Origin of the sequence: Aquabacterium sp. A7-Y, from assembly GCF_026153205.1 — a bacterium.
In the GTDB taxonomy this organism is placed as follows: Bacteria; Pseudomonadota; Gammaproteobacteria; order Burkholderiales; family Burkholderiaceae_C; genus Caldimonas.
Map to the genome: position 1 here is coordinate 56,761 of NZ_JAPFBW010000014.1, position 56,641 is coordinate 113,401.

Here is a 56,641-nt window from a genome sequence, read left to right on the forward strand (position 1 = left end):
AGGTATCGCCCGACGCGAGCCGCGGCAGCAGGTCGTTGCACAAGGCCTTGCCCAACTCGACGCCCCACTGGTCGAAGCTGTTGATGCCCCACAGCGCGCCGCTGGTGAAGACGCGGTGTTCGTACAGCGCAATCAGAGCACCCAGGCTCCAAGGTGTCAGCTCGTCGAGCAGCAGCGTGGTGCTGGGCCGGTTGCCCGGGAAGGTGCGGTGGCGCGCCAGCGTCCCGGGGTCGAGCGAGGCCGAGGCGGTCGGGGCCTTCTCGGCGGCGGCCTGCCCGGTGCTCTTGCCCAGCATCAAGGCCTGCGCCTGGGCCAGGCCGTTGGCGAGCAGCTTGTGGTGCAGGTCGGCGTACGGATGGGTGGGCCGCTTGACGAGGATGAACTCGACCGGGATCACGTCGGTGCCCTGGTGCAGCATCTGGAAGTAGGCGTGCTGGCCGTTGGTGCCCGGCTCGCCCCAGACCACCGGCGAGGTGGCATAGGGCAGCGGCTCGCCATCGAGGTCGACCCGCTTGCCGTTGCTCTCCATCTCCAGCTGCTGCAGGTAGGCCGGCAGGCGCTTCAGGCCCTGGTGGTAGGGCGCGACGCTGCGGCTGGCGTAGCCGTGGAAATTGCGGTACCAGACGTCGAGCAGTCCCAGCAGCGCCGGCAGGTTGCGCTCCAGCGGGGCCTCGGCGAAGTGGCGGTCCATCGCGTGGGCGCCGGCCAGCAGCGCGCGGAAGTGCTCGGCACCGATGGCCAGCGCGATCGGCAGGCCGATGGCCGACCACAGCGAATAGCGCCCGCCGACCCAGTCCCAGAAGCCGAAGGTGGTATCGATGCCGAACTCGGCCGCCGCCTTGACGTTGGTGGTGGTGGCCACGAAGTGCCGCTGCGTGTTCGTACCTCCGTGCTGCAGGAACCAGGCCTTGGCGACCTGGGCATTGGCCATGGTCTCCTGGGTCGTGAAGGTCTTGGAGGCGATGATGAACAGCGTCTCCTCGGGCTTGAGACGGCGCAGCACCGGTGCGATGTCGTGGCCGTCGACATTGGAGACGAAGTGGAAGCTGAGGCGCGGGTGCACGAAGGCGTCGAGCGCCGGCACCACCATCTGCGGCCCGAGGTCGGAGCCGCCGATGCCGATGTTGACGATGTGCCGGATACCGCTGCGGGCGGTGTCGCGCACCTCCTCGACGAACTCGAGCAGCCGCTCCAGCACCTCGTGCACCTCGTCGCTGAACGGCCCCTGGCCCTGCGGCGCGCGCAGGGCGGTGTGCAGCACGGCGCGGCCTTCGGTGTGGTTGATGGGTTCGCCCTTGAACATCGCATCGCGGCGCTCTTCCAGCCGGCATTCACGCGCCAGCTCGCACAGCAGCTTCACGGTCGCGAGGTCGAGCTTGTTTTTCGACAGGTCGGCGAACAGGCCCGGCGCCTCGAAGGACAGCGAGGCGAAGCGGCCGCTGTCGCGTGCGAAAGCCTCGCGCAGGTCCAGGTCGCGGCCATGCGCCTGGTAGTGGCCCTGGAGCGCAGCCCAGGCCGTGGTCCGGTCGCAGCGGGGTGCAGTCGGCATCGGTATGGATCTCCCGGATTATTTCCTGGCTCAGAGCGCCTGGATCATGGCTTCGAGCTTGACCGCGTCGGCCGCGAAGGCGCGGATGCCTTCGGCCAGCTTCTCGCTCGCCATCGCGTCCTCGTTGAGGGCGTAGCGGAAGGCCGCCTCGTTGTAGCTCACGAATTTGACAGCCATGTTCTTGGCCGCGAGCGGATCGAGGCGGCGCTCCACCGGCGCGTCGCTCGCATGCAGCTGGGCGAGCAGTTCGGGGCTGATGGTCAGCAGGTCGCAGCCGGCCAGCGCGGTGATCTGTCCGACGTTGCGGAAGCTGGCGCCCATCACCTCGGTCTCGATGCCGAAGTGCTTGTAGTAGTTGTAGATCTGGGTGACCGACCTGACGCCGGGATCGTTGGGGCCGGCGTTGGCCTGCTCGTCCCACTGAGCGCCGGCCGACTTCTTGTACCAGTCGTAGATGCGGCCGACGAAGGGCGAGATCAAGCGCACGCCGGCCTCGCCGCAGGCGACCGCCTGGCAGAAGGAGAACAGCAGCGTCAGGTTGCAGCGGATGCCCTCGTGTTCAAGCGCCTTGGCGGCCTGGATGCCCTCCCAGGTCGAGGCGATCTTGATCAGCACCCGGTCACGCCCGATGCCGGCCTCCTCGTACCAGCCCATGATGCGCTCGGCGCGGGCGATGGTCGCGGCGGTGTCGAAGCTCAGACGGGCGTCGACCTCGGTGGACACACGGCCCGGCACCACCTTCAGGATCTCCAGGCCGAAGCGCACCAGCATGCGATCGACGATCTCGTCGATGGGCTCGCCGGCGTGAGCCGCCACGGTGTCCTTCAGCAAGGGCAGGTAGTCGGCCTGCTGGACTGCCTTCAGGATCAGCGACGGGTTGGTGGTCGCGTCGCGCGGCGTGAACTGCGCCAGCTGCTTGAAGTTGCCGGTGTCGGCGACGACGGTGGTGTACTGCTTCAGGGAGTCGAGGGAAGTCATGCTGTGGATCCAGGTCGGTGCGCAGAAAACGGGATTGTCGCGCGCCGGCCGGTGCCGGCGCCGAAACGGCAAGCCGCCAAGTCCGGCCGGGCGAATGCGCGCGGGCCTGTCCTGCATAGTAACAAGGTTACCCGGTAACCTTTCGGTAACCGGCACCCCAAACGTCGCCCCGGACGCGGGTGGGCGGGTGTCCCGCGATTGACGATGCGCCTGAATGCCGGCATCATCGCGTGAAACTTAATTACAGACACAGGCGCTCGGGTTCTGCTTTGGCAGTGCTTCCGGCGGCGCAGCCCGCCCCCTCCATCGGTTACCGACTTTCACCATGTCCTTCGACCTCGTCTTTTTCGGCGGCACCGGCGACCTCACCTGGCGCAAGCTCATGCCCGCCCTGTTCCAGGCCTTCCGCCACGGCAAGCTGCCCGCCGGCGGACGCATCCTCGCCGTCGCCCGTGACGACCAGTCGGACGAGCACTACCGCCACTGGCTGAAGGAGCGCTTCCAGGAGGTCGACACCCCGAAACGCCCGACCGATGAGGAATTCGCCCGCTTCGCAGAGCTGATCTTCTACCGCCGCATGGACCTGTCCCAGCCGGAGCACTACCGGCGCCTGAAGGACTGGCTGGACGAGCGCCAGGCCGACACCGCGGTGCTCTACCTCGCGACCAGCCCGCACCTCTTTCCGGTGATCTGCGAGCAACTCGGCGCGGTCGGACTCAACGGGCCCCAGGTGCGGGTGGTGCTGGAGAAGCCGCTCGGCCACGACCTTCAGAGCGCGCAGGACATCAACCGCGTGGTGCGCTCGGTGTTCCAGGAGAACCAGGCCTTCCGCATCGACCACTACCTCGGCAAGCCCTCGGTGCAGAACCTGTCGGCGCTGCGTTTCGGCAACGCCTTGTTCGAGCCGCTGTGGCGGCGCGAAAGCATCGCCAACATCCAGATCACGCTGGCTGAAAGCCTGGGCGTGGGCACGCGCGGCGACTTCTACGACCGCACCGGCGCGCTGCGCGACATGATCCAGAACCACGCGCTGCAGTTGCTGACGATGATCGCGATGGAGCCGCCGTCGAGCGCCGACGCCGACGCCATCCGCGACGAGAAGCTCAAGGTGCTGCGCTCGCTCAAGCCCTTCACGCCCGAGAGCGTGCGGCGCGACGTGGTACGCGGCCAGTACCGTGCCGGCACGGTGGATGGCAAGGCTGTGGTGGGCTACCTCGACGAGAGCAAGGTCCCGGCCGACAGCCGGACCGAAACCTTCGTCGCTCTGCGCACCGAGGTGCAGAACTGGCGCTGGGCCGGCGTGCCCTTCTACCTGCGCACCGGCAAGCGCCTGGCGGCCCGCGACGCCGAGATCGTGGTCAACTTCCGCCCCACGCCGCACAGCATCTTCCCGGTCGGCAACGGCCAGTCCAACAAGCTGGTGATCAAGCTGCAACCCGAGGACGGCCTGGAGTTGCACCTGCTGGCGGCCAAGGGCACGGGGCAGCACGAGGCGCTTTCGCCGGTGTTCCTGGACCTGGACTTCGACAAGGCCTTCCCGAGCGAGCGCGTGGGTGCCTACGAGCGCCTGCTGCTCGATGCGATCGCCGGCCGGCTCAATCTGTTCGTGCGTTCCGACGAGCAGGAACAGGCCTGGCGCTGGGTCGAGCCCATCCTCGACACCTGGGAGAGCGACGGCAACAACGGGTTGCGCACCTACCCGGCCGGCAGCTGGGGCCCGCCCGCGGCCAGCGCGCTGGTGGCGCGCGACGGCTACAGCTGGTCGGAAGAGCAATAAGACCGCCTGGACGGCGTGAGGAGAGGACAATGCTCGACCGCATCAAGGCATCGATCCCGGCGCTGCCGCCGGCCGAGCAGCGCGTGGCCAAACTGGTGCTGGCCGACCCGCGCAGCTTCGCCAGCCTGCCGGTCGCGGAGCTGGCGGAGCGGGCCCACGTCAGCAAGCCCACCGTGGTGCGCTTCTGCCGCAGCGTGGGCTATGACGGGCTGGCCGACTTCAAGCTCAAGCTCGCCGGCAGCGTCAATGAAGGCGTGCCCTTCGTGCACCGCTCGGTGGACGAGGACGACAAGCCCTCGGACCTGATCGTCAAGGTCATCGACAACGCGGTCTCGGCCCTGCTCAAGTTCCGCAACGACGCTGCCAGCCACGCCTTCGACCGCGCCATCGAGGCGCTCACGGGCGCCGGCAAGTCGGGCCGCCGCATCGAGTTCTACGGTGTCGGCAACTCCGGCATCGTGGCGCAGGACGCGCAGCACAAGTTCTTCCGGCTGGGCGTCAACGCGGTGGCCTACAGCGACGGGCACGTGCAGGTGATGAGCGCGACGATGCTGCAGCCGGGCGACTGCGCGGTCATCATCTCGAACTCGGGCCGCAGCCGCGATTTGCTCGACGCCGCCGAGATCGCGCGCAAGAAAGGCGCGACGACGATCGTCATCACCGCCAGCGGCTCGCCGCTGACACAGCATGCGCAGATCCTGCTGGCCGCGGACCACCCCGAGGACTACGACCGCTACAGCCCCATGGTGTCGCGCCTGCTGCACCTGATGGTGATCGACATCCTCACCACCGGGGTCGCGCTGCGCCTGGGCGAGCACCTGCGCCCGGTGCTGCAGGAGATCAAGCGCAATCTGAGGGCGAAGCGCTACGCGCATCCGGCCGAATAGCCGGCCTCGAATGAAAAAAAGGGCCCGAGGGCCCTTTTTTGTCTTTGGGAGCGAGGCTCAAACCGCGTCAGCGGGTGTCAGGCCCACGGCCGGCACGGGCATCAGCTCCGCGATGCCATACAAACTCGCGAGCTTCTGCAGCTGCGGCGGCAGGTGGCGCACCTGGCAGCGCTTGCCGCCGGCCGTGGCCAGGCGCTGGCATTCGAGCAGCACGGCCAGGGCCGAGGAGTCGAAGTGCTTGAGGCCGGCCGCGTCGATCAGCACCGTGTCGCCCGGCTGCGAGCGCAGGCCCTGCTGCAGCAGCCGCAGCGTGTCCTTGGCTTCGCGCTCGGTCAGGGTGGTGGGCAGGAGCAGCACGCGGGCCTCCGTCTTCAGCTGCGGCCGCCGGCGGCCTTGTTGCGCTCGGCGAGCTTGGCGATCAGGCCGTCGATGCCACCCTGGCCGATCTCCTGGGCAAAGCTGTTGCGATAGTTCTCGACCAGCCAGACACCGAGCACATTGACGTCGTAGATCTTCCAGCCGTCGGCGCTTTTCTCCAGCCGGTAGTCCATCTGCACCGGCTCGCCCCTGCCGCGCACCTCGGTACGCACGATGACTTCCTTGTCGTCGGGCGCCGAGCGCATCGGCTTCATCGTGACGCGCTGGTCCTTCACCTGGGCCAGGGCACCCGCATAGGTGCGCACCAGCAGGGTCTTGAATTCGGCCTGCAGGCGCTGCTTCTGCTCCGGCGTGGCCTGGCGCCAGTAGCGGCCGACCGCGGCGGAGGTCATGCGCTCGAAGTTGACGTGCGGCATGATCTTGCTGTCGACCAGCGTGATGACACGCTGGACGTCGCCCTGCTGGATGGCCTTGTCTTCGCGCGCCGCGTCCATCACCTCGGTGGACACTTCCTTGACCAGGGCGTCGGGCGCCTGCTGGGCCCAGGCGGGTGCGGCGACGGCGAGCAACACGCTCATGCAGGCAGTGGCAAAACTACGGCGGATCATTTTTTCCTTTCCTGGCGGCAAGCCGCCAACTCTCTTCAGTCTGTGCTTCTGATCCGATCTGCGGCAATTGGTTCGGATCAGAAGCACATCCGGGCGCTTGCATGCCGTTTCGCTTGAAACGACGGCAGACGGCCCAGGATCAGGGGGCCGACGCGGCCGGGGCCGGTGCTTGCAGGGTGGCGGGCGACTCGACGGGTTTGCCCTCCGGCTCGGCCTCACCCGCGTCCCCGCCCGCCTCGGGTGGGTCGCCGTCGTACACCAGGCTCTGGCGGCGCTGCAGATAGGCGTCGCGCAGGAACAGGTAGGGGTCCAGCGAGGCATCGGCCAGCATACCCGTAGCGCCCAGCAGGTTGGCGCGGGTGTTCACAGTGCGCAGGGCCGAACTGCCGTAGCCCGCGCCTGCATCGTTGCGGAAGGCATAACCGGCGGCCTTCATGTCCATCGGCAGCGCCGCGGTATCACGCAGCGTCGAGGGCCCGAGCAGCGGCAGCACGACGTAGGGGCCAGCGCCGATGCCCCAGCGGCCCAGCGTCTGGCCGAAGTCCTCGTCCTCGGCCTCGATGCCGGCCTCGGTCGCGATGTCCAGCACGCCACCGAGTCCGAAGAAGGTGTTCACGCCGAAGCGCAGCGTGTTCTTGGCCGTGGTTTCGGCCTTGAGCTGCAGCAGGCCGTTGACCGCAGACCAGGCGTCACCCAGGTTGGAGAAAAAGTTGCCGACCCCGGTGCGCACGAGGCTGGGCACGTGGTCGCGGTAGGCGGTGGCGACCGGCTTGAGCACCGCCTTGTCCACCGTGTCGTTGAAGGCGTACACCTTCCGGTTCATCGGCTCCAGAGGATCGCGTGGGTGGTGGCCGGCGCAGCCGGCCAGCCAGGCCGCGGCGGCCACGGCGAGGGACAGGCGCACGCTGCTCACGGTTTGGCCCCCGGGGCAGCGGGCGCCGCCGGGCCCTCGGCCGCGCGGCTGTAGAGGAACTGCCCGATCAGGTTCTCCAGCACCACGGCCGACTGGGTCTGGGTGATCACGTCACCGGCGGCCAGGTTGTTCTCGTCGCCGCCGGGCTCCAGGCCCAGGTACTGCTCGCCCAGCAGCCCGGAGGTCAGAATCTTGGCCGAACTGTCCTTCGGGAAAGCGTAGCGACGCTCCAGTTCCATGCGCACGCGCGCCTGGAAGGTCTTGTCGTCGAATGTGATGGACTCGACGCGGCCGACCACCACGCCGGCGCTCTTGACTGGCGCGCGCGGCTTAAGGCCGCCGATGTTGTCGAAACGCGCATCCACGACATAGGTGTCCTCGAAGGACACGCTGAGCAGATTGGCCGCCTGCAAGGCCAGGAACACGATGGCCGCCGCGCCGAACAGCACGAACAGGCCGACCCACAGGTCATGACGAGACTTTTGCACCGTCCACTCCTCGGCCGCCGCAGGGGCCGCGGCGGCGCTTCCTTTATACATTCATCAAATCGAGAACATCAGGGCCGTCAGCACGAAGTCGAGGCCCAGCACCGACAGCGACGCCATCACGACCGTGCGCGTGGTTGCCCGCGAGACGCCCTCGGGCGTCGGCTTGCACTCGTAGCCTTGCAGCAGCGCGATGAAAGTCACCGTGATGCCGAACACGAGGCTCTTGATGATGCCGTTGCCGACATCGCCCCAGACCTTCACACCGCCTTGCATCTGAGACCAGAAATCGCCCGGGTCGACGCCGATCATCACCACGCCGACCACCCAGCCGCCGATGATGCCGATCGCGCTGAAGACCGCGGCGAGCAGGGGCATGGCAATGACGCCGGCCCAGAAGCGCGGCGCCAGCACCCGCTGGATGGGATCGACCGCCATCATCTCCATCGCCGCGAGCTGCTCGCCAGCCTTCATCAGGCCGATCTCGGCGGTCAGCGAGGTGCCGGCCCGCCCGGCGAACAGCAGCGCCGCCACCACCGGGCCCAGCTCGCGCACCAGCGAGAGCGCCACCAGCAGCCCGAGCGCCTGCTCGGCCCCGTAGCGCTGCAGTGTGTAGTAACCCTGCAGGCCCAGCACGAAGCCGACGAACAGACCCGAGACGGTAATGATCGCGAGCGAATAGTTGCCGAGGAAGTGCAACTGGTCGACCACCAGCCGGCCGCGCGCAAACACCTTGCTGCCCAGCAGCACGAGCTTCAGCAGCAACCGAGCCGAATAGCCGACGTCGGCCAGCTTGCCGCGCACGGCAGCGCCAACGCGCTCGGGATGCAGGAAACCCAGCATGGTCAGGGCCTCATGCGGAAGTCTTCGGCCACCGAGCTGGCCGGGTAGTGGAAGCGCACCGGCCCGTCGTCCTGGGCATCGACGAACTGGCGCACCAGCGGGTCGGTGGACGCCCGCATCTCGGCCGGGCTGCCCTGGGCGGCGATGCGGCCGTTGGCCAGGAAGATCACGTGGTCGGCGATCAGGAAGGTCTCGTCAACGTCGTGCGAGACGACGATGCTGGTGACGCTCAGTGCCTGGTTGAGGTCGCGGATCAGGCGCGCCGCCACGCCCATCGAGATCGGATCCAGCCCGGCGAAGGGCTCGTCGTACATGATGAGGTCGGGGTCGAGCGCGATCGCGCGCGCCAGCGCCACGCGGCGCGCCATGCCGCCGGAGATCTCGCTGGGCATCAGGTCACGCGCGCCGCGCAGGCCCACCGCGTTGAGCTTCATCAGCACCAGGTCGCGGATCATCGTCGCGCTCAGGGCGGTGTGCTCGCGCAGCGGGAAGGCCACGTTGTCGAACACCGAGAGGTCGGTGAACAGCGCGCCGAACTGGAACAGCATGCCCATGCGACGGCGCGCAGCGTACAGCTGCGTGGTGTCCATCGCTCCGAGGTCCTGGCCGTCGAACAGCACCTGGCCCGACTGCGGCGAGACCTGGCGGCCGATCAGCCGCAGCACGGTGGTCTTGCCGCCCCCGGACGTTCCCATCAACGCGACCACCTTGCCGCGCGGCACCGTCAGGCTGACGTCCTGCAGGATGGTACGGTCCCCATACCCGAAGGTAACCCCGCGCAGCTCGACCAGCGGCGTGGGGGGCGGTTGCAGGGTGTAGGGAGGCGACATCGGACCGGAAGCAGAAAAAAAAGCCGGCGTTTTCGATCACCGGCACTTCGATGATAGGGGAAAACACCCGGAGGGGCCCTCACTCACCCCCTAGAAGGCAGGCCCCGCGCGGGAGCAATTGTTGCGCCTGCCCCACGGTGGAGCGGTGTAAAAGAAAGGGCCGCCTTGACGACGACCCTTTCCATGTGAGTGATCACACTCTTTCAGCGCGGCAGTTCGCTGGTGCCCATCAGGAACTCGTCGATCGAGCGGGCCGCCTGGCGGCCTTCGCGGATGGCCCACACGACCAGTGACTGACCGCGCCGCACGTCGCCAGCCGCGAAGACCTTGGCGACGCTGGTCTGGTAGCCGCCCAGGAAATCGGTACTGGCGCGGGCGTTGCCGCGGGCGTCCTTGTCGACCCCGAAAGCATCGAGCACCGAGGCCACCGGGCTGACGAAACCCATGGCCAGCAGCACCAGATCGGCCTTCAGCACCTGCTCGGAGCCCGGCACCTCGACCATCTTGCCGTCCTTCCACTCGACCCGGGCGGTGCGGATGCCGGTCACCTTGCCGTTCTCGCCGATGAACTCCTTGGTCGCGATCGCGAACTCGCGCTCGCAACCTTCCTCGTGACTGGACGAGGTGCGCAGCCGGTAGGGCCAGTAAGGCCAGGTCAGCGCCTTGTTCTCCTGCTCGGGCGGCATGGGCATCAGCTCGAACTGGGTCACGCTCTTGGCGCCGTGGCGGTTGGAGGTGCCGACGCAGTCGCTGCCGGTGTCGCCGCCGCCGATCACGATGACGTGCTTGCCGTCCGCGCGAATCTGGTCCTTGAGCTTGTCGCCGGCGTTGACCTTGTTCTGCTGCGGCAGGAACTCCATCGCGAAGTGCACGCCGGCCAGCTCGCGGCCGGGCGCCGGCAGGTCGCGCGGCTGCTCGGCGCCGCCAGCCAGCAGCACCGCGTCGAACTCCTGTGCCAGTTGCTCGGCCGAAATGGTTTCCTTGGCCCAGTTGGTCACCTTGGAGCCCTCGGGCAGCTTGCCGACCAGCACACCAGTGCGGAACTGCACACCTTCGGCTTCCATCTGCTTGATGCGACGGTCGATGTGCGACTTCTCCATCTTGAAGTCGGGAATGCCGTAGCGCAGCAAGCCACCGATGCGGTCGTTCTTCTCGAACACCGTGACGTCGTGGCCGACGCGCGCCAGCTGCTGGGCAGCGGCCAGGCCCGCCGGGCCGGAGCCGACGACGGCGACCTTCTTGCCGGTCTTGAACTTGGGCGGTTGCGCGTCCACCCAGCCCTCGGCCCAGGCGCGGTCGATGATGGCGCGCTCGAGCGACTTGATGCCCACCGGCTCGTCGTTGAAGTTCAGCGTACAGGCTGCCTCGCAAGGCGCGGGGCAGATGCGGCCGGTGAACTCGGGGAAGTTGTTGGTCGAGTGCAGCACCTCGATCGCGCTGCGCCACTCGTTCCGGTACACCAGGTCGTTGAAGTCCGGAATGATGTTGTTGACCGGACAGCCGCTGTTGCAGAACGGAATGCCGCAGTCCATGCAACGGGCCCCCTGCACCCGGGCATCTTCTTCCTTGAGGCCGATGACGAACTCTTTGTAGTGCTTCAGGCGGGTCGGGGCCGGCTCATAGCCTTCCTCGACACGCTCGTACTCCATGAAGCCAGTGACTTTTCCCATTTTCTAAACTCCTAGCTCGCCTGCTCAGACCTTGGCCTTGGTGGCCTTGCCGGTCTTCTCCGACCCCTTGGCCTTCGCGATGGTCACGTCGGCTTCCTTGCGGGCGTTGATCTCGCCCAGCGCGCGCTTGTACTCGTGCGGGAACACCTTCACGAACTTCGTTCGGGCTTCGCTCCAGCGGTCCAGGATCTCGCGGGCACGCAGCGAGCCGGTCCAGCGGTGGTGGTCCTCGACCAGCTTGCGCAGCAGCGCTTCGTCTGTCTGGCCCTGGTGCCAGGTCGCCGCGTCGACGCTGGTTTCCTGCTCCTTGGCCGAGAGCACCTTGTCCAGTGCCACCATCGAGGTGTTGCAGCGCTCGGCGAAGCGGCCGTCCTCGTCGTAGACATAGGCGATGCCGCCCGACATGCCGGCTGCGAAGTTGCGCCCGGTCTTGCCGAGCACGACCACCGTGCCGCCGGTCATGTACTCGCAGCCGTGGTCGCCGGTGCCCTCCACCACCGCGGTGGCACCCGACAGGCGCACCGCGAAGCGCTCGCCGGCGACGCCGCGGAAGAAGGCCTCGCCGCTGGTCGCGCCGTACAGCACGGTGTTGCCGACGATGATGTTCTGCGTCGCGTCGCCGCGGAAGTCGATGCTCGGGCGCACCACCACGCGGCCGCCGGACAGGCCCTTGCCGGTGTAGTCGTTGGCGTCGCCGATCAGGTAGAGCGTGATGCCCTTGGCCAGGAAGGCGCCGAAGCTCTGGCCGCCGGTGCCCTCCATCTGGATGCGCAGGGTGTCATCCGGCAGGCCTTCCGGATGGCGCTTGACCAGCTCGCCCGACAGCATTGCGCCGACGGTGCGGTTGACGTTGCGCGCGGTCTCGATGAACTGCACCTTCTCACCCTTCTCGAGCGCGGCACGCGACTTCTCGATCAGGCGCACGTCCAGCGCATGATCGAGGCCGTGGTCCTGGCTCTCGGTGTGCAGGCGCGCCACCTCGGCCGGCAGGGCCGGCTGGTAGAAGACCCGGCTGAAGTCCAGGCCACGCGCCTTCCAGTGCTCGACGCCCTTCTTCATGTCGAGCAGGTCGGAGCGGCCGATCAGATCGTCGAAGCGGCGGATGCCCAGCTGGGCCATGATCTGGCGAGCCTCTTCCGCGATGAAGAAGAAGAAGTTCACCACGTGCTCGGGCTTGCCCTGGAACTTCTTGCGCAGCACCGGGTCCTGCGTCGCCACGCCCACCGGGCAGGTGTTCAGGTGGCACTTGCGCATCATGATGCAGCCCTCGACCACCAGCGGCGCGGTCGCGAAACCGAACTCGTCGGCGCCCAGCAGCGCGCCGATCACGACGTCGCGGCCGGTTTTCATCTGGCCGTCGGCCTGCAGGCGGATGCGCGAGCGCAGGCGATTGAGCAGCAGGGTCTGCTGCGTCTCGGCCAGGCCCAGCTCCCAGGGGGTGCCGGCATGCTTGATCGAGGACCAGGGCGAGGCGCCGGTGCCGCCGTCATGGCCGGCGATCACGATGTGGTCGGCCTTGGCCTTGGCGACGCCGGTGGCGATGGTGCCCACCCCGACTTCCGACACCAGCTTGACCGACACGTCGGCGCGCGGGTTGACGTTTTTCAGGTCGTGGATCAGCTGCGCCAGGTCCTCGATCGAGTAGATGTCGTGGTGCGGCGGCGGCGAGATCAGGCCGACGCCCGGCACCGAGTAGCGCAGGAAGCCGATGTAGTCGGACACCTTGCCACCGGGCAGTTGGCCGCCCTCGCCGGGCTTCGCGCCCTGGGCCATCTTGATCTGGATCTGGTCGGCCGAGACCAGGTACTCGGTCGTCACGCCGAAACGGCCCGAGGCGACCTGCTTGATCTTGGAGCGCAGCGAATCGCCGTCCTGGAGCTCGTAGTCGGCCTCGATGACCTTGGTGCCGATGACGTCGGACACCTTGGTGCCCTGCTTGATCGGGATGCCCTTGAGCTCGTTGCGGTAGCGCGCCGGGTCCTCGCCGCCTTCGCCGGTGTTGGACTTGCCGCCGATGCGGTTCATCGCGATTGCCAGGGTCGAGTGGGCCTCGGTCGAAATCGAGCCGAGCGACATCGCGCCGGTGGCGAACCGCTTGACGATCTCGACCGCCGGCTCGACCTCCTCGACCGGAATGGCTCGGGCAGGGTCGACCTTGAACTCGAACAGGCCGCGCAGGGTCATGTGGCGACGCGACTGGTCGTTGATGATCTGGGCGTATTCCTTGTACGTCTCGAACTTGTTGGCGCGCGCGCTGTGCTGCAGCTTGGCGATCGCGTCCGGCGTCCACATGTGCTCTTCGCCGCGGGTCCGCCAGGCGTACTCGCCGCCGGCGTCCAGCATGGTCTGCAGCACCGGGTCGTCGCCGAAGGCGGCGCGGTGCATGCGGATTGCTTCCTCGGCGACCTCGAAGACGCCCACGCCACCGACCTGCGAGGCGGTGCCGCGGAAGTACTTCTCGATCAGCTTGCTGTCCAGGCCGATGGCCTCGAAGATCTGCGCGCCGCAATAGGACATGTAGGTCGAGATGCCCATCTTGGACATGATCTTCGACAGGCCCTTGCCGATCGCCTTGACGTAGTTGTAGATCGCCTTCTCGGGGCTCAGCTCGCCCGGCAGCTCCTTGTGGATGGCCGCCAGGGTTTCCATCGCCAGATAGGGATGCACGGCCTCGGCGCCGTAGCCCGCCAGCACCGCGAAGTGATGCACCTCGCGCGCCGAGCCGGTCTCGACCACCAGGCCCGCGGTCGTGCGCAGGCCTTCGCGCACCAGGTGCTGGTGGATCGCGGACAGCGCCAGCACCGCCGGGATCGCGACATGGGCGCGGTCCATCTTGCGGTCGGTGATGATCAGGATGTTGTGGCCGCTCTTGATCGCGTCCACCGCTTCCGCGCACAGCGAGGCGAGCTTGGCCTCCACCCCTTCGTGGCCCCAGGCCAGCGGGTAGGTGATGTCCAGCTCATAGCTCTTGAACTTGCCGCCGGTGGGCTTCTCGATCTGGCGCAGGCGCGCCATGTCGTCGAAGTCCAGGATGGGCTGCGAAACTTCCAGGCGCATCGGCGGGTTGACCGCGTTGATGTCGAGCAGGTTGGGCTTGGGCCCGATGAAGGACACCAGCGACATCACGATCGCTTCGCGGATCGGGTCGATCGGCGGGTTCGTGACCTGGGCGAACAGCTGCTTGAAGTAGTTGTACAGCGGCTTGTCCTTGGAGGACAGCACCGCCAGCGGCGAGTCGTTGCCCATCGAGCCGATGCCTTCCTCGCCGGCCTGGGCCATCGGGCTCAACAGGAACTTCAGGTCTTCCTGCGTGTAGCCGAAGGCCTGCTGGCGGTCGAGCAGCGACTCGGGGAAGGCTTCGGGGCCGGCGCTCACCTCGATGGTGTCGAGGCGGATGCGCACGTTCTCGATCCACTGACGGTAGGGCTTGGCCGAGGCGTAGAGGTTCTTCAGTTCCTCGTCGTCGACGATGCGGCCCTGTTCGAAGTCGATCAGGAACATCTTGCCCGGCTGCAGGCGCCACTTCTTGACGATCTTGTTCTCGGGGATGGGCAGCACGCCGGACTCCGACGCCATCACGACCAGGTCGTCGTCGGTGACGATGTAGCGGGCCGGGCGGAGGCCGTTGCGGTCCAGCGTGGCGCCGATCTGGCGGCCGTCGGTGAAGACCATCGCGGCCGGGCCGTCCCAGGGCTCCAGCATCGCCGCGTGGTATTCATAGAAGGCGCGGCGCCGCCCGTCCATCGTGCTGTGCTGCTCCCAGGCCTCGGGGATCATCATCATCGCGGCGTGGGCGAGCGGGTAGCCGCTCATCGTCAGCAGCTCCAGCGCGTTGTCGAAGGTCGCGGTGTCGGACTGGCCCTCGAAGCTGATCGGGTAGAGCTTCTGCAGGTCGTCGCCCAGCACGGGCGACTTCATCACGCCTTCGCGGGCGCGCATCCAGTTGAAGTTGCCCTTGACCGTGTTGATCTCGCCGTTGTGGGCCACCATGCGGTAGGGGTGGGCCAGCGGCCACTCGGGGAAGGTGTTGGTCGAGAAACGCTGGTGCACCAGCGCAAGCGCGGACGTGACGCGCGGGTCCTGCAGGTCCAGGAAGTACTTGCCGACCTGGTCCGCCAGCAGCAGGCCCTTGTAGATGATGGTGCGGCAGCTCATGCTGGGCACGTAGTACTCGCGGCTGTGCGTCAGCTTGAGGCGCTGGATGGCGCTGGAGGCCGTCTTGCGGATCACGTAGAGCTTACGTTCCAGCGCGTCGGGCACGATGATGTCGGGACCGCGGCCGATGAAGATCTGGCGCATCACCGGCTCTTTCTCGCGCACCGTGGGCGACATCGGCATCTCGCGGTCGACCGGCACGTCGCGCCAGCCCAGCAGCACCTGACCCTCGGCCTTGACGGCACGCTCGAGCTCCTGCTCGCAGGCCAGGCGGGAGGCATGCTCCTTGGGCAGGAAGATCATGCCGACGCCATATTCACCAGGCGGGGGCAGCTCGATGCCCTGCGCGGCCATCTCCTCGCGGTAGTACTCGTCGGGGATCTGGATCAGGATGCCGGCACCGTCGCCCATCAGCTTGTCGGCGCCGACCGCGCCGCGGTGGTCCAGGTTCTCGAGGATCTTGAGGCCCTGCTGAACGATGGCGTGCGCCTTGCTACCTTTGATGTGGGCGACGAAACCGACGCCGCAGGCGTCTTTCTCTTGGGCCGGGTCGTACAGGCCGTGGGCGGCCAGCGACTGGATTTCTTCAGGGGAAGCAACCCCCAGGGCGGCCTTGTTCATGGCGCACTCCGTCTCATCGTTAGGGATAACGCGGCAGGATACTGGAGCACACTTACAAGTCAAGAACAATTAAATAGGGTCAGACTCCATTTATTTTTCGTAGATCAAAGCGCGATAGTTAAACGGGGACAGAGTGGATTTTTTTGGGCCGTCCCCGGGGGCGTGGCGCCAGCGGTCGGTCGACGAGTTGGCCGATACGTTCAATGAAAGCGCCCGATCCCAGCGCCCACCCCTTCCAGCTGGCGTCCTCAATTTGCCGCACCTGCTGCTGCGACAGGCCGTGCTCGACAAGCCCGCGATAGCGGGCCTCCCGGTCGAACGGGGTGTTGCCCAGGGTCCAGTACAAGGCATGAGCCGCCAGGAAAGCGTCGCTGCGCTGGCCCACGTGATGCCCGTAGCTGCTCCAGACCCACGCCGCAGGGTCGACACCGGCCTCGGCGCGCTGCGACGCGGTGTCCACATAAACCATCACCGGCAGCAGGAACTCCTGAGGATCGAGCACGCTCGCCCGGAAGCGTCCTTCCCACAAGGTGCCGGAGCGTCCCCGCACCCGGTTGTGCCAGCCAACATAACGGCGCCCGACGGTCTGCATCATGCGGCTCAACCCGCTCGCGTCGGCGGGGGTGGCGAGCAGCTGCACACCGTCCGGCAACAGGGCATAGGCGTGCACTGCGACGCGGCAGGTCAGCGCCGCTTCGCGCAGCGCCGCGAGATAGGTGCGGTAGTCCTCGTCGGTCTCGAAGACAGTCTGGCGGTGATGGCCCTGCTGCACCAGGTGATGCGGCAGGCCGGGTAGCACCAGGCGGGGAAGTCGGGCCAAGGTGTAGCGCCGCGCCAACGGCGTCCGAGTTGATCTGGCCCCATTTTATGGAGGGCCGGACCGGCGCGGCTCAGAACAGTCGTTCGCCGGTGAGCCGTTCGTGCTCCCGGATCGCAAAGCGGTCGGTCATTCCGGCGATGTAGTCGGCCACCGTGCGGTGCAGGTCGCTGGCCTCGGCGTAGTCGGGGGGCATTTCGGCCGGGCAGGAGACGTAGGCCGCGAACAGGGTGCGCACGATCCGCTTGCCGCGGTCGGTGGTCTCGGTGACCTGGGGATGGCGGTAGAGGTTCACGCGCAGGAAACGCTTGAGCACCACGCCCTCGGCCTGCATCGCTTCACTGAAGCAGAACATCGGCGGCAGGCGCCGGGCTGCGTCAGCGCTCTCCGGCGCGCCCTCGGCGAGCCGGGCGCGGGTACTGGCGATGACATCGTAGACCTGCTCGGACAGCATGCGGCGTATCGCCTCGAACAGCAGGCGCCGCCCGGCCAGACCCGGGTGCTCGCGCTCCGCGGCCCGGCGGTAGCGGGCGAACAGCTCGACCTCGTCGAGCTGTTCGAGGCGCAGCAGCCCGGAGCGCACGCCGTCGTCGATGTCGTGCGCGTTGTAGGCAATCTCGTCGGCCAGGTTGCAAAGCTGGGCTTCCAGGCTGGGCTGGCTACGGTCCAGGAAACGCCGCGCCACGTCGCCCAGGCGCTCGGCGTTCTCGCGCGAGCAGTGCTTGAGGATGCCTTCGCGGGTTTCGAAGCTGAGGTTGAGCCCGTCGAAATCGGGATAGCGCTCCTCCAGCTCGTCGACCACCCGCAGGCTCTGCAGGTTGTGCTCGAAGCCGCCGTGCTCCCGCATGCAATCGTGCAGCGCGTCCTGCCCGGCATGGCCGAAGGGGGTGTGCCCCAGATCATGCGCGAGTGCGATGGCCTCGACCAGGTCTTCGTGCAGGCCCAGTGTCCGGGCAATGGAGCGCCCCAGCTGCGCCACCTCCAGCGAATGCGTCAGGCGGGTGCGGAACAGGTCGCCCTCGTGGTTGAGGAACACCTGGGTCTTGTAGACCAGGCGGCGGAACGCGGTGCTGTGCACGATGCGGTCACGGTCGCGCTGGTAGTCGTTGCGGGTGGGCGCCGCCGGCTCGGCGTGCCGGCGACCTCGCGACTGCTCGGGGTGGCTGGCGTAGGGCGCGAGCATGCCAGCGCAGGCGGTCAGCGCGCGGTACAGGCCTCGACGACCTGCGCGACCAGCTCGTCAGGCGCACCTCGCATGCCGGCGCGTCCCAGCGCCTCGATGACGACAAAACGGATCTCACCGGCCTCGGCCTTTTTGTCGACCCGCATCAGCTCCAGGTAGCGGGCCGGACTCAGGCTGGCTGGACCGGCCACCGGCAAGCCCGCGCGCTCGACGATGCGCCTCATGCGCTCGACGAAAGCAGCCGGCATCAGGCCGAGGCGCGCCGACAGCTCGCTGGCCATCACCATGCCGCAGCCCACCGCCTCCCCGTGCAACCACTCGCCGTAGCCCAGCCCGGCTTCGATGGCGTGCCCGAAGGTGTGGCCGAAATTGAGGATGGCACGCAGCCCGCCTTCGCGTTCGTCCTGCCCCACCACCCAGGCCTTGATCTCACAGGAGCGCTTCACCGCGTGTGCGAGCGCGGCCTTGTCGCGCGCCAGCAGGGCGTCGAGATTGGCCTCGATCCAGTCGAGGAAGTCGGCATCGGCGATCGGGCCGTACTTGATCACTTCGGCCAGGCCCGCGGAGAGCTCGCGCTGCGGCAGCGTGTCCAGGGTCGCCAGATCCGCCACCACCAGCAGGGGCTGGTAGAAGGCGCCGATCATGTTTTTGCCGAGCGGGTGATTGATGGCGGTTTTGCCGCCTACCGAGGAATCGACCTGGGACAGCAGCGTGGTCGGCAGTTGGACGAAAGGCACGCCGCGCATGTAGCAGGCGGCCGCGAAGCCGGTCATGTCGCCGATCACGCCGCCGCCGAGCGCGAACAGCGTGGTGCGGCGATCACACGACTCGGCGAGCAGACGGTCGAACACGCGGTTCAGCGACGTCCAGTCCTTGTGGGCTTCCCCGTCCGGCAGGTCGATGCGAACGACCTTGCGGTACACCGTCTGCAGGCGCTCCACGACCGCCGGGCCATACAACGGGCCGACCGTGGTGTTGCTGACGACCAGCGCATCGGCGCCACCGGCCCGCCCCAGGAGAGCCGGCAAGTCGGCCAGCAACCCGGAGCCGATGTGGATGTCGTAGCTACGCTCGTCGAGAGCAACCGTCAGACGGTGGCGCAATTGTCGGTTCACTCCATCAGTTGGGAACGCAGGCCTGGGCCGTGCCACCGCTGTTCGGGTTCCGCGGCGGGTCGCTGCGCCAGCGGTTGTAGCGGTACAGCGTCATCGAGCAGTTGGCGCCGATCTCCAGGTCGAACACATGCAGGTAGTGATTATCACCTTCCCCGGCAGGCGGCGAGAAGATCACGGTACGGCCGGCGTAGTTCAGCTCGACGCGGGCCGGCGACTCGGTCATCCCCGGAGACGTCTGTTGACTGAAGTTGTGCAGGTAGAAGCGGTAGATGCCCACCTTCGGGCGGCGCACGGTCGTGATCTCCGGGCCGAAGCCGGAGATATCGTCGACATCGAGGCTGGAGTACGGCTCGGTCGACAGGCTGCCCTTGGCCGTGTAGTCGACCTTGGCGCCGCCGGGAATGTGCAGGTGCGAATCGATATCGCGCGGCGAGGCGCCCCAGGTCAGCCTCACCGTTGCCGCGTTGATCAGCGGCACGGTCAGGCAGGGCGTGAGGTTCAGGTTGGCAGTGCTGACCGAGGTGAGCACCGCGTTGCTCTGGTAAACGCCACGACGCCCGGTCACGACCAACTGGCTGTTCTGCGGCACCGGCAGCGAGAAAGCCCCGGAATCGGAGGTTTGGCCGAAGGCCAGGCCGCTGTAGTTCACACCCTCGACCCAGACGCGGCCGCCGGCTACCGGCGCACCCGCGTCGTCAACCATGCAGCCGTTCACGAGGACCGGCGACTGCAGGGCGGCACCGACCATCCACTGTCCGAACCGCGTGACCGTGGCTTCGTAGTAGCTGCCGGAAGCGCCGGAGCCCAGCGTCGCCGTGCCGTCCTGGACCCAGCGTCCCGTCGTCGTGTCGAGGTAGTAGATGTTGGCCGTCGCGGGGTTGGAAGCGGCCTTCGTGCTGACGGGAACGCGCAGCGTGACCGGGTCGGTTCCGGAGATCGTGACGGCGGGATCCGCCGAGAGCACAACCGCGCCGTAGGACTGCAGCGGCTCGCCGGTGCTGGAGGTGTAGTCGCCCGAGAGCGCGAAGCTGTCGGCGCCCACCGCCACCGGGCTCAGCCTCACCGACGCGTTGGCCGAGAGGGAGCCGGCCGGGATGCTGGCGCTTGCCGGGCCGGCGCCGGACGTCAGCTGGCTCGCCGATCCGGTGGTCACCGCCGCCGTCGTGCCGTGCGGCGTCAGCTTGAACAGCGTCACGGACGGCACCGCGGCCACCACGGCCGTCGCGAGGAACTGGCTCTCGAAGCCCTCCTTGCTGGCCTGCTGGATCAACCGGCCGATGGGGTCGTACGATGCCTGCGAGAAAAAGCCGCTGGCGTCTGTCGACAGGTTCACATCGCCGAAACTCACCGCCGCGGCCTCGATCGCCGCACCGCTTTCGGCGCTCACCACCGACCCCTGGATGGCTGCCGTGCTGATCTGCACCGTGGCATCAGGCGTCGGACGTGCACCGTCCGAGCCGCCGCTGGCCACACAGGTGGTCTGAGGCTCGCCAGCGATGGGCGAGAGGCCCTTGCCGGGGCATGCGTAAAGCGAGGCGCCGGCACTGCCGCCGCCCCCGCCGCACGACGCCGTTGCGACCACGCCTGCCGCCAGCGCAAGCCGGCGCAGGATCCCCTCCGCTTCAAACTTACTCATCGTTCCCTCACTACCGCTCTTTTCTCATCTTCGGCCTGCGCGATCCGTCACGCAAACCGTCCAATCACATCGTGGTCTTACCAGTACGCGGCGCGCTCGCCAGCCCCGCGAGCTCCACCTGCATCGCGATCATGTTCACCATCGTCTGCTGCGACGGCGGTCCCGTCTCGATGCAGAAGTCGGCGATGGACGTGTAGTACGGATCCCGCTCCGCATGCAGGTCGCGCAACTTGCCCAAGCCGTCGCCCCCTTGCAGCAGCGGGCGTTTCGTGTCGTGTTTCAGACGGCGCCACAGGTCCTCAGGGCTGGCCTTGAGGTAGACGACGGTGCAGCGGTCGGCCAGCGCGCGACGGTTCTCCTCGCGCAGCACCGCACCTCCGCCGGTCGCCAGCACGAAGGCGCTTGCCCGTGTCAGCTCGTCGATCACCTGCACCTCGACGTCCCGGAAGGCCGCTTCGCCATGGCGCTGGAAGTAGAAGCCGATGCTGCAGTCCAGACGCTTTTCGATTTCGGCGTCGGAGTCGACGAACGGGACATCGAAGCGCCGGCCGAGGTGTCGGCCGATGGTGCTTTTGCCGCACCCCGGCATGCCGACCAAGGCCAGCTTCACCTCAACGCACCGCCGTCCGATCCGAGATGACGCGCGGCGTCAGGAAAACCAGCAACTCGGTCTTCTCCGCCGCACGGCCCTTGGTCTTGAACAGATAGCCCAGCACCGGCACGTCGCCCAACAGCGGGACCTTGCTCTCCTCGTCTCGCTCGACCTGCTCGAAGATGCCGCCGATGACGACGGTGCCGCCGTTCTCGATCAGCACCTGGGTCTTGACGTGTTTGGTATTGATCGCGAGACCCGCCGGCGTGGTCTGACCGACGCTGTCCTTGTTGATATCGACGTCAAGGATGATGTTGCCCTCGGGCGTGATCTGGGGGATCACTTCCAGCTTCAGGTTGGCCTTGCGGAAGGCAATCGCCGTGGCGCCGCTCGAAGTGGCGGTCTGATACGGGAGCTCGGTACCTTGCTCGATCAGGGCCTTCACCTGGTCTGCCGTGATGACACGCGGGCTCGACACCACCTTGCCCTTGCCATCGGCTTCGAGCGCCGACAGCTCCAGGTTGAGGAAGCGGTTGGCGGTCGCGCTGAACAAGGACAGCGCGAAGCTGGCCGGGTTCTGGCCGTTGATGCTGGTCGCCGGGAGGTTCACGAAGTAGGTGTTCGGAACATAACTGCCGCCGGTCTCTTCGGCCTGCAGCGTCTGCTCGCCGACACCCAGGTAGTTGCCGGTGACGGCGATGCGATTGCTGCCGCCGACACCCCAGCCTGGCGTTCCACCGCGAACGCCCCGCAGATCGGTGGCACCCAGCTTCACGCCCAGTTGGCGCCCGAAGGTATCGCTCGCCTCGACGATCCGCGCCTCGATCATCACCTGCCGGACCGGAATGTCGATCTTGGCGATCAGCTGCTGGATCTCCTCCAGCTTGGACGGGATGTCGGTCACGAACAGCTGGTTCGTGCGCGTTTCGAAGATCGCGCTGCCACGGGCGGTGAGGATGGGCTTGCCGCCGCCACCGCCAGCGCCGCCCTGCCCCATCAACGCCTTGGTCACCTCTTCGGCCTTGGTGTAGTTGAGCTGGAACGACTGGGTCCGCAGGGGCTCCAGCTGCGTCACCTGGGCCTTGGCTTCCAGGTCCAGCTTTTCCTTGGCGGCAATCTCGTCCTTGGGCGCAATCCACAGCACATTGCCGGACTTGCGCATGCCCAGGCCCTTGGCCTGCAGGATGATGTCGAGCGCCTGGTCCCAGGGCACGTCCTTCAGCCGCAGCGTGACGTTACCGGTCACGGTATCGCTGGTCACGACGTTGAAGTTGGTGAAATCGGCGATGACCTGCAGGAGCGCACGAACCTCGATGTTCTGGAAGTTCAGCGACAGCTTCTCGCCCTGGTAGCCGGGGCCCTGCACCAGCTTGTTCGGGTCCTGCTTCTGAGGCCGCACCTCGAGCACGAACTGGGTGTCGGTCTGGTAGGCGCTGTGCTCCCAGCTGCCGCGCGGCTCGACCACCATGCGCACACGGTCGCCGGCCTGGAACGTCGAGACCGTCTGCACCGGAGTACCGAAGTCGGTCACGTCCAGGCGACGGCGCAGATTCTCGGGAAGCGTGGATCGCAGGAACTCGACCACCAGGCTCTGGCCCTGCTGGCGGATGTCGACACCGACCTGGTTGTTCGGCAACTCGACCACCACCCGGCCGGCATTCTCCTGCCCGCGCCGGAAGTCCACGTCCTTCAGCGCCAGCTGATCGCGGTTGAGGCTTTCAGAGAAGTGCACCGCGTCGGACTTGGGAGATGCCGACGCGCTCGCCTGGCCACCACCGGACTCCAGCACCAGCAGCAGCGTCTTGCCCTGCAGTTGTGCGGTGTAGTTGGACGGCTGCTTCAGATTGAGCACCAGGCGCGTGCGCTCGCCGGCCTGCGCCACATTGGCCGAGCGCAGGTTGCCCTGGTTGATGTCGATCGAGGAGCGGCCCATGGCATTGCTGACGCCGGGCAGGTCGATCGCGATGCGCGGGGGGGTCTGGATGGTGAAACCCGACGGCACGGCGGCCAGGGGCTGGGCCAGCTCGATGCGCACGACTTCGGCGCCGGACTGCTGGCTGGTGTTGATCGACTGGATGGCGTTCTGCGCCCAGGCGAGCACTGGGGAGACCACGAGCGACAGGCCCAGCGCCAGAGAGCGAAGCGGAGTGTTCATCAAAGTCCCGAATGTCTTGTTCATTGCGCCTTCTCCTGAAGCTGGAGGCTGCTGATGCGTTCCGTCAAATCGCCGCTGGGATCCTGAACGATCTCCCGGAGGACAATCTCCGTTTCAGTGATTCTGGTGATCCGGCCGTAGTTCTGCCCCAGGTAGTTCCCGACCTGGACCTGATACAACAACTCGTCAACCTTCAGCAGGGCCGACTGCCGTCCCTGACGCGCCACGCTGCCCACCATCGTCATGCTGTCGAGCGGGAAGGCTTCCAGCGGCTCCTTGCGGCGATTCATTTCGCTGGCCAGCAAGGCGTTGGCTTGCCGGGTTTCCTGTTTCAAGGCGACCGCCAACTTCTGCGGGCTGAACGGCTCCACCCCGTCGGCCACGACGTAAGGCTGGGCCTCGAATTTTTTCGGCGGCTCGATCGGCTTGACGCTGGGCCGGACCTCGCGCTTCTGCTGATCCATCCAGGCCTCGAGTTCGTCCTGCCCGGAGCCGCATGCGCTCAGCAGGACCAGCGCGGAAAGCGCGCCGACCACGGTCCGTCTGTGGACGCTCATTTCTTGCCCCCCTTCCCCTTCCCCTTCTTCGCCGCAGCGGCCGCAGCTCGTTGCGCTTCCAGCTCCGCCTGATCCAGATAACGGTAGGTTCGCGCTGTCGCTTCCATGCCCAGCACCGCTCCGCCGTCCCTGGGGGGCGTGCTGATGTGCAAGCCGTGCAAGGTCACGATGCGCGACAGGTTCGCGACGTCCGCGGTGAAGGAACCGATGTCGTGGTAGCGCCCGGTCACCCGGATGGAGATGGGCAGCTCGGCGTAGTAGTCCTTCACGACCACTTGCCCCGGCTTGAACAGCTCGAACTGGAGTCCACGCCCCAGACCGGCCTGGTTGATGTCCGACAGCAAGGCGTCCATCTCGGCCTTGCCGGGCAACTGCTTCTCCAGCTGCGTCACGTATTCCTGCACCTGCAGCCGCTGCTTGCGAAGCTCGTCCAGGTTGACCGCCTGGGTCAGCTTGGAACGGTACTGCTCCTTCAGCGTCGGCTCCTTCTGGACTTCGGCCTCGAGGGCGTCCGCTTCGTCGGAAAGCACCAGGAACCAACCCAGCACCACCACCAGGACGGCGGCGACAAACCAGGCCAGGGCCTTCGGAAGAATCGGCCACTGCCCGGGCTCGTTGGTGTCGAGTCCGCGGAACTGGGAGGCGATCTCGTCCGAGAGTTCGCTCAGGTTGATATTGAAAGAATCTTTAGCCATGCCCTCGGCCCTCTCACGACTGCTTCGCAGGCCGGCCGGCCTGCGCGGGGGCGGCGGGGACCGTCTCGGCATCCGGGCCCTTCGGTCGTTTCAGCGCCACGCGGATCGAGAACTGGAACAGCCGCTTCTGCTCGCGGTCGGCCCCCGCAGCCACGGAAGCCGCCTTGATTTCGACCAGCTCGGGCCGCTCCAGCCAGGGGGAACTGTAGGCGGTGTTGCGCAGCAGCTCCGAGACGCGCTCGTTGGTCTGCGCGGTGCCGTTGATCAGCACGCCGTCGCCTTCCTGCTTGATGCTGCCCAGGTAGACACCCTCGGGTGTCTGCTTGACCAGTTCGTTGAGCAGGTGCACCGGCATGTTGCGGTCGGTCTGGAGGTCTTCCACGGCCTTCTGGCGCGCCTTGAGGTTGTCGATCTCGGCGCGCAGCGTGGCGATGTCCTTGATCTGCTCGTCGAGCACCGCGATCGCCTGCTTCAAGGTGTCGTTGCGCCGCTGCTGCTCGCTGATCTGCAACTGCAGCAGCGCATACCAGCCGGAGCCGATCAGCACGCCCACGCCGGCGGACAGCGCCAGAGCCGCAAAAAAGGCCTGCTTGCGCCGGCGGCGCTTTTCCTCCCGGTGCGGGAGCAGGTTGATCAGGATCATTGCAGGAATCTCCGCATCGCGAGGCCGCAAGCGGTCAGGTAGGAAGGAGCTTCACGGCGGAGCTTGCTCTCGCGCACGCTGGAGCCGAGCTTCATGCCGTCGAAGGGATTGACCACCATCGACGCGAAGCCGGTCTGCTCGGTCACGCGCTCCTTCAGCCCGGGCAGCGCGGCGCTGCCGCCGGCCAGCATCACGTAGTGGACCTTGTGGTGCGGCGTGCTGGTGAAGAAGTACTGCAGGGCCCGGCCGATCTCCTGCGAGAGGCTGTCGACGAAGGGCGTGAGGATGGACTGCTCGTAGTCCTCGGGCAGGTCGCCGGCCAGCTTCTTCTGCTCGGCCTCCTCGAACGAGAAGCCGTACTGGCGCGAGATCAGCTGGGTCAGCTGCGAGCCCCCGAACGCCTGATCGCGGTCGTAGAGCAACTCGTCGTCGCGCAGCACCTTCAGGCTGGTGGTCTCCGCGCCGATCTCGAACAGCGCGACCAGCGAATCGCGGCCTTCGTTGGGCAAGGTCGTGATCAGCCGCCCGACGGCCAGGCGCGAGGCATAGGACTCGATGTCCAGCACCACCGGCTTGAGGCCGGCCGCCTCGGCCAGACCCTGGCGATCCTGCACGCGATCCTTGCGGGACGCGGCGATCAGCACCTCGACATCGCCCGCCGAGGTGGGGCTGGGGCCGACAACACAGAAGTCGAGACTTACTTCATCGAGCGAGAAGGGGATGTACTGGTTCGCCTCGGATTCGACCTGCACCTCGAGCTCTTCCTCGCGCAGGCCGGCAGGCAGCATGATCTTCTTGGTGATCACCGCCGATTGCGGCATCGCCATCGCGACGTGTTTGGTGCGCGTGCCGCTTTTCACCACCACCCGGCGCACCGCGTCGGCCACCTCGTCGAACTTTTCGATCTGGCCATCCGCGATCCAACCCTTTTCGAAACTTTCGGTCGCAAATCGCTCGACTACGTACTCGCCGGCCGCGTTCTGGCCCAGCTCGACGAGCTTCACGCTCGACGAGCTGATGTCCAGCCCCACAAGCGGCGCATGCTTGCGGCCCAACAAAACGTCAAGAAAGCTCAAGGGTCCCTCCAACGCGCAAGTAAGTGCGCCGGATTGTTAATAAGTTACTTCAATGCTATCAGTAAACCCCTTGAGCAACAAAGATTTTTTCACGGTTTGGGCGTTTCTTTGCCCCCTGAAAACGGGGTGTGAAATAAGCCTTCCGGGACAACCCTGAGGGCTCGCCGAAGCCCGAAACCGCCGCCTTCGGGAACCCCTCGAGTCGGGCTCGCCGGCGGCCCGGGCGCGATTTCTATAATGCGCCCGACCCTTCTAGGAACGACATGACCGATTCTGAGCGCCCTGCACGAGCCGCCTCGTCAGGCACCACTCTTGCTCCCTGGCAACGCTGGCTTCTCAAGACCCTGTCCTGGGCCATCGGCCTCGCGGTGGCGGGTGCCTTCTGTGTGCTGATGGTCGTGGGCATTGCATTGTCGATCGCCTATCCCAACCTGCCCGAACTCAGCGGCCTGATGGACTACCGCCCCAAGCTGCCGATGCGGGTCTACTCGGCCGACCATGTCCTGATCGGCGAGTTCGGCGAGGAGCGCCGCAAGTTCGTGCCCATCAAGGACATTCCCAAGGTCATGCAACAGGCGGTGCTGGCGATCGAGGACGCTCGCTTCTACCAGCACAGCGGCGTCGACTATGTCGGCGTGCTGCGGGCCGGCCTGGCCAACTTCATGGACGTGGGCCGCCAGGGGGCCTCGACCATCACGATGCAGGTGGCGCGCAACTTCTATCTGTCCACCGAGAAGACCTTCACGCGCAAGATCTACGAGATCCTGCTGGCGCTCAAGATCGAAAGCATGCTGAGCAAGGACCAGATCCTGGAGCTCTATATGAACCAGATCTACCTGGGCCAGCGTGCCTACGGCTTCGCCGCGGCCAGCGAGACCTATTTCGGGAAAAGCCTGCAGGACATCACAGTGGCCGAGGCCGCCATGCTGGCCGGGCTGCCCAAGGCACCGGCCGCCTACAACCCCGTCGTGAACCCGCCGCGGGCCCGCCAGCGCCAGCAGTACATCATCACCCGCATGCTGGAGAACGGCTTCATCACCCAGCAGCAGCACGATGAGGCGCGCGGGCAGGTGCTGAAATACCGCCAGCCCTCGCAGGTGCCCGTGCACGCCGAATACGTCGCGGAAACGGCGCGCATGCTGATCCACAACCAGTACGGGGTGGAGGCCTACACGCGCGGCCTGAACGTCTACACCACGATCAAGTCGACCGACCAGGCAGTGGCCTACCGTGCGCTGCGCCGCGGCATCCTGGACTACGAGCGCCGCCAGCATTACCGGGGCCCTGAGGGTTACCTCAACCTGCCGGACGATCCGAAGGAGCTCGATGCGCGCATCGCCGAAGCCCTGGTGGAGCACCCCGACAACGACGAGCTGCGTGCCGCCGTCGCGATCGAAGTGAGCCCGAAGAAGATCGTTGCGGTGCTGCAGAACGGTGAGGACATCACGATCACCGGGGCCGGCCTGCGGCCGGTGGAGTCCGGCCTCTCGCCCAAGGCCAACCCGAAAGTACAGATCCGCCGGGGCGCCGTCATCCGCCTGGTGCAGGGCAACAAGGGCGAGTGGTCGGTCACCCAGTTGCCCGAGGTCGAGGGCGCCTTGATCGCACTCGATCCGCGCGACGGCGCGATCCGCTCGCTGGTCGGCGGCTTCGACTACGCCAAGAACAAGTTCAACCACGTCACCCAAGCCTGGCGCCAGCCCGGCTCCAGCTTCAAGCCCTTCATCTATTCGGCCGCGCTGGAGAAGGGCTTCACCCCCGCCACCGTGGTCAACGACGCCCCGCTGTTCTTCAATGCCGGCAGCACCGGCAGCCAGCCCTGGGAGCCGAAAAACTATGACGGCACCTTCGACGGCCCGATGTCGCTGCGTCGCGGCCTCGCGAAGTCGAAGAACATGGTCTCGATCCGCGTGCTGCAGTCCATCGGGCCGGCCTATGGGCAGGAGTTCGTCAAGAATTTCGGCTTCGACGCCGAGAAGCACCCGGCCTACCTGACGATGGCGCTGGGCGCCGGCTCGGTCACGCCGCTGCAGATGGCCGCGGCCTATTCGGTGTTTGCCAATGGCGGCTACCGCGTCAACCCCTACCTGGTGACCCGGGTCACCGACACCAAGGGCCGCGTGCTGGCCGACACCCAGCCGCCCCCGTTGCAGGAATCGATGCGCGCGATCGACGCGCGCAACGCGTTCGTGATGACCAGCATGATGCAGGAGGTCACCCGCTCGGGCACCGCTGCGAAGGCCCAGGCGACGCTGAAGCGGCCCGACATCTACGGCAAGACCGGCACGACCAACGACTCGCTGGACGCCTGGTTCGCCGGCTACCAGCCGACGCTCGCTGCCGTGGTCTGGGTCGGCTACGACACGCCTCGCAAGCTGGGCAGCCGCGAGACCGGTGGTGGCCTGTCGCTGCCGATCTGGATCGACTACATGGCCCACGCGCTGAAAAACGTGCCGGTGCAGGAGCCGACGCCACCCGAGGGCCTGGTGAACCTGGGTGGCGAGTGGTTCTACGACGAGTTCACGCGCGGCGCCGGCGTCAGCAGCCTGGGCCTCGACGACCGGCCGCCCTCCCCGCCCGCCGCCTCCGAGGAAGAACGGCGCAGCATCCTGGATCTGTTCCGGGGGCCCTGAGAAAAGGCCTGATGCGCCCGGCAGCCGCCGGGCGCCGACGCAGCGGGCCGGCGCGAGACGCCCCGGCGGCCCGCGCGCGTCGCTCAGGCCGGCGCGTCGAAACGGACCGGGCGGCCCGCCTGCTCGCTGGCGCAGGCCGACAGCGCGTCGAAAAACTCCTGCGCGGTGCGGGTATCGAGCCAGCGGCCCTGAACGAATTTGTAGTGGTAGCCACCCGAGCGCGCCGCCAGCCAGATCTCGTGCAGCGGCGGTTGCGTGTTGATGATGATCTTGCTGCCGTTCGGGAAGCTCAGCTCCAGCAGCCCGCCGGTGCGGTGGGTGTCGATGTCGACCACGTCGTCCTGCAGCAGCTGGTCGACGCGCGCCTCCACGGCGGCCAGCACCGCATGGGCCCGGGTGTGGTAGTCGGCGTCGGTAAGGGGCGTGGGATCGAGGGTCATCGCCAGTAGAATCGCGGCATGTGCAAACGGGCTTCGATTCTAGCCGCCGGTCTTTTCGCTGCGACGCTCGCGGGCTTGTCCGCCTGCGGCCAGAAGGGCCCGCTCTACCTGCCGTCCGCGGCACCCGCCGCCGCGGCGGCCTCCGCGCCCTCCGCTGCCTCCGCCCCCTCCACCCCCGCTTCGCGATGACTTTGCCCGGCTCCCCCTTCCTTGCCTACCGCGGCAAGGAGCTTTTCCTTGACGACTGCTCCCTCGACGAGCTGGCATCGCGCCACGGCACGCCGCTTTACGTCTACTCCCAGGCCGCGATGCTCGACGCGCTGGCGCCCTACCAGCGCGGCTTCGCCGGACGCGAGCACCTGATCTGCTATGCGACCAAGGCGAATTCCAACCTCGCCGTGCTGCAGACCTTCGCCCGGGCCGGCTGCGGTTTCGACATCGTCTCCGGCGGCGAACTGGAGCGGGTGCTGGCCGCCGGCGCGGCGGCCGACAAGGTGGTCTTCTCGGGCGTCGGCAAGACCCGCGCCGAGATGCAGCGCGCGCTGGAAGCCGGCGTGCTGTGTTTCAACGTCGAGAGCGAAGCCGAGCTCGAGGTGCTGTCCCAGGTCGCGGTGGCCCACGGCCGCACCGCCCGCATCAGCCTGCGCGTCAATCCCGACGTCGACGCCAACACCCATCCCTACATCTCCACCGGGCTGAAGGGCAACAAGTTCGGCATCGCACACGACCGCGCGCTCGAGACCTACCGCCGCGCCGCCGCCCTGCCCGGCCTGGAAGTCGCCGGCATCGACTGCCACATCGGTTCCCAGATCACCGCGCACGGTCCCTACCTCGACGCACTCGACCGAGTGCTCGACCTGGTCGAGGCCATCGAGGCGGCCGGCATCCCGCTGCACCACCTGGACCTGGGCGGCGGTCTCGGCATCCGCTACACCGACGAACAGCCGCCCTCGGCCGACACGCTGATCGGGCACCTGCTGCGCCGCATCGACGAACGCGGCCACGGCCACCGCCCGGTCATGATGGAACCTGGCCGCTCGCTGGTCGGCAACGCCGGCGTGCTGCTGACCGAGGCGCTCTACCTCAAGCCCGGCGCGGCCAAGAACTTTTGCGTCGTCGACGCGGCGATGAACGACTTGATGCGCCCGGCCATGTACCAGGCCTACATGCGCATCGAGCCCTGCCGCCTGCGCGACGAGCCTGCGTCCACCTATGACGTGGTGGGCCCGGTGTGCGAATCCGGCGACTGGCTGGGCCGCGACCGCGAGCTGGCGGTGCGTGCCGGCGACCGCCTGGCGGTCTTGTCGGCCGGCGCCTACTCGATGAGCATGGCCAGCAACTACAACACCCGCGGCCGCGCCGCCGAGATCATGGTGGCAGGCGGCCAGGCCCACCTGGTGCGCGAGCGCGAGAACCCCGCCGAGCTGTTCCGCGGCGAGCGGCTGATCGACTGAAGACACGGGGCGGGGGGCGCGATGCGCCCCTGCGTCACCGGCCATGGCGCCTAAGCCGCACTCTTCAGGATCACCAGACCTTTCAGGTACTCCCCTTCCGGGAAGTTGATCGTCATCGGATGGTCCGGTGCCGCACCCAGGTGTGCATAGATGAGCCCGTCCACGCCCGCGTCCATGCCGGCCCCGGCGACGATCTTGTGGAACAGCTCGTTGCCGATCCCGCCCGAGCAGGAAAACGTGAACAGCGCGCCGCCCGGCTCCAGCAGCTTGAAGGCCAGCCGGTTGATGTCCTTGTAGGCGCGCGCCGCGCGCTCGGCGTGCGAGGCGGTCGGCGCGAACTTGGGCGGGTCCAGCACGATGGCGTCGAAGCGGCGCCCTTCCTTGATGCAGCGGCGCAAGGTCTCGTTGACGTCGGCGTCCAGCGCCTCGTGGCGCGCCGGGTCGAAGCCGTTGAGCTCGACATGCGCGCGGGCGCGCTCCAGCGCCGGCCCCGAGGAATCCACGCTGACCACCTGCTCGGCGCCGCCAGCCAAGGCGGCGACACTGAAACCGCCGGTGTAGCAGTAGCAGTTGAGCACCCGCTGAAAGCCGAAATGCTTCACGGTGTCGGCAAACAGCTTGCGGTTGTCGCGCTGGTCCAGGTAGAAGCCGGTCTTGTGGCCTTCGGCGACGTCGAGCGTGAGCCGCCAGTCATGCTCCCGGATGCTCAGTTCGGTCGGCCCGCCGCCGCGCAGCCAGCCGCTCACGGGCGCCAGCCCCTCCAGAGCGCGCACGCCCGAATCGGAGCGCTCGTACAGCCGCGTCAGCCCGGTGGCCTGGAGCAACAGGTCCGCGAGGGTCGCCTTCCAGCGTTCGGTGCCGGCAGAGAGGAACTGGGCGCTGAGCGTGTCGCCGTAGCGGTCCACGATCAGCCCCGGCAGGCCGTCGGCCTCGCCGTGGATCAGGCGCACCGCATCGCTGGCCACCGGCAAGCGCGCGCGCACCGCCAGCGCCTGACGGATGCGGCGCTCGAAAAAGGCCGCGTCGATGCGCTCGGCCTCGTCGAAACTCCACGCCCGCACGCGGATCATGGAGGTCGGGCTGTAGGCAGCCCAGGCCAGGAAACGCTCGTCGGCGGACACCACCTTGACGGTCTCGCCCGCGTCGGCGCCGCCGCGGGCGATGCTGCCCTGGAACACCCAGGGGTGGCGACGCAGCAGCGAACGCTCCTTGCCTTCGCGCAGTGTGATGACTTTCATGGACTTCTCGGGAATGGAACTTCCGGGGCAGCGGCGCCGCCCCGCTCAGCGGTTGCGCTTGGCGCGCGGATGGGCGGCGTCGTAGACCTTGGCGAGGTGCTGGAAATCGAGCCGCGTGTAGACCTGGGTGGTCGAGATGTTGGCGTGGCCCAGCAGTTCCTGCACCGCACGCAGGTCGCCGCTGGACTGCAGCAGGTGCGAGGCGAAGGAGTGCCGCAACATGTGGGGATGCACATGGGTCGGCACGCCGGCCTGGAGAGCCCGCTGCTTCAGGCGCAGCCGCACCTGCTGCGGCGTGATGCGCCGGCCCCGCTCACCGAGGAACAGCGGCGCCGGCTCCAGCCGCACCAGCGCCGGACGCAGCGCGAGCCAGGCCGACAAGGCCTCGCGCGCCGCCGCGCCGATCGGCACGCTGCGCCGCTTGGCGCCCTTGCCCAGCACCTGCGCCTCGCCCGCGGCCAGGTCGATCCAGCCGCGCGAGCCGGGCCCCGCCTCGACGTCCAGCCCCACCAGCTCGCTGATGCGCACGCCGCAGCCGTACAGCAGTTCGACCAGGCAGCGGTCGCGTGCCTCCAGCACCGGATCGGCCTCGTCCTGGTGCAGGTCGGCCAGTTGCATCGACTGCTCGACCGAGAGGGCCTTGGGCAGGGGCTTGGCCGCCTTGGGCGCGCGAACGCCGTCCACCGGGTTGAGCGTCACCTCGCCGCGCCGCCCCATCCAGCGGAACAGCCCGCGCCAGGCGCTCAGCGTCTTCGCCAGCGTACGGCCGGAGCGGCCGCGCCCGTGCAGTGCGGCGGTCCAGCGGCGCACGTGGTGCATCTGGACCTCGGCCAGTTCCAGCTTGGCGTCGTTCAGGAAGGCCTGCAGACAGGCCAGTTCGCCGGCATAGGTTTCGAGCGTGAGCGGCGCCATGCGGCGCTCCACCCGCAGGTGCTCCAGGTAGCGCTCGATCTCCGGCCTCATCGCGCGGCGCCTCAGGCGGGCGGCAGCAGGCGGGCCAGGCCGGCGCCGGCGAGCTCGCCGACCCGTGCCAGAAACTCGGTGCCCATGTCGGCGCTGTAGCGGGTCGGATCGGGCGAGCCCAGCACCAGCAGGCCGAAGGCCGGCGCGCCGGGAGCCAGGCGCAGCGGGATCAGCGCCAGCGACATCACCGTCGCCGGATCGTCCAGCCAGGACACCGGCTCGAAGCCGGAATTGACGCCGCAATAGGGCATGGTCAGGCTGGTGGCGAAGGATTTGGTGTCCTCCTTCACGCCCTGGGCGAAGTCGTTCGAGGCGTAGGCCTCGGCGACGTCCCAGACGCGGATGCCGGCCTGCGGAATCAGGAACTGGTCCTGCAGCTCCCGCACCATCAGCGCCGGAACCTCCGCCGGCTCGGCAGTCAGCATCACGGCGCGTGTCCAGCGGTGCAGCTTGTCGGCCATCGCCATGTTCTCCTGGCCATGGCGGATCATCTCCACCATGCGGAGCTCCAGGCCCTTGATCTTCTCGCGCAGCATTTCCATCTGCCGCTCCTGCAGCGAGACGGCGCGCTGCCCGTGCGGGCTGGTCAGCTGCACGGTGGCCAGCAACTCGGCATGGCGCTCGAAAAAGCCGGGCGTGTGCGCCAGGTAGTTGGCGATGTCGTCTTCGGTGATGCCTTCGATGCTCATGGTTGGTTTCTGTTCTTCAAAGTTCGGCGACCGGGCGGCGCTCAGAGCTCGATCTCGCCTTCGAACACGGTGACGGCGGGCCCGGTCATCATCACCGGGTGGTCCCCGCCCTGCCATTCGATGCGCAGCAGTCCGCCGCGCGTCTCGACCTCCACGCTGGCGTCGAGCCAGCCCAGGCGAATGCCGGTCACCACCGCCGCGCAGGCCCCGGTGCCGCAGGCAAGCGTCTCGCCGGCGCCGCGCTCATAGACGCGCAGCTTCACCTGCCCGCGCGACAGCACCTGCAGGAAGCCGGCGTTGACCCGACGCGGAAAGCGCACGTGCCGCTCGATCTGCGGGCCCAGCGCCTGCACTGGCGCGCTGTCGACATCCTCGACGCGCAGCACCGCATGCGGGTTGCCCATCGAGGCGATCGCGACCCAGACCGTCTCGCCTTCCAGCGCCAGCGGCCACTGCTGCCCGGCGCCGATGTCGCGCGGCGTCAGCCCGGCGGGGTCGAAGGGCACACGCTCGGGCTCAAACACCGGGGCTCCCATGTCGACCGTGACCCGGCCGTCGGCCTGCAGGCGCGGCTCGATCACGCCGCTCTGGGTGCGTACGCGGATCGCCGATTTGTCGCTCAGGCCCCGGTCGCGCACGAACTTGGCGAAGCAGCGGGCGCCGTTGCCGCACTGTTCGACCTCGCTGCCGTCGGCGTTGACGATGCGGTAGCTGAAATCGATGTCCGGGTCGCCGGACGGCCCGACGATGAGGATCTGGTCGGCGCCGACGCCGAAACGCCGGTCGGCCAGACGGCGGTAGTCCTCGGGGCCCAGGTCCAGGGCCTGGCGGGTCGCATCGAGCACGACGAAGTCGTTGCCCGCGCCCTGCATCTTGGTAAAGCGCAGCTTCATGGGGCGGATTATCCGCCGCCCGGCTGCCCCCGCGTGGCGCGCCGCGCCAGCCGCCACTCAATATAAAGGCGCTGCGCCCTCCGGCCGCGTCTTGAAACGCTTGTGCACCCACAGGTACTGTGCCGGGTTGTGGCGGATCTCGGACTCGATCCACTGGTTCATCGCCAGCGCGTCGGCCTCCGCATCGGCGCTCGGGAAGTGGCTCCAGGGCGGCAGGAAACGCACCCGGTAGCCGCGTCCGCCGGGCAGCAGCTCGGCCACCACCGGCTGCACCACCATGCCCAGCGCGCGCGCCATGCGCGAGGGCGCCAGCAGGGTGGCGGCCGGCACGCCGAAGAAGGGGACGAAGGCGGCATCCTGACGCCCGAAATCCATGTCGGGCAGGTTGAAGAAGGGCGAACCCTGCTTGATGCAACGCATCAGCGGTTTGGCCGATTCCTGCCGCGAGAAGATCTGCGAGCGCCCGAAACGCAGCCGGCCGCGCCGGATCGCCGCGTCAAACACCTTGTTGCTCTGGGCCTGGTAGATGGAGGCCGCGATTTTTGTGCCGTAGAGCTGGACCGCGGCACCGGCGACGTCCAGGCCCATGAAGTGCGGCACCAGCCACATCACCGGCCGCTCGCTGCGGTCGCTCAGCCCGACGTCGCCCTCGACATGGATGAGACGGCGCAGCCGGGCCTCGCTCGCATACCAGAGCAGCGAACGCTCCAGGATGCTGCGGGTCAGCCACTGGAAGTGCTCCTTCGCGAGCGCCTCGCGCTCGGACACCGTGAAGGCCGGAAAACACAGCTCGATATTGCGCAGCGCGATGCGCCGGCGCGAGCCGGCCAGCCGGTACAGCACACGACCCAGCGCGCGGCCCAGCATCGCCAGCACCGGCAGAGGCAGCCAGTGCAGCAGCCACAGCAGCCCGATCAGCAAGCGCGCGCCCATCCTCACTGCCCTCCTGCAGAGAAGGCCGGCTCGTGGCGCGGCTCCTTGTAGCGGTGGTACCCCCAGAGGTACTGTTGCGGGCACTGCAGGATCAGGCGTTCCATGGCTCGGTTGATGTGGGCGGCCGCAGATTGTGCTCGATCCTCGCCGGAGGGGGGCAGATGCTCGTCCAAAGCCCGCACGTGCACCACATAGCCGCGCCCGCGCGGCAGCCGCTCGCCCCAGGCCAGCAGCACCGCGGCGCCGGTCTGCTGCGCGAGCCGACCCGCCAGCGTCATGGTGTAGGCGGGGCGGCCGAAAAACGGCGCCCAGACACCCAGCCCCTCGGGCGGCACCTGGTCCGGCAGCAGACCGACTGCCTGCCCCTGACGCAGCGCGCGGATCATCTGGCGCACGCCGGCCAGCGTCGCGGGCGCGGTCGCCAGCCCCGGGCGCTGCCGCGAGCTGTCCACGATGGGCCGGATCGCGGCCTTGCGCGCCGGCCGATAAAGCACCGTGATCGGCCCGTGAGCCGGGCCGAAGCGCTCCGCATAGGACTGAGCGGTGACCTCGAAGCTGCCCAGGTGGGGCGTGAGAAACAGCACGCCCCGCCCGGCCCGGTGGGCCGCCTCGATCAGCTCGCTGCCGCGCCATTCCACCGCCGCGCCCAGCGGCTGGTGTGCCGGGCGCAGCCACAGCCAGGGCAGCTCCATCACCATCCGGCCCGCCGAGGCGATGGCGGGGCGCACCTCGGACCAGCCCAGCCCGGCCTGTGCGACGTTCTCGCGGAAGCGCCGGCGGTAGGCGGGCGAGGCGAACCAGGTGGTCCAGCCGAGAAAGCTGCCGAAGGCGTGCAAAAGCCCTAGAGGCCAGCGAGAAAGCAGGCGGAACAGAGTGAGCATGTTTCTATAATCGCGCAGTCGCCGGTTTAAGGAACAACTTGCGGGGCGATGCAGCGCTGAAGCATAACCAGCCGCTGCCGGACTTCGGTCCGCGAAATACCGCTAAAGCGTTCGCCGCAACTCCAGCAGATCCCGAGTCGGCAACGCGTCCCAGGGTCCACTTATATTGGAGTCACACCGTGGCGAACGATTTTCTCTTTACTTCTGAATCGGTGTCCGAAGGTCACCCCGACAAGGTGGCCGACCAGATCTCGGACGCCATCCTCGACGCGATCTTCGAACAGGACCCGCGCTCCCGCGTGGCCGCCGAGACGCTTTGCAACACGGGTCTCGTGGTGCTGGCTGGCGAGATCACGACCAACGCCCACGTCGACTACATCCAGGTCGCACGCGACACCATCAAACGCATCGGTTACGACAACACCGACTACGGCATCGACTACAAGGGCTGCGCGGTGCTGGTCGCCTACGACAAGCAGAGCAACGACATCGCCCAGGGTGTCGACCACGCCTCCGACGACCACCTCAACATGGGCGCCGGCGACCAGGGCCTGATGTTCGGCTACGCCTGTGACGAGACGCCCGAGCTGATGCCCGCGCCGATCTATTACGCCCACCGCCTGGTCGAGCGCCAGGCCCAGCTGCGCAAGGACGGCCGCCTGCCCTGGCTGCGCCCGGACGCCAAGAGCCAGGTGACGATGCGCTACCTGAACGGCCGTCCGCACAGCATCGACACGGTCGTGCTCTCCAGCCAGCACGCGCCCGAGATGAGCGACGGCACCAAGATGAAGCCGGAATTTATCGAAGGTGTCATCGAAGAGATCATCAAGCCGGTGCTGCCGGCCGAGTGGCTCAAGGAAACCCGCTATTTGGTCAACCCGACCGGGCGTTTCGTGATCGGCGGTCCGCAGGGCGACTGCGGCCTGACCGGACGAAAGATCATTGTCGACACCTACGGCGGCGCCTGCCCGCACGGCGGCGGTGCCTTCTCCGGCAAGGACCCGTCCAAGGTCGACCGCTCGGCTGCCTATGCGGCGCGTTATGTCGCGAAGAACATCGTCGCCGCGGGCCTGGCACGCCAGTGCCAGATCCAGGTCGCCTACGCGATCGGCGTGGCCCAGCCGATGAACATCACGGTCTACACCGAAGGCACCGGCAAGCTCCCCGACGACAAGATCGCGGCCCTGGTGCGCGAGCACTTCGACCTGCGTCCCAAGGGCATCATCCAGATGCTGAACCTGCTCCGCCCGATCTACGGCAAGACCGCCGCCTACGGCCACTTCGGCCGCGAAGAGCCGGAGTTCAGCTGGGAAGCGACGGACAAGGCGGCAGCGCTGCGTGCAGCGGCAGGCCTGTAAGGCCTGAAGCCGCGCCAGCGGCTCGGCGCCTTGCGACAACCCGGTCACAAGGCGGCAGCGCTGCGTGCAGCGGCAGGCCTGTAAGGCCTGAAGCCGCGCCAGCGGCTCGGCGCCTTGCGACAACCCGGTCACAAGCCGGCAGCGCTGCGTGCAGCGGCAGGCCTTGCGCCGCAGGCACGACGCGACCGAATATCCGAAAGCCGCCCGTCGAGGCGGCTTTTTCATTGGCGACTGCTGCTTGATGAGAAGAGAGAGCGGACGTCGGGCTTACCAGCGTTCAGGCACACGCCGCGCGGTGTGGAAAAGCCTCAGAACCTCGACTGTGTCGCGACGGACTCGGTACGGCACGATGAACCGGGTTTTCAGCACCACCAGTTCGCGCGTGCCTGCAACGCGTCCCGGACGCCCCAGCCCCGGCTGCTCGGCAAGCACCGCAACCGCCTGGAGCACTCGCGCCACGACAAGCCGTGCCGCCGCAGGATCATCGGCCGCGATATGGGCTGCGACTTCATCGAGGTTGCGCACTGCCTCGCGCAACCACCTAACCCGCATCCACGCCCCACTTCTTGGCCAATGCTGCCACATCCTCTTCGCTGGCGAAATTGCCGGCATCCGCCTCGCGAAGAGCTGCATGAATCTCCGCGATCTGCCATTCGTTTTGCTCCACGAACTGGCGGATGGCTTCGGCGGCCAGGAAAGACTTGCTGCGCTGAGTGGATGCCGCAAGACGGTCGAGCCGCTCCTTGACTTCGTCTTCGAGTCGGATGGTCATGGTGGTAGACATGGCAAGTACAGCGTGAAGGATGTACAGCGTGCTCGGATGTGTACATGCTACTACGCCGCGATATGGCGCGCCGGGAAAAGACCTTCACGCCGCATTCCGGTCACGCCGTGGCAGCCGGCGCCTGTCGAGCACCGCCCGAACTCACCCGCGCGGCGTCAACAGCGCGGCCGCGACCTGGGCGAAACCCGCGCCTCGCTCGCGGGTGCAGACGTACTTCGGCAGGTGTCGCAGCGTTGGCAAGAAGCGGGCGATGTTCGCGACGCCAACACTGTGGACGAAACGCTCGAACATCACCTGGTCATTGGTCGAATCGCCGACATAGACCCACCGGTCGAGCTCGGCCGGCAGGTCGATGCCCAGCAGCTCGCGCGCGATCCACACCGCGCCGGTCCACTTGTCGTGCTCGCCGATCCAGCCGTTGATGTGGATGGAGCTGACGGTCGCCGTCAAACCCTCGGCCCGCATCAGTGCGACCACCTGCTCAATGCGCTGCGGAGGCAGTGGGTGGAACTCGCTGTGGTCGATGGCGATGTCGGTCAGCCGGCCGGGACTGTCCGAGGCCAGGCACGCCCCCGGCACCTCGTCCAGCACCCGCTGCGCCACCTGCGCCAGGCGCCGCGCGTTGCGCTCGCGCGTCGCCTCGTCCTGCACGAACCAGCGACGCCCGTCGGGCAGCAAGGCCAGCGCCCCGTTCTCCGGCACGATGGCCGCCACCGGCCATGCACTCGCGAACGGCAGCGACCAGCCCATCGGTCGCCCGGTGATGGCGATCACCGGCAGGCCGGCGTCGCGCAGCGCGTGCAGCGCCGCGAGCGACTCGGGCTCGATCGCTCCGTCGCGTGTCAGCGTGTCGTCGATGTCGGTGAAGACACCCCGCACCGCCCGGCGCTCGCCGGGCGGCCACTCCGCCAGCGGCCGCATGCCGGCCTCAGGCGGCCTTCTGCAGCACCAGCCCGGCGTGCTCGCGCAGCGGGTGGAAGTGGATCTTGGGGAAACGCTCCTGGGTCAGGCGCAGGTCGTAGGGCGAGGTCATCAGGTAGGCCAGCGTGTCGGCGGCGTCCAGCGCCAGCTTGCTGGCGTTGGCGTCGGTGAACTTCTTCAGCTCCTCGGCGGTGTCGGCAGTGATCCAGCGCGCGCCGACAAAACGCGAGGGCATCAGGCGCACGTCCACGCTGTACTCGGCCTTCAGGCGGTGCTGCACTACCTCGAACTGCAGCTGGCCGACGGCCCCCAGCAGCATCGCGCCGCCTTCCTGGGGGCGAAACACCTGGATCGCGCCCTCCTCGCCCAGCTGCATCAGCCCGGCCTGCAGCTGCTTGCTTTTCATCGGGTTGGCCAGCTCCACCGCCTGGAACAGCTCCGGCGCGAAGAAGGGCAGCCCGGTGTACTGCAGCGACTCGCCCTCGGTGATGGTGTCGCCCAGCTGCACGCCGCCATGCGTCGTGAAGCCGATGATGTCGCCCGCGTAGGCCTCGTCAACCGCCTCGCGGCGCTGAGACAGGAAGGTCACCACGCTGGTCGGGCGCAGTTCCTTGCCGGTCCGCTGCACCTTGAGCTTCATGCCCTGCGTGTAGCGGCCCGAGTAGACCCGCACGAAGGCGATGCGGTCGCGGTGCGAGGGGTCCATGTTGGCCTGCACCTTGAACACCACGCCCGAGAACTGCTCCTCGTCCGGCTCCACCAGGCGGGTGGTGGTCTGGCGCGGCGCTGGCGGCGGGGCCAGGTCGACCAGTGCGTCCAGCACCTCCTGCACACCGAAGTTGTTGACGGCCGAGCCGAAAAACACCGGCGTCTGCTTGGCGGCCAGGAAGGCTTCGAGGTCGAAGGCCGGGGCCGCGGCGCTCAGCAGCTCGATGTTCTGCTCGGCCAGCTCGAAGTCGTGACCGAAACGCTGGCGCAGCGCGTCGGCCTCGCTCAGCGGCACGATCTCGTCCTCGGTGACGCGGTCGGCGCCGGCCTTGAACAGCCGCATGTTCTGCTCGCGCAGGTTGACGATGCCGCCGAAGGCCTTGCCCTGGCCCACGGGCCAGGTCATCGGCACGCAGGGCATGCCCAGCTCGGCCTCGATCTCGTCGAGCAGCGAGATCGGGTCGCGCCCCTCGCGGTCCATTTTGTTGACGAAGGTGATGATGGGCGTGTCGCGCTGGCGGCACACCTCGATCAGGCGGCGCGTCTGCGCCTCGACGCCGTTGGCGGCGTCGATGACCATCAGCGCCGAGTCCACCGCGGTCAGCACGCGGTAGGTGTCCTCGGAGAAGTCCTTGTGGCCCGGCGTGTCCAGCAGGTTCACGACGTGCTCGCGGTAGAGCATCTGCATCACCGAGCTGGCGACCGAGATGCCGCGCTGCTTCTCGATCTCCATCCAGTCCGAGGTCGCGTGGCGCGAAGCCTTGCGCGCCTTGACCGAGCCGGCGATGTGGATCGCGCCCGAGAACAGCAGCAGCTTCTCGGTCAGCGTGGTCTTGCCGGCGTCCGGGTGGGAGATGATGGCGAAGGTGCGGCGGCGCCGCGTTTCAGAAGTGAAGGACACGAACAAATACTCCAGTCGAGCCGCCGGCGGTGAGCAACGGCTCACTCGGGCTCTGCAAGCGGCGCGGGGCCGCGGCGCGGGCGCGCAAAGCGGAATCGTACCGGTTTTGGGCCGGAAAAAGCGCCGTCCAGGCGCGAAACCCTGGCACAAGAGCCGCAACGCTGTCTACAATTCATGCCTTCCGAGGAGCGTTGCAAGGCCCCCGCCGCCCTGGCCCCCGCCAGACCGCGGCCCGCGCGTGGCCCCAGGCTCGGAAGCTTCCTTTCTTTGCAACCGCGCTCACCCGCATGTGTCCTGCCGGGTGAGTCCGACCATCCATCCCCCAGTGCACGGCGGTTTTTCCTTCTGGAGAAACACATGAACGCTGTCGTCCAATCCCTGCACACCGAGCACCAAGGCGTCGAGTGCGCCATCGCCGATGCCTCGCTGGCCGCCTGGGGCCGCAAGGAAATCCGCATCGCCGAGACCGAGATGCCCGGCCTGATGGCCATCCGCGAGGAGTTCGCGGCCCAGCAGCCCCTGAAGGGCGCGCGCATCACCGGCTCGCTGCACATGACCATCCAGACCGCTGTGCTGGTCGAGACCCTGCAGGCCCTGGGCGCCCAGGTGCGCTGGGCGTCGTGCAACATCTTCTCGACCCAGGACCACGCCGCCGCGGCGCTGGTGGCCGCTGGCACTCCCGTGTTCGCCTACAAGGGCGAGTCGCTGAAGGACTACTGGGACTACACCCACCGCATCTTCGAGTTCGGCCCCAAGGGCAGTGCCGCCGAAGGTCCCAACATGATCCTCGACGACGGCGGTGACGCGACCCTGCTGATGCACCTGGGCAAGCGTGCCGAGAAGGACCCCTCCGTCATCGCCAACCCCGGCAGCGAGGAAGAGCGTGAGCTGTTCGCCGCGATCAAGGCCAAGCTGGCCGAGGACGGCAGCTGGTACAGCCGCAAGAGCGCCCAGATCATTGGCGTGACCGAGGAAACCACCACCGGCGTGCACCGCCTGAACGAGATGTCGGTCAAGGGCACGCTGCTGTTCCGCGCCATCAACGTCAACGACAGCGTCACCAAGAGCAAGTTCGACAACCTCTACGGCTGCCGCGAGTCGCTGGTCGACGGCATCAAGCGCGCCACCGACGTGATGGTGGCCGGCAAGATCGCCGTGGTGGCCGGCTACGGCGACGTGGGCAAGGGTTCGGCCCAGGCGCTGCGCGCGCTGTCGGCGCAGGTGTGGGTCACCGAGATCGATCCCATCTGCGCGCTGCAGGCCGCGATGGAAGGCTACCGCGTCGTGACGATGGAATATGCCGCCGACAAGGCCGACATCTTCGTCACCGCAACCGGCAACAAGGACATCATCACCCACGAGCACATGGTCCGCATGAAGGATCAGGCCATCGTCTGCAACATCGGCCACTTCGACAACGAGATCGAGGTCGCGTCGCTGGAGCAGTACCAGTGGGAGGAGATCAAGCCTCAGGTCGACCACGTGATCTTCCCGGACGGCAAGCGCATCATCCTGCTCGCCAAGGGCCGCCTGGTGAACCTGGGCTGCGGCACCGGCCACCCCAGCTATGTGATGTCGTCGAGCTTCGCGAACCAGACCATCGCCCAGATCGAGCTGTTCACGCGGCCTGACTACTACGCGGTGGGCAAGGTCTACGTGCTGCCCAAGCACCTGGACGAGAAGGTCGCCCGCTTGCAGCTGAAGAAGCTCAACGCCCAGCTCACCGAGCTGACCGAGGAGCAGGCCGCCTACATCGGCGTGCCTCAGCACGGCCCCTACAAGCCCGACACCTACCGCTACTGAGCGGCAGCGCCGGCCGCACCCGCCCATGCGCGCAGACCAGTTGCTCGTGAGCCAGGGCCTGGCGCCCAGCCGGTCGGCCGCCCAGCGGCTGATCGAGCGGGCCGCCGTGCAGTGGCAGGGCCCGCGCGGCTGGGTGCCGGTGCGCAAGGCCGGCGAGGACCTGCCGGAGGGCAGTGCGCTGCAGCTGCTGGACGACGCCGAGCTGCGTTTCGTCTCGCGCGGCGGGCTCAAGCTCGACGGCGCGCTCGCGCACACTGGGCTGGGCGTCGCCGGGCGCGACTGTCTCGACGTCGGCCAGAGCACCGGGGGCTTCACCGACGTGCTGCTGCAGCGCGGCGCGGCCCGGGTGGTGGGTGTCGATGTCGGGCACGGCCAGCTGCATCCGCGCCTCAGGAACGACCCCCGCGTGTCGGCTTACGAGGGCGTCAACGCGAAGGACTGGTCGGACTCGCGCTTCGCCGAGGCGTGCCGGGGACAGCGCTTCGGCCTGATCGTCGCCGACCTGTCCTTCATCCCGCTGACCCGGGTGCTGCCCTCGCTGACCGACTGGCTGGCGCCGGGCGGCGATGCGCTGCTGCTGGTGAAGCCCCAGTTCGAAGTCGGCCCCGAGCATGTCGGCAAGGGCGGCCTGGTCAAGGACACGCGCCAGTACCCGCTGCTGGAGCAGCGCGTGCGAGCGGCGTGCGAGGCGCTCGGCTGGCAGGTGCGCGACTACTTCGACAGCCCGATCCAGGGCGGTGACGGCAACCGCGAATTTTTCGTCTGGGCCCGCGGCGCGGCGCCCGGCGCTTGAGGAACCCATCATGACGACGACCCCGAACCGCCTGCCGGTCAGCCTCGAATTCTTCCCGCCCAAGACCCCCGAGGGCGTGGACAAGCTGGCCGCCGTGCGCCAGAAGCTGTATGCGCTGCAGCCCGAGTACTGCTCGGTCACCTACGGCGCCGGCGGCTCGACCCAGGACGGCACGCTGCAGGCCGTGCGCGCCATCCTGAGCGAAGGCCACGACGCCGCGCCGCACTTCTCCTGCATCGGCGCGAGCAAGGACAGCATCCGCGAGAAGCTGCAGCAGTTCCGCCAGGAAGGCATACGCCGCATCGTCGCGCTGCGCGGCGACCTGCCCTCGGGCTACGGCGGCTTCGGGGAGTTCCGCTACGCCAGCGACCTGGTGGCCTTCATCCGCGCCGAGACCGGTTCGCACTTCCACATCGAGGTCGCGGCCTATCCCGAGGTCCACCCCCAGGCACGTTCGCCCGAGGCCGACCTGCAGGCCTTCGCCGCCAAGGTGCAGGCCGGCGCCGACGTCGCCATCACGCAGTATTTCTTCAACGCCGACGCCTACTTCCGCTTCGTCGACGAGGTGCGCGCGCTGGGCCTGGACATCCCGGTGATCGCCGGCATCATGCCTATCACCAACTCGACCCAGCTGATGCGCTTCTCCGACACCTGCGGCGCCGAGATCCCGCGCTGGATCCGCAGCCGGCTGCAGGCCTTCGGCGACGACAAGGACTCGATCCAGGCCTTCGGCCTCGACGTCGTGACCGAGTTGTGCGAGCGGCTGCGCCGTGCCGGCGTGCCGGGACTGCACTTCTACACGATGAACCAGGCCGCCGCGACGACCGAAATCTGCCGCCGGCTCGGCCTCGCCGCCTAGGGCCCGTTAACAGGCCCTCAACCGCAGGGGCGCCGCCCCTGCGGCAAGCCTGCGCTCAGGCAGGTTTCAACCGCAGCGGCGAGAATGGGCGGTTTCCCCGACTGCCCGATGTCCGCCTTCGCTTTTGTCCGCGCCACTGTCCGCCACCCGGAATTCCGCCGCGGCGCGCTCGACATGCTGAACCTCTCGCTGGGCATCGCGGCCTGGGGGCTGGTGACCGGTGTCGCGATGGTCAAGAGCGGCCTGTCCGTCCCGCTGGCCGTGCTGATGTCGCTGCTGGTGTTCGCCGGCAGCGCCCAGCTGACCGCGCTCCCGCTGATCGCCTCGGGCGCCCCGATCTGGGTGGTGTGGGCCACCGCGACCTGCGTCAACCTGCGTTTCGTGATCTTCAGCGCGATGTGGCGGCCCTATTTCGCCCATCTGCCACGCTGGGCGCGCTGCCTGGCGGGCTATTGCAGCGGCGACCTCAACTACGTGATGTTCCTCAAGCGCTTTCCCGATGGCCGGCCGCAACCCGAGCAGCTGCCCTATTTCAGCGGTGGCGTCGCGATCAACTGGCTGGCCTGGCAGAGCGCCTCGATGGCCGGCATCGCGCTGGCCAACGTGATCCCGGTCGAGTGGGGACTGGGTTTTGCCGGCGTGCTGGCGTTGCTGGGCATCACCTGCTCGATGCTGCAGGACAAGGCCACCTGGCTCGCGGCCGGCACGGCCGTTGCGGCCGCGGTCGCCGCGTATGCGCTGCCGCTCAAGCTCAACATCGTGGTCGCGATCGCCGCCGCGGTGGCGGTCGGCCTCGGGATCGAGGCCGTGGAGCAGGCACAGCGGCGCGCCCGGGCCGAGCGTGGCGGGCAGGGAGAACAGGCATGAGCATGAGAGCCGCCGCGCGGTACCGGCCATGAGCACCTGGGAGACCGTGCTCACCATCCTGGGGCTGACGCTGATCACCGTGCTCACCCGCAGCTTTTTCCTGCTCCCCAAGCGGGAGCTGCCGATGCCCGGCTGGCTCAAGCGCGGCCTGCGCTACGCGCCGCTGGCAGCGCTCGGGGCCGTCATCGCGCCCGAGGTGCTGATGAGCCAGGGCCATCTGATCACCACGCTGCAGGACGCCCGTCCCCCGGCCGTGCTGGCGGCGTGCGCCTACTTCTTCTGGCGCCGCGGCATCCTGGGCACCATCCTGGTCGGCATGGCGGTGTTCCTGCCGCTGCGCATCGGCCTCGGCTGGTGAGGCCGGACCGCCCGTAACCACCGTGTGCCGGACGCGCCGGCGCGACACGGCACAATCCCTCTGTTTTGCCCGCCGCGGGCAGCCCCGCGGCGAGCGCCGGCTTCCTTTACGAAAACAGAGAACGACCATGAACGTACTTCGCTTTTCCGATCTGATCGCGCAGGGCAAGGTCCGCGGCCGGCGCGTCTTCATTCGCGCCGACCTCAACGTGCCGCAGGACGACGCGGGCAACATCACCGAAGACACCCGCATCCGCGCCTCGGTGCCGGCGATCCGCCAGGCGCTGGACGCCGGCGCCGCGGTGATGGTGACCTCGCACCTCGGCCGGCCGACCGAAGGCGAGTTCAAGCCCGAGGACTCGCTGGCCCCGGTCGCGAAACGCCTGGGCGAGCTGCTCGGCCGCGAGGTGCCGCTGGTGTCGAACTGGGTCGACGGCGTCGAGGTGCAGCCTGGCCAGGTGGTGCTGCTGGAGAACGTGCGCCTCAACAAGGGCGAGAAGAAAAACAGCGAGGAGCTGGCGCGCAAGCTGGCCGCGCTGTGCGACATCTTCGTGCACGACGCCTTCGGCACCGCGCACCGCGCCGAGGCCTCCACCTACGGCATCGCCCAATACGCCCCGGTCGCCTGCGCCGGCCCGCTGCTGGCGGCCGAGATCGATGCGATCACCCGTGCGCTGCAGGCGCCAACGCGCCCGCTGGTTGCGATCGTCGCCGGCTCCAAGGTCTCGACCAAGCTGACCATCCTGCAGGCCCTGGCCCGGAACGTCGACCAGCTCATCGTCGGCGGCGGCATCGCCAACACCTTCATGCTGGCCGCGGGCCTGCCGGTCGGCAAGTCGCTGGTCGAGGCCGACCTGGTCGACCAGGCCAAGGCCGTCATCGAGGCAATGAAAAAGCGCGGCGCCGACGTGCCCATCCCGGTCGACGTGGTGGTTGCCAAGGAGTTCAAGGCGGACGCGCCGGCCACCGTCAAGGCGGCGACCGAGGTCGCGCCCGACGAGATGATCCTCGACATCGGCCCCCGCACCGCCGCGATGCTGGCCGACAAGCTCAAGGCCGCCGGCACCATCGTCTGGAACGGCCCGGTCGGCGTCTTCGAGTTCGACGCCTTCGCGCACGGCACCGAGACGATCGCGCGCGCCATCGCCGCATCGCCGGCCTTCTCGATCGCCGGCGGCGGCGACACCCTGGCAGCCATCGCCAAGTACGGCATCGAAAAGCAGGTCGGCTACATCTCGACCGGCGGCGGCGCCTTCCTCGAAATCCTGGAAGGCAAGACCCTGCCCGCCTTCGAGATCCTGCAGAAGCGCGCGGCCGGCTGACCCCCAGCTCGCCATCGGACCGGCCCTGCCGGTCGCCCCGCCCTCCGGCGGGGTGACCGCAGGGCCGTCCGCTTTTGCATCAGGGTCAACCCGCGTCGTGCCCGGACAACAGGCCAGGCCTGATACAAAAAAACCCGCCGCCTGCCCTCGGGCTTGTAACTCCCGGACGCGACTTACGGCAGATAATTGGAACAAAGTTACGAACCGACCCTCGGAGACACCCCCTCATGTCGCGCGCTACCAAGATCGTCGCCACCCTCGGCCCCGCCTCGTCCACCCCCGAAGTCCTGGAGCGCATGATCGCCGCGGGGGTCGACGTGGTGCGGCTGAACTTCTCGCACGGCAAGGCGCAGGACCATGTCGACCGGGCCACGCTGGTGCGCGAGGCGGCCCAGCGGGCCGGCAAGCAGGTGGCCATCATGGCCGACCTGCAGGGCCCGAAGATCCGCGTCGGCAAGTTCGAAGGCGGCCGCACCTTCCTGGAGAACGGGCAGCCCTTCATCCTCGACGCCGGCCTGACGGAGCTGGGCAGCAACGAGCGCGTCGGCCTGGATTACAAGGCCCTGCCGCGCGACGTGAAGCCGGGCGACACCCTGCTGCTCAACGACGGCCTGATCGTGCTGACCGTGGACCGTGTGCAAGGCGAGGAGATCCACACCTTCGTCAAGATCGGCGGCGAGCTGTCCAACAACAAGGGCATCAACAAGCAGGGCGGCGGTCTGACCGCGCCGGCGCTGACCGCCAAGGACATGGAGGACATCAAGACCGCGATGAGCTTCCAGTGCGAGTACCTGGCGGTGTCCTTCCCGAAAAACGCCACCGACATGGAGATGGCCCGCCAGCTCGCCAACGTGGCCGGCGAGCCATGGCGCCACAAGCCGCACCTGATCGCCAAGATCGAGCGCAGCGAGGCGATCCCCGTGCTGGAACAGATCCTCAAGGCCAGCGACGGCATCATGGTCGCGCGCGGCGACCTGGCGGTGGAAGTCGGCAACGCGGCGGTGCCGGCGCTGCAGAAGCGCATGATCAAGATGGCCCGCGAGATGGACAAGGTGGTGATCACCGCGACCCAGATGATGGAGTCCATGATCGTCAACCCGGTGCCGACCCGTGCCGAGGTCAGCGACGTCGCCAATGCGGTGCTCGACGGCACCGACGCGGTGATGCTGAGCGCCGAGACCGCTGCCGGCAAGTACCCGGTGGAGACCGTCGAGTACATGGCCGCGATCGCGCTGGAAGCCGAGCGCGCCGAGGACGTGACGCTGGACGCCGACTTCAACAACAAGCACTTCGGCCGCATCGACCAGTCGATCGCGATGGGCGCGCTGTTCACCGCCCACCACCTCGGCTGCAAGGCCATCGTCGCGCTGACCGAGTCCGGCTCGACCGCGCTGTGGATGAGCCGCCACAAGATCCATGTGCCCATCTTCGGCCTGACCTCGCAGCCGCTGTCGCAGCGCAAGATGACGCTCTATCGCAACGTGCGTCCCATCCTGATGCCGACCTACTCGGACCGGGACACCGCGCTCGCCAAGGCCGAGCTGCTGCTGGTCGAGCACGGCGTGCTCAAGCCGGGCGATACCTATGCCATCACCTGCGGCGAGCCAATGGGCTACCCGGGCGGCACCAACATGCTCAAGGTCTGCCGCGTCGGCGGCTGAAATCCGCCCTCAGGCCGGCGCGGGCCGGCCTGCCGCACCGCTGGCTCAATCGATGCGCAGCGACACGCCGGTCAGGAACAGTGCGTCGCCGCGCTTCACGCCGTCGCCCGGATCGCTGTTGTAGCGATATGTCAGGCCGGCTGTGAGGCTGAGCCTCTCGGTCATCGCCACCGAGAGCCCCGAGTCGAACTCGGCGCGCCAGGTGCCCTGCTCCTCGAGATTCGGCAAGACCATCAGCTTCTGGCGGAAGTTGGTCGAGTCGGTCAGGCGGAAGTTCGATTCCTCGGCCAGCACCAGCTCGGTTCGCCCGTAGCGCTCGCGTGTGCGGCCCTCGATCTCGACCGGATCCACATAGCGGTCCTCGCTGTAGCCCAGACCGGCCGACACGTCCCAGAAGCCCCGCTCCTGGCGTATCAGGTGATAGCCGACGCCGCTCGATGCCGCCCAGCGGTGCGCCAGGTTGGCGGGCCGGTCGCGCAGGTACTCGCCACGCCCGAAACCGAACCAGTCGCGCGTCAGGTCGCGGTTGTAGTCCGCGCCGGCGGCGGCCCGGTTGGCCGAGGTCTTGCCCTGGTTTTTCGCATACAGCGCGCGCGCCGTCAGGCTGAGCTTGTCATGGTCGGTGGCGCGCACGGTGTCCGCGGCGAGGTTGACGCTCGACGCGCGCGTGTTGCCCGAGGCGAAGCTGGCCGAGACGCCGAACAGGTGGCGCCATTGGCCGTCGGGTTTCACGGTGACCTGGGCCAGCGCCAGGCCGGGCGCCACCAGGGACGAGCAGAACAAGGCAAGCAGGGGAATACGCATGAGGCAACAACTGCACAAGTGAAGAATCTCGGGACCGCCCAATCTAGGGGCCCCGCGCAGAAGCCGTGTAGCGATTCGTTTGGCCTTGTGAGCAAGTCCTCTCTTCAGCGCCGCTCGCGCACCGGCCGCGAGATGGGCACACCGCCATCCGCTGCTGCCTGGGCAGGATTCTGGCCTTTGCCTCGCGACCCGATGAAGTACGCGTTGTTTCTTCGTGCGTCGAACATTCTTTTGTCCCAGGCATCACCCGCCAGCCCGCGCCGGCACTGAGATGCCAACCGTCACGACTGGGCCCGGCGGCGCCGGTAGAATGCGCCCAATTACCTCGCGGTTTCACGGCGGCCCACTCTCCACAAGAACAGGGCCGCCGGAGGGCGCAGCACCGGTTATCAACTCCCAGGGGCCCCACCATGCCACTCGTCTCGATGCGCCAGCTGTTGGACCATGCCGCCGAAAACGGCTACGGCATCCCGGCTTTCAACGTCAACAACCTGGAACAAGTCCAGGCCATCATGAGCGCCGCCGACGAAGTCGGCGCACCGGTGATCATGCAGGCCTCGGCCGGCGCCCGGAAGTACGCCGGAGAAGCCTTCCTCAAGCACCTGATCCAGGCTGCCGTCGAAGCCTACCCCCACATCCCGGTCGTGATGCACCAGGACCACGGCCAGTCGCCCGATGTCTGCAAGGGCGCCATCGACCTCGGCTTCAGCTCCGTGATGATGGACGGCTCGCTGCAGGCCGACGGCAAGACCATCGCCAGCTACGAGTACAACGTCGAGGTCACCAAGAAGGTGGTCGACCTGGCCCATGGCCTGGGCGTCACCGTCGAGGGTGAGCTGGGCTGCCTCGGTTCGCTCGAGACCATGAAGGGCGACAAGGAAGACGGCCACGGCACCGACGCGACGATGACGATGGAGCAGCTGCTGACCGATCCCGAGCAGGCCGCCGACTTCGTCAAGCAGACCCAGCTCGACGCGCTGGCCATCGCGATCGGCACCAGCCACGGCGCCTACAAGTTCACCCGCAAGCCCACCGGCGACATCCTTGCCATCAGCCGCATCAAGGAAATCCACGCCCGCATTCCCAACACCCATCTGGTGATGCACGGCTCCTCCAGCGTGCCGCAGGATCTGCTGGCCGAGATCCGCCAGTTCGGCGGCGACATGAAGGAAACCTACGGCGTGCCGGTCGAGGAGATCCAGGAAGCCATCAAGTACGGTGTGCGCAAGATCAACATCGACACCGACATCCGCCTCGCGATGACCGCCGCGATCCGCCGCTTTTTCGCCGAGCATCCGGAGAAGTTCGACCCGCGCGAATACCTCAAGCCCGCGCGCGAAGCGGCCAAGAAGATCGTCAAGCAGCGCTACGTCGAGTTCGGCTGCGAAGGCCAAGCCGGTAAAATCAAGGCCATCCCGCTGGCCGAGGTGGCCAAGCGTTATGCCTCGGGTGAGCTGGCCCAGGTCGTCCAGTACCGCCAGGTGGCCTGAACCCGGCGGCTTCTGCCGGCACACAAGCCCGCTCCCGCAGCGGGCTTTTTGTTTTCTGCTGGAGATCTGGCCCGTGACTGCTGCCCTGCTCAACTCGTCGATCCGATCGCTGCCGCTGCTGGCGCGCGGCAAGGTGCGAGACAACTATGCCGTCGGTGAAGACCGCATCCTGATGATCGCGAGCGACCGGCTCTCGGCCTTCGATGTCGTGATGGGCGAGCCCATTCCCGGCAAGGGTGAGCTGTTGACCCGCGTGGCCTTGTTCTGGTTCGACAAGCTCGCCGGCATCGTGCCGAACCACCTGACCGGCCAGGCGCCCGAGAGTGTGGTGGCCGATGCCGACGAGGTGGCCCAGGTGCGCGGCCGCGCCATGCTGGTCAAGCGGCTCAAGCCGCTGCCGGTCGAGGCCGTGGTGCGCGGCTACCTGGCCGGCAGCGGCTGGAAGGAGTACCAGCACAACGGCGAGGTCTGCGGCGTGCGGCTGCCCGCCGGGCTGCAGAACGCCAGCAAGCTGCCCGAGCCCATCTTCACGCCGGCCACCAAGGCCGAGATGGGCGACCACGACGAGAACATCTCCTTCGAGCGCATGAGCGAGATCATCGGCGCCGACCTGGCCGAGCGCATCCGCGGCATCTCGCTCCGGCTGTACCAGACCGCGGCCGACTTCGCGCTCACCAAGGGCATCATCATCGCCGACACCAAGTTCGAATTCGGCCTGGACGCCGACGGCACCCTGACGCTGATGGACGAGGTGCTGACGCCCGACTCCTCGCGCTTCTGGCCGGTCGAGGGCTACCGGGAGGGCATCAACCCGCCCAGCTACGACAAGCAGTTCGTGCGTGACTGGCTGGAGCAGGCCCGCGTGAACGGCCAGCCCTGGAACAAGCAGGCGCCCGCGCCGGCGCTGCCGGCCGAGGTGGTGGCCCGGACCGCGGCCAAGTACCAGGAAGCGCTGGCCCGGCTGACCGGCCAGTAAGGCAGCGGTCCTGAAACGAAAACCGGCGCCCAGGGCGCCGGTCGGTGCCGCCGCGTCCGCCGCCTCAGAACAGGGCCATGCTGAGCTTGCGGCGGTACTGATCGACCACCGGATCGGCCGACGCCACGACCGCCTTGCCCGCCACCTCCAGCGCCCCGGCCTTGGCCTGCGCCTCGGCCGGCGCGGCCGCCGGCTTGGCCATCAGCTCCAGGATCGCGACGTAGGCCTTGCGGGCGGCTTCCTCGTTCCACTTCTTGTCGCGCATCACGATCTCGAGCAGCGCATCCATGGCCTCGGTCCAGCGCTGCGCGGCGAAATGGATCTGCGCCAGCTCGAAGCGGGCCTCGAAATCGCGCTTGTTGGCCGCGATGGCGGCCTCGAGCTGATCCAGCGAGCGGGCCCCGACGGCCTTCTCGCAGGCGTCGATCCACTGCCCGAAGGCGGCGATGCGGCCGTCGACCAGGCTCTTGCTCGCCACCGGCTCGAAGGCCAGGCGAGCGTCGCCAGCGCGGCCGGCCTGCAGCAGCAGCTTGACGTAGTCGAGCCGCGCATTGTCGTTGGAGGGATCGATCGCGATCGCCTCCTGGAGCCGCTCCAGCGCCCCTTCGGCGTCGCCGTCGTCGGCCAGCTGCTCGGCCTCTTCGGCCGCCGCGTCGGCGGCCAGCGCGGCCTCGGGCGGTACGTGCTTGTCGAGGAACTGCTGGATCTGTGCGGGCGGCAGCGCGCCGACAAAACCGTCGACCGGCTGGCCGTCGCGGAACATCACGCAGAAGGGGATGCTGCGCACCCCGAACATCTGCGAGAGCTGGCCGGCAATCTCGGGCTGCTCGTCGGAGTTGAGCTTGGCGAGCACGAAACGGCCGCCGTAGTCGGTCTCCAGTTTTTCCAGTGCCGGGCCCAGGGTGCGGCAAGGGCCGCACCAGGGCGCCCAGATGTCGAGCAGCACCGGCTGGGTCATCGAGGCCTGCAAGACCTCGGATTCGAAATTCTGAAGAGTGATGTCGATCATGAACGAAATCCTTGGGACGGCAGATAAGGCCAGAACGTCCCGGCACAAGGCCCGCCTAAAATCACGCCAGATTTACCGCACCGGAGCGCTCTTTGAGTCAGATGCCCCTCGTCGGCGTGGTCATGGGTTCCAACAGCGATTGGGACGTCATGCAAAACGCTGCACAGATTCTCGCCGAGTTCGGCGTGCCGCATGAGGCGCAGGTCGTCTCCGCGCACCGCATGCCGGACGACATGTTCCGCTACGCCGAAAGCGCCGCCGGCCGTGGCCTGAGGGCCATCATCGCCGGCGCCGGCGGTGCGGCCCACCTGCCCGGCATGCTGGCGGCCAAGACCGTCGTGCCGGTGCTCGGCGTGCCGGTGCCCAGCCGCCACCTGCAGGGGGTGGATTCGCTCCACTCCATCGTGCAGATGCCCAAGGGCGTTCCGGTGGCGACCTTCGCGATCGGCGCAGCCGGCGCGGCCAACGCCGCCCTCTTCGCCGTCGCCATGCTGGCCGCCGACAACCCTGAACTGCGCGCCCGCCTCGAATCCTTCCGCGCCCGCCAGACCGAGGCGGCACGCGCGATGACGCTGCCGCCCGTCGCGGGCGGGGCCTGAACACGCCGCCAGACCGCCGGAAGCCGTATCCCGATGAGCAAGACCTTTCCTCCCGGCAGCGCCACCCTCGGCGTGCTCGGTGGCGGCCAGTTGGGCCGCATGTTCGTGCACGCCGCGCAACAGCTCGGTTATGCCACCGTGGTGCTCGACCCCGACGCCGCCAGCCCGGCCGGCCAGGTGGCCCACCGCCACCTGCAGGCCGACTACCTTGACGCTGCCGCCCTGGACGAGCTGGTGCAGCTGTGCGACGCGGTAACCACCGAGTTCGAGAACGTGCCGGCGCCGGCGCTGGCCCGCCTGGCCAGCGACCTGCCGGTCGCGCCCGGCGCCGAGGCGGTGGCGATCTGCCAGGACCGGTCGCGCGAAAAGGCCCACTTCCTGGCCCAGGGCGTGCCCTGCGCGCCGCATGCCCTGATTGAAACCGAGGCGCAGCTGCAGGCCGTCGATACCGAGCTGCTGCCCGGCATCCTCAAGACCGCCCGTCTCGGCTACGACGGCAAGGGGCAGATCGCGGTACGCACGCGCGAGGAATTGCAGGCCGCCTGGGACGCACTGCAGCGTGTGCCCTGCCTGTTGGAGAAGCGGCTGGAGCTGGCCTTCGAGGTCAGCGTGATCGTGGCCCGCAATGGCCAGGGCGAGCTGGTGCACTTCCCGCTGCAGCAGAACCTGCACCGCGGCGGCATCCTCGCGGTGAGCACGGTGCCCGCCCCCGACCTCACCGCCGAGCTGCAGGCCCGCGCCATCGCGGCCGCCGAGACGGTGGCCGCGGCGATGGAGTATGTGGGCGTGCTTTGCGTCGAGTTTTTCGTGCTGCGCGACGGCAGCCTGGTGGCCAACGAAATGGCGCCGCGGCCGCACAACTCGGGCCACTACACGATAGACGCCTGCGACATCTCGCAGTTCGAGTTGCAGGTCCGCGCGATGGCCGGCCTGCCGCTGGTCGCGCCGCGGCTGCACTCGCCCACCATCATGCTCAACCTGCTGGGCGACCTCTGGTTCGCCGGCGACGTGGAACGCACCCCGCCCTGGGAGGCCGTGCTGGCGCTGCCCGGCACCCATTTGCACCTCTACGGCAAGCAGTCGGCGCGCCCCGGACGCAAGATGGGCCACCTCAACATCACCGGCGCCAGCGCGTCGCAGGTGCGCGAGGTGGCGCTGCGCTGCGCCGAGCTGCTGGGCCTGCCCGGATTCTGATCACTCCTCGGAGCACCCACCCAAGTGGCACGGCAACTCGACGGGCACGACCCGCAACAGCTCCAGCAGGCCGTCGACGCGCTGTGCGCCGGCCGGCTGGTCGCCTTTCCGACCGAGACGGTCTACGGCCTGGGCGCCAACGCCGGCGACGACGCGGCCGTGCGCGGCATCTTCGCGGCCAAGGGCCGGCCCGCCGACCACCCGCTGATCGTGCACCTGCCCAACATGGAGAGCAGCTACGCGCTGGCCGCCGCGGTACCGCCGGCGGCGCAGAAGCTGATGTCGGCCTTCTGGCCCGGGCCGCTGACCGTCATCGTGCCGCGCCGCGAGGGTGTGGCGACGGCGGCGGCCGGCGGGCTCCAGACCATCGGCCTGCGCTGCCCGGCCCACCCGGTGGCCCATGCCCTGCTGGACGCCTGCGCCCAGCGCGGCCTGCTGGGCCTCGCCGGCCCCAGCGCCAACCTGTTCGGACGGGTCAGTCCCACCACCGCCGCGCATGTCGTGGGCGAATTCGGCGACGAGGTGCTGGTACTCGATGGCGGCGCCTGCCAGGTCGGCATCGAGTCGACCATCATCGACTGCTCGCGCGAGCACCCGGTGCTGCTGCGCCCGGGCATGATCACACGCGCCGAGATCGAAGCAGTGCTGGAGGAAACGCTGCTCGACCGCGACGAGCACGCGCCCCGCGCGCCCGGCACGCTGGAGGCGCACTATGCGCCGCGCGCGACCGTGCGCCTCATGAGCGCCGACATCCTGCAGACCGCGCTGCAGGTGCTGGGCACGGGCGCGCCGAAGCTGGCGCTATATTCGCGAACCGTGCGCGCGCCGCGCGGCATGCCGCACCGCCGCATGCCGGACGACGCTGCGCAGGCGGCGCAGGAGCTGTTCGCCGCCCTGCGGGAGTTCGACGCCCTGGGCGTCGAGCTGATCTGGGTCGAGAGCCCGCCGCCGGCCCCCGAGTGGGACGGCGTGCGGGACCGCCTGGCACGTGCCGCCGCGTCCTGAGCCTCGCCGACGCTGCGACACCCCTTCGTCGACGCCGTTATTTTTGGTTTTCACCGGAGTTTCCATGTCCCTGCGCTCTTCCCGCTGGCTGTTCCGCCTCCAACTCGCCGCCCTGGCCGGCGCGGCAGCGGCCCTCACCGCTTGTGGCGGCGACGTCTTCGATCCCTTCAAGCCCCAGCGCATCCTGTCGGTCGGCGACGAATACAGCTACATCGAGTCGGCCGAGGGCGCCAGCAAAGGCGCCAAGTACACGATCAACGCGCTGAAAGGCGACAGCACCTTCAACTGCGACGGCCACTGGCTCTGGACGCAGTTCGTGACCTCGAACTACGGCTTCCGCTTCAAGGAATGCACGCCGGACGGCGCCGCCCCCGACGAGCGGGCCCGCGCGCTGGCCCGTGAAGGCGCCAAGGCGGCCGATATCTCCACCCAGATCAATGCCGCCGGCGGACTGCGCGCCGAGGACCTGGTGCTGGTGCAGGTCGGCGCCAACGACGTCTGGGAGCTGTTCGACAGCTACGCGCAGGGTAACGGACTGGACGGGCTGAAGGCCACCGCCGAGAACCGCGGCCGCGCGCTGGCAGCGCTGATGCTCGGCTGGAACGAGCAAGGCGTGCGGGTGGTGGTGCTGGACGTGACCGACCAGGGCGACACCCCGGAAGCCGGCGCCTCCAGCGTCGCCAATGCACGCGAAGCCTTGCGCCAGCTGAGCACGGCCTTCAACGACGGCCTGCGCGCGGGCCTCGCGGGCAATGTCCGCAGGACCGCCCTCATCCAGGCCAACAACCTGGTGGGCGACGCCGCCGACGACACACGCTACGACTTCGACAACCGCACCGACGGCGCCTGCCTGGACAGCGTGGCAACGGCCAAGGCCTGCACCACCGGCACGCTCAAGGCCAACACCGACCCGGGCCCGAGCAGCAACGACTACATCTTTGCC

52 protein-coding genes and 1 riboswitch (2 of these 53 running past the window's edge) are annotated in these 56,641 nt (G+C 68.0%); of the genes, 19 read left to right on the forward strand and 33 right to left on the reverse strand.

The annotated features are described in order from the left end of the window. Together pgi and tal are read right to left on the reverse strand one after the other, a co-directional pair. Positions 1-1,549, reverse strand: the 5' portion of a protein-coding gene (pgi, locus tag OOT46_RS14450) for a glucose-6-phosphate isomerase (RefSeq protein ID WP_265404314.1). Its footprint begins 50 nt before the window's first position; the window shows 1,549 of its 1,599 coding nt (coding positions 1-1,549); its start codon is at positions 1,547-1,549; the stop codon falls past the left edge of the window. A gap of 30 nt (positions 1,550-1,579) precedes the next feature. Beyond that, on the reverse strand, positions 1,580-2,527 hold the full coding sequence (tal, locus tag OOT46_RS14455; RefSeq protein WP_265404315.1) for a transaldolase: 948 nt from the start codon (positions 2,525-2,527) through the stop codon (positions 1,580-1,582). 325 nt (positions 2,528-2,852) lie between these two features. Between tal and zwf the strand changes: the two genes are divergently transcribed. Both zwf and OOT46_RS14465 read left to right on the forward strand, forming a co-directional pair. Beyond that, entirely contained in the window at positions 2,853-4,304 is a 1,452-nt protein-coding gene (gene zwf / locus OOT46_RS14460; RefSeq protein ID WP_265404316.1) for a glucose-6-phosphate dehydrogenase, read from the forward strand. A 29-nt stretch (positions 4,305-4,333) separates the two neighbouring features. Further along, entirely contained in the window at positions 4,334-5,191 is an 858-nt protein-coding gene (locus tag OOT46_RS14465; protein WP_265404317.1) for a MurR/RpiR family transcriptional regulator, read from the forward strand. A gap of 57 nt (positions 5,192-5,248) precedes the next feature. On the opposite strand, the gene OOT46_RS14470 is transcribed toward OOT46_RS14465, so the two are convergent. The 18 genes from OOT46_RS14470 to OOT46_RS14555 all read right to left on the reverse strand — a co-directional run bounded on the left by OOT46_RS14470 (position 5,249) and on the right by OOT46_RS14555 (position 26,163). Then, the gene (locus OOT46_RS14470; RefSeq protein WP_265404318.1) at positions 5,249-5,548 is read right to left on the reverse strand and encodes an STAS domain-containing protein; all 300 of its coding nucleotides are present in this window, start codon (positions 5,546-5,548) and stop codon (positions 5,249-5,251) included. 14 nt (positions 5,549-5,562) lie between these two features. Continuing rightward, positions 5,563-6,147, reverse strand: coding sequence for an MlaC/ttg2D family ABC transporter substrate-binding protein (locus OOT46_RS14475; protein WP_265404319.1), 585 nt, complete (start codon positions 6,145-6,147; stop codon positions 5,563-5,565). Positions 6,148-6,316: 169 nt separating this feature from the next. Then, entirely contained in the window at positions 6,317-7,090 is a 774-nt protein-coding gene (locus OOT46_RS14480) for a VacJ family lipoprotein (protein WP_265404320.1), read from the reverse strand. Next, positions 7,087-7,578 (reverse strand): outer membrane lipid asymmetry maintenance protein MlaD, encoded by a 492-nt coding sequence (mlaD, locus tag OOT46_RS14485; protein ID WP_265404321.1) that lies wholly within the window; start codon positions 7,576-7,578, stop codon positions 7,087-7,089. Before mlaD ends, OOT46_RS14480 begins: the two co-directional genes overlap by 4 nt. Positions 7,579-7,632: 54 nt before the next feature. Then, positions 7,633-8,418, reverse strand: coding sequence for a lipid asymmetry maintenance ABC transporter permease subunit MlaE (mlaE, locus tag OOT46_RS14490; RefSeq protein WP_265404322.1), 786 nt, complete (start codon positions 8,416-8,418; stop codon positions 7,633-7,635). A 2-nt stretch (positions 8,419-8,420) separates the two neighbouring features. Continuing rightward, positions 8,421-9,248 carry an ABC transporter ATP-binding protein gene (locus tag OOT46_RS14495; RefSeq protein ID WP_265404323.1) on the reverse strand — a complete coding sequence of 276 codons (828 nt, stop codon included), beginning with the start codon at positions 9,246-9,248 and terminating at the stop codon, positions 8,421-8,423. 203 nt (positions 9,249-9,451) lie between these two features. After that, the gene (locus tag OOT46_RS14500) at positions 9,452-10,918 is read right to left on the reverse strand and encodes a glutamate synthase subunit beta (RefSeq protein WP_265404324.1); all 1,467 of its coding nucleotides are present in this window, start codon (positions 10,916-10,918) and stop codon (positions 9,452-9,454) included. Between the two features lie 24 nt (positions 10,919-10,942). Further along, positions 10,943-15,694 (reverse strand): glutamate synthase-related protein, encoded by a 4,752-nt coding sequence (locus tag OOT46_RS14505; protein WP_265404325.1) that lies wholly within the window; start codon positions 15,692-15,694, stop codon positions 10,943-10,945. A gap of 118 nt (positions 15,695-15,812) precedes the next feature. Then, entirely contained in the window at positions 15,813-16,514 is a 702-nt protein-coding gene (locus OOT46_RS14510; RefSeq protein ID WP_265404326.1) for a transposase, read from the reverse strand. 70 nt (positions 16,515-16,584) lie between these two features. After that, positions 16,585-17,694: a deoxyguanosinetriphosphate triphosphohydrolase gene (locus tag OOT46_RS14515; protein WP_265404327.1), complete on the reverse strand. Its 1,110-nt coding sequence runs from the start codon at positions 17,692-17,694 to the stop codon at positions 16,585-16,587. Positions 17,695-17,708: 14 nt separating this feature from the next. Further along, positions 17,709-18,809, reverse strand: a complete 1,101-nt coding sequence (gene aroB, locus OOT46_RS14520; protein ID WP_265404328.1) for a 3-dehydroquinate synthase — start codon at positions 18,807-18,809, stop codon at positions 17,709-17,711. 4 nt (positions 18,810-18,813) lie between these two features. Further along, positions 18,814-20,445, reverse strand: a complete 1,632-nt coding sequence (locus OOT46_RS14525) for a YfaP family protein (protein ID WP_265404329.1) — start codon at positions 20,443-20,445, stop codon at positions 18,814-18,816. A gap of 64 nt (positions 20,446-20,509) precedes the next feature. Then, entirely contained in the window at positions 20,510-21,055 is a 546-nt protein-coding gene (locus OOT46_RS14530; RefSeq protein WP_265404330.1) for a shikimate kinase, read from the reverse strand. Between the two features lies 1 nt (position 21,056). Next, entirely contained in the window at positions 21,057-23,216 is a 2,160-nt protein-coding gene (gene pilQ, locus OOT46_RS14535) for a type IV pilus secretin PilQ (RefSeq protein ID WP_416136195.1), read from the reverse strand. Next, the gene (locus OOT46_RS14540; RefSeq protein WP_265404331.1) at positions 23,213-23,749 is read right to left on the reverse strand and encodes a pilus assembly protein PilP; all 537 of its coding nucleotides are present in this window, start codon (positions 23,747-23,749) and stop codon (positions 23,213-23,215) included. Before OOT46_RS14540 ends, pilQ begins: the two co-directional genes overlap by 4 nt. Then, entirely contained in the window at positions 23,746-24,444 is a 699-nt protein-coding gene (locus OOT46_RS14545) for a type 4a pilus biogenesis protein PilO (protein WP_265404332.1), read from the reverse strand. The genes OOT46_RS14540 and OOT46_RS14545 overlap by 4 nt, the downstream gene beginning before the upstream one ends. A 13-nt stretch (positions 24,445-24,457) precedes the next feature. Continuing rightward, positions 24,458-25,087 carry a PilN domain-containing protein gene (locus OOT46_RS14550; protein ID WP_265404333.1) on the reverse strand — a complete coding sequence of 210 codons (630 nt, stop codon included), beginning with the start codon at positions 25,085-25,087 and terminating at the stop codon, positions 24,458-24,460. Further along, positions 25,084-26,163, reverse strand: coding sequence for a pilus assembly protein PilM (locus OOT46_RS14555; RefSeq protein ID WP_265404334.1), 1,080 nt, complete (start codon positions 26,161-26,163; stop codon positions 25,084-25,086). Before OOT46_RS14555 ends, OOT46_RS14550 begins: the two co-directional genes overlap by 4 nt. Positions 26,164-26,426: 263 nt before the next feature. Here OOT46_RS14555 and OOT46_RS14560 point away from each other — a divergent pair, with 263 nt between their 5' ends. Further along, positions 26,427-28,796, forward strand: coding sequence for a penicillin-binding protein 1A (locus OOT46_RS14560; RefSeq protein WP_265404335.1), 2,370 nt, complete (start codon positions 26,427-26,429; stop codon positions 28,794-28,796). A gap of 83 nt (positions 28,797-28,879) precedes the next feature. On the opposite strand, the gene cyaY is transcribed toward OOT46_RS14560, so the two are convergent. Further along, positions 28,880-29,236 carry an iron donor protein CyaY gene (cyaY, locus tag OOT46_RS14565; protein ID WP_265404336.1) on the reverse strand — a complete coding sequence of 119 codons (357 nt, stop codon included), beginning with the start codon at positions 29,234-29,236 and terminating at the stop codon, positions 28,880-28,882. 18 nt (positions 29,237-29,254) lie between these two features. Between cyaY and lptM the strand changes: the two genes are divergently transcribed. Next, entirely contained in the window at positions 29,255-29,425 is a 171-nt protein-coding gene (gene lptM / locus OOT46_RS30950; RefSeq protein ID WP_416136196.1) for an LPS translocon maturation chaperone LptM, read from the forward strand. After that, a complete protein-coding gene (gene lysA, locus OOT46_RS14570; protein ID WP_265404337.1) occupies positions 29,422-30,690 on the forward strand; it encodes a diaminopimelate decarboxylase in 1,269 nt (422 codons plus the stop codon). The genes lptM and lysA overlap by 4 nt, the downstream gene beginning before the upstream one ends. 50 nt (positions 30,691-30,740) lie before the next feature. On the opposite strand, the gene OOT46_RS14575 is transcribed toward lysA, so the two are convergent. The 6 genes from OOT46_RS14575 to OOT46_RS14600 are packed head-to-tail and all read right to left on the reverse strand — an operon-like array spanning position 30,741 to position 36,287. Beyond that, on the reverse strand, positions 30,741-31,928 hold the full coding sequence (locus OOT46_RS14575) for a class I SAM-dependent rRNA methyltransferase (RefSeq protein ID WP_265404338.1): 1,188 nt from the start codon (positions 31,926-31,928) through the stop codon (positions 30,741-30,743). Positions 31,929-31,973: 45 nt separating this feature from the next. After that, on the reverse strand, positions 31,974-32,891 hold the full coding sequence (gene xerC / locus OOT46_RS14580) for a tyrosine recombinase XerC (RefSeq protein ID WP_265404339.1): 918 nt from the start codon (positions 32,889-32,891) through the stop codon (positions 31,974-31,976). 11 nt (positions 32,892-32,902) lie between these two features. Further along, positions 32,903-33,580, reverse strand: a complete 678-nt coding sequence (locus OOT46_RS14585; protein ID WP_265404340.1) for a DUF484 family protein — start codon at positions 33,578-33,580, stop codon at positions 32,903-32,905. 41 nt (positions 33,581-33,621) lie between these two features. After that, positions 33,622-34,473, reverse strand: a complete 852-nt coding sequence (dapF, locus tag OOT46_RS14590) for a diaminopimelate epimerase (RefSeq protein ID WP_265404341.1) — start codon at positions 34,471-34,473, stop codon at positions 33,622-33,624. Between the two features lie 57 nt (positions 34,474-34,530). Beyond that, a complete protein-coding gene (locus OOT46_RS14595) occupies positions 34,531-35,406 on the reverse strand; it encodes a lipid A biosynthesis acyltransferase (protein WP_265404342.1) in 876 nt (291 codons plus the stop codon). A 2-nt stretch (positions 35,407-35,408) separates the two neighbouring features. Beyond that, positions 35,409-36,287 carry a lysophospholipid acyltransferase family protein gene (locus tag OOT46_RS14600; protein WP_265404343.1) on the reverse strand — a complete coding sequence of 293 codons (879 nt, stop codon included), beginning with the start codon at positions 36,285-36,287 and terminating at the stop codon, positions 35,409-35,411. A gap of 179 nt (positions 36,288-36,466) precedes the next feature. On the opposite strand from OOT46_RS14600, the gene metK reads away from it, so the two are divergent. Then, positions 36,467-37,645, forward strand: a complete 1,179-nt coding sequence (gene metK, locus OOT46_RS14605) for a methionine adenosyltransferase (protein WP_265404344.1) — start codon at positions 36,467-36,469, stop codon at positions 37,643-37,645. 267 nt (positions 37,646-37,912) lie between these two features. Here the strand turns inward: metK and OOT46_RS14610 are convergent, their stop codons facing one another. The 4 genes from OOT46_RS14610 to OOT46_RS14625 all read right to left on the reverse strand — a co-directional run bounded on the left by OOT46_RS14610 (position 37,913) and on the right by OOT46_RS14625 (position 40,959). After that, positions 37,913-38,170 carry a type II toxin-antitoxin system RelE/ParE family toxin gene (locus OOT46_RS14610; RefSeq protein WP_265404345.1) on the reverse strand — a complete coding sequence of 86 codons (258 nt, stop codon included), beginning with the start codon at positions 38,168-38,170 and terminating at the stop codon, positions 37,913-37,915. Positions 38,171-38,186: 16 nt separating this feature from the next. After that, a complete protein-coding gene (locus OOT46_RS14615) occupies positions 38,187-38,417 on the reverse strand; it encodes a CopG family ribbon-helix-helix protein (RefSeq protein ID WP_265404346.1) in 231 nt (76 codons plus the stop codon). A gap of 153 nt (positions 38,418-38,570) precedes the next feature. Further along, complete coding sequence (locus OOT46_RS14620) at positions 38,571-39,350, reverse strand: HAD family hydrolase (protein ID WP_265404347.1); 780 nt, start codon at positions 39,348-39,350, stop codon at positions 38,571-38,573. Positions 39,351-39,357: 7 nt separating this feature from the next. After that, positions 39,358-40,959: a peptide chain release factor 3 gene (locus tag OOT46_RS14625; protein ID WP_265404348.1), complete on the reverse strand. Its 1,602-nt coding sequence runs from the start codon at positions 40,957-40,959 to the stop codon at positions 39,358-39,360. Between the two features lie 177 nt (positions 40,960-41,136). Further along, positions 41,137-41,247: riboswitch (S-adenosyl-L-homocysteine riboswitch) on the forward strand. A gap of 69 nt (positions 41,248-41,316) precedes the next feature. Between OOT46_RS14625 and ahcY the strand changes: the two genes are divergently transcribed. The 7 genes from ahcY to pyk all read left to right on the forward strand — a co-directional run bounded on the left by ahcY (position 41,317) and on the right by pyk (position 48,621). Continuing rightward, positions 41,317-42,762: an adenosylhomocysteinase gene (gene ahcY, locus OOT46_RS14630; protein WP_265404349.1), complete on the forward strand. Its 1,446-nt coding sequence runs from the start codon at positions 41,317-41,319 to the stop codon at positions 42,760-42,762. A 25-nt stretch (positions 42,763-42,787) separates the two neighbouring features. Beyond that, positions 42,788-43,555 (forward strand): TlyA family RNA methyltransferase, encoded by a 768-nt coding sequence (locus tag OOT46_RS14635; protein ID WP_265404350.1) that lies wholly within the window; start codon positions 42,788-42,790, stop codon positions 43,553-43,555. 10 nt (positions 43,556-43,565) lie between these two features. Further along, entirely contained in the window at positions 43,566-44,414 is an 849-nt protein-coding gene (gene metF, locus OOT46_RS14640) for a methylenetetrahydrofolate reductase [NAD(P)H] (RefSeq protein ID WP_265404351.1), read from the forward strand. 108 nt (positions 44,415-44,522) lie between these two features. Then, positions 44,523-45,281, forward strand: a complete 759-nt coding sequence (locus OOT46_RS14645; RefSeq protein ID WP_265404352.1) for an AzlC family ABC transporter permease — start codon at positions 44,523-44,525, stop codon at positions 45,279-45,281. Positions 45,282-45,309: 28 nt separating this feature from the next. Further along, on the forward strand, positions 45,310-45,639 hold the full coding sequence (locus tag OOT46_RS14650; protein ID WP_265404353.1) for an AzlD domain-containing protein: 330 nt from the start codon (positions 45,310-45,312) through the stop codon (positions 45,637-45,639). A gap of 127 nt (positions 45,640-45,766) precedes the next feature. Next, positions 45,767-46,960 carry a phosphoglycerate kinase gene (locus tag OOT46_RS14655; RefSeq protein WP_265404354.1) on the forward strand — a complete coding sequence of 398 codons (1,194 nt, stop codon included), beginning with the start codon at positions 45,767-45,769 and terminating at the stop codon, positions 46,958-46,960. Between the two features lie 227 nt (positions 46,961-47,187). Beyond that, entirely contained in the window at positions 47,188-48,621 is a 1,434-nt protein-coding gene (pyk, locus tag OOT46_RS14660) for a pyruvate kinase (RefSeq protein ID WP_265404355.1), read from the forward strand. A 45-nt stretch (positions 48,622-48,666) separates the two neighbouring features. On the opposite strand, the gene OOT46_RS14665 is transcribed toward pyk, so the two are convergent. Then, positions 48,667-49,425, reverse strand: coding sequence for a DUF481 domain-containing protein (locus OOT46_RS14665; RefSeq protein WP_265404356.1), 759 nt, complete (start codon positions 49,423-49,425; stop codon positions 48,667-48,669). Between the two features lie 410 nt (positions 49,426-49,835). On the opposite strand from OOT46_RS14665, the gene fba reads away from it, so the two are divergent. Both fba and OOT46_RS14675 read left to right on the forward strand, forming a co-directional pair. Further along, positions 49,836-50,915 carry a class II fructose-bisphosphate aldolase gene (gene fba / locus OOT46_RS14670; RefSeq protein WP_265404357.1) on the forward strand — a complete coding sequence of 360 codons (1,080 nt, stop codon included), beginning with the start codon at positions 49,836-49,838 and terminating at the stop codon, positions 50,913-50,915. Between the two features lie 73 nt (positions 50,916-50,988). Beyond that, the gene (locus tag OOT46_RS14675) at positions 50,989-51,891 is read left to right on the forward strand and encodes a phosphoribosylaminoimidazolesuccinocarboxamide synthase (RefSeq protein ID WP_265404358.1); all 903 of its coding nucleotides are present in this window, start codon (positions 50,989-50,991) and stop codon (positions 51,889-51,891) included. Between the two features lie 64 nt (positions 51,892-51,955). Here OOT46_RS14675 and OOT46_RS14680 read toward each other — a convergent pair whose 3' ends face one another. Beyond that, positions 51,956-52,900, reverse strand: coding sequence for a tetratricopeptide repeat protein (locus OOT46_RS14680; RefSeq protein ID WP_265404359.1), 945 nt, complete (start codon positions 52,898-52,900; stop codon positions 51,956-51,958). A 101-nt stretch (positions 52,901-53,001) separates the two neighbouring features. Between OOT46_RS14680 and purE the strand changes: the two genes are divergently transcribed. From purE to OOT46_RS14700, 4 genes are all read left to right on the forward strand, one after another. Then, positions 53,002-53,499 carry a 5-(carboxyamino)imidazole ribonucleotide mutase gene (gene purE / locus OOT46_RS14685; RefSeq protein WP_265404410.1) on the forward strand — a complete coding sequence of 166 codons (498 nt, stop codon included), beginning with the start codon at positions 53,002-53,004 and terminating at the stop codon, positions 53,497-53,499. Positions 53,500-53,532: 33 nt separating this feature from the next. Beyond that, positions 53,533-54,693 (forward strand): 5-(carboxyamino)imidazole ribonucleotide synthase, encoded by a 1,161-nt coding sequence (locus tag OOT46_RS14690; RefSeq protein WP_265404360.1) that lies wholly within the window; start codon positions 53,533-53,535, stop codon positions 54,691-54,693. Positions 54,694-54,717: 24 nt separating this feature from the next. Further along, complete coding sequence (locus OOT46_RS14695) at positions 54,718-55,698, forward strand: L-threonylcarbamoyladenylate synthase (RefSeq protein ID WP_265404361.1); 981 nt, start codon at positions 54,718-54,720, stop codon at positions 55,696-55,698. 64 nt (positions 55,699-55,762) lie between these two features. After that, a protein-coding gene (locus OOT46_RS14700) for an SGNH/GDSL hydrolase family protein (protein WP_265404362.1) crosses the window boundary here: on the forward strand, positions 55,763-56,641 show its 5' portion. 81 nt of this gene lie beyond the right edge of the window; the window shows 879 of its 960 coding nt (coding positions 1-879); it begins with the start codon at positions 55,763-55,765; its stop codon lies beyond the right edge, outside the window.

What these genes read in the sequence shown, in the direction of transcription:
- tal (WP_265404315.1), bottom strand. Translation starts at nt 2,527, where the DNA reads ATGACTTCCCTCGACTCCCTGAAGCAGTACACCACCGTCGTCGCCGAC.
- zwf (WP_265404316.1), top strand. Translation starts at nt 2,853, where the DNA reads ATGTCCTTCGACCTCGTCTTTTTCGGCGGCACCGGCGACCTCACCTGG.
- OOT46_RS14465 (WP_265404317.1), top strand. Translation starts at nt 4,334, where the DNA reads ATGCTCGACCGCATCAAGGCATCGATCCCGGCGCTGCCGCCGGCCGAG.
- OOT46_RS14475 (WP_265404319.1), bottom strand. Translation starts at nt 6,147, where the DNA reads ATGAGCGTGTTGCTCGCCGTCGCCGCACCCGCCTGGGCCCAGCAGGCG.
- mlaE (WP_265404322.1), bottom strand. Translation starts at nt 8,418, where the DNA reads ATGCTGGGTTTCCTGCATCCCGAGCGCGTTGGCGCTGCCGTGCGCGGC.
- OOT46_RS14495 (WP_265404323.1), bottom strand. Translation starts at nt 9,248, where the DNA reads ATGTCGCCTCCCTACACCCTGCAACCGCCCCCCACGCCGCTGGTCGAG.
- OOT46_RS14500 (WP_265404324.1), bottom strand. Translation starts at nt 10,918, where the DNA reads ATGGGAAAAGTCACTGGCTTCATGGAGTACGAGCGTGTCGAGGAAGGC.
- OOT46_RS14505 (WP_265404325.1), bottom strand. Translation starts at nt 15,694, where the DNA reads ATGAACAAGGCCGCCCTGGGGGTTGCTTCCCCTGAAGAAATCCAGTCG.
- OOT46_RS14515 (WP_265404327.1), bottom strand. Translation starts at nt 17,694, where the DNA reads ATGCTCGCGCCCTACGCCAGCCACCCCGAGCAGTCGCGAGGTCGCCGG.
- OOT46_RS14525 (WP_265404329.1), bottom strand. Translation starts at nt 20,445, where the DNA reads ATGAGTAAGTTTGAAGCGGAGGGGATCCTGCGCCGGCTTGCGCTGGCG.
- pilQ (WP_416136195.1), bottom strand. Translation starts at nt 23,216, where the DNA reads ATGAACAAGACATTCGGGACTTTGATGAACACTCCGCTTCGCTCTCTG.
- OOT46_RS14540 (WP_265404331.1), bottom strand. Translation starts at nt 23,749, where the DNA reads ATGAGCGTCCACAGACGGACCGTGGTCGGCGCGCTTTCCGCGCTGGTC.
- OOT46_RS14545 (WP_265404332.1), bottom strand. Translation starts at nt 24,444, where the DNA reads ATGGCTAAAGATTCTTTCAATATCAACCTGAGCGAACTCTCGGACGAG.
- OOT46_RS14550 (WP_265404333.1), bottom strand. Translation starts at nt 25,087, where the DNA reads ATGATCCTGATCAACCTGCTCCCGCACCGGGAGGAAAAGCGCCGCCGG.
- OOT46_RS14560 (WP_265404335.1), top strand. Translation starts at nt 26,427, where the DNA reads ATGACCGATTCTGAGCGCCCTGCACGAGCCGCCTCGTCAGGCACCACT.
- cyaY (WP_265404336.1), bottom strand. Translation starts at nt 29,236, where the DNA reads ATGACCCTCGATCCCACGCCCCTTACCGACGCCGACTACCACACCCGG.
- lptM (WP_416136196.1), top strand. Translation starts at nt 29,255, where the DNA reads ATGTGCAAACGGGCTTCGATTCTAGCCGCCGGTCTTTTCGCTGCGACG.
- lysA (WP_265404337.1), top strand. Translation starts at nt 29,422, where the DNA reads ATGACTTTGCCCGGCTCCCCCTTCCTTGCCTACCGCGGCAAGGAGCTT.
- OOT46_RS14575 (WP_265404338.1), bottom strand. Translation starts at nt 31,928, where the DNA reads ATGAAAGTCATCACACTGCGCGAAGGCAAGGAGCGTTCGCTGCTGCGT.
- xerC (WP_265404339.1), bottom strand. Translation starts at nt 32,891, where the DNA reads ATGAGGCCGGAGATCGAGCGCTACCTGGAGCACCTGCGGGTGGAGCGC.
- OOT46_RS14585 (WP_265404340.1), bottom strand. Translation starts at nt 33,580, where the DNA reads ATGAGCATCGAAGGCATCACCGAAGACGACATCGCCAACTACCTGGCG.
- dapF (WP_265404341.1), bottom strand. Translation starts at nt 34,473, where the DNA reads ATGAAGCTGCGCTTTACCAAGATGCAGGGCGCGGGCAACGACTTCGTC.
- OOT46_RS14595 (WP_265404342.1), bottom strand. Translation starts at nt 35,406, where the DNA reads ATGGGCGCGCGCTTGCTGATCGGGCTGCTGTGGCTGCTGCACTGGCTG.
- OOT46_RS14600 (WP_265404343.1), bottom strand. Translation starts at nt 36,287, where the DNA reads ATGCTCACTCTGTTCCGCCTGCTTTCTCGCTGGCCTCTAGGGCTTTTG.
- OOT46_RS14615 (WP_265404346.1), bottom strand. Translation starts at nt 38,417, where the DNA reads ATGACCATCCGACTCGAAGACGAAGTCAAGGAGCGGCTCGACCGTCTT.
- OOT46_RS14620 (WP_265404347.1), bottom strand. Translation starts at nt 39,350, where the DNA reads ATGCGGCCGCTGGCGGAGTGGCCGCCCGGCGAGCGCCGGGCGGTGCGG.
- ahcY (WP_265404349.1), top strand. Translation starts at nt 41,317, where the DNA reads ATGAACGCTGTCGTCCAATCCCTGCACACCGAGCACCAAGGCGTCGAG.
- OOT46_RS14635 (WP_265404350.1), top strand. Translation starts at nt 42,788, where the DNA reads ATGCGCGCAGACCAGTTGCTCGTGAGCCAGGGCCTGGCGCCCAGCCGG.
- metF (WP_265404351.1), top strand. Translation starts at nt 43,566, where the DNA reads ATGACGACGACCCCGAACCGCCTGCCGGTCAGCCTCGAATTCTTCCCG.
- OOT46_RS14645 (WP_265404352.1), top strand. Translation starts at nt 44,523, where the DNA reads ATGTCCGCCTTCGCTTTTGTCCGCGCCACTGTCCGCCACCCGGAATTC.
- OOT46_RS14650 (WP_265404353.1), top strand. Translation starts at nt 45,310, where the DNA reads ATGAGCACCTGGGAGACCGTGCTCACCATCCTGGGGCTGACGCTGATC.
- OOT46_RS14655 (WP_265404354.1), top strand. Translation starts at nt 45,767, where the DNA reads ATGAACGTACTTCGCTTTTCCGATCTGATCGCGCAGGGCAAGGTCCGC.
- pyk (WP_265404355.1), top strand. Translation starts at nt 47,188, where the DNA reads ATGTCGCGCGCTACCAAGATCGTCGCCACCCTCGGCCCCGCCTCGTCC.
- OOT46_RS14665 (WP_265404356.1), bottom strand. Translation starts at nt 49,425, where the DNA reads ATGCGTATTCCCCTGCTTGCCTTGTTCTGCTCGTCCCTGGTGGCGCCC.
- fba (WP_265404357.1), top strand. Translation starts at nt 49,836, where the DNA reads ATGCCACTCGTCTCGATGCGCCAGCTGTTGGACCATGCCGCCGAAAAC.
- OOT46_RS14680 (WP_265404359.1), bottom strand. Translation starts at nt 52,900, where the DNA reads ATGATCGACATCACTCTTCAGAATTTCGAATCCGAGGTCTTGCAGGCC.
- purE (WP_265404410.1), top strand. Translation starts at nt 53,002, where the DNA reads ATGCCCCTCGTCGGCGTGGTCATGGGTTCCAACAGCGATTGGGACGTC.
- OOT46_RS14690 (WP_265404360.1), top strand. Translation starts at nt 53,533, where the DNA reads ATGAGCAAGACCTTTCCTCCCGGCAGCGCCACCCTCGGCGTGCTCGGT.